Below are 40,968 nucleotides of genomic sequence, written 5' to 3'. Positions count from 1 at the left end.
ACTATGACCTCTGCTGACTTCTGACAGTTCAGCTACTTGTCTCCAAGTAGGTTATGAAGGGTACTTCACGTTTCTGTCAGACCTCCCCGGGTAAGCGTATGCACTTTCACACCATCTATCCTCCTCATTTACTTGATATGACCTTCGACAGAAGGACTTTGTTTTGTAATGCAAACTCATTCAATCATACCTAGCCTTATATGAGATTCGTGTTCCTCGGACCGGTGTTTTGCCTCCAGCTTCCTTCAGATTCCGCGTCGCCACGGACACCCTTGCTCTTAGCTAACCTCTACTTCAGTCTTCGGGGTTCGGGACTTGCACCCTATAGTTCATAAGCATGCCGGGCGCACATTAAAAAGAAGCAGAGATAAAATCTCTACTTCTTTCCTATTAGTCTTTCAATTTTAGCTGAAGATCTTCAATAACATATACTTGTTCAGCTACCCGTTCAATAAATGTACGATCATGGGAAACGAGTATAATCGTCCCTTCATAAGCGTTTATAAAGTTTTCTAATGCTTCAATTGCTTGAATATCTAGAAAGTTGGTCGGTTCGTCTAACAATAAAATATTATACTCTCCTAAAAATAATTGGCATAGTTTCAAACGAATTGCTTCGCCACCACTTAATGACTTAACATTTTTCTGAAGATCTGTGCCGCCAAACTGCATGGAATGTAAAACACTACGCAAAAGTCCTTCATCGTAACCCGAACTGTTTTTTACCATTTCCCAAACGGTTTCATCCATTATAAATTGATAGCTCAATTGATGAAAATATCCAATTCTCGCTTTTGGAGAAATGGTTAATTCAGAAGCCTTGTTTGCAATTTGTGAAAGCAACGTACTTTTCCCACTACCATTACTACCCGTAATCGCGACTGTCTTACCAAGAGGTAGCTGGAAACTGGTTTCATTTAGTAATACTTTATCCTTAACTTGAAGCGTAAAACGATCAGCCATAATTGGAAACTTATTATGCAACTCTATCGCTTTTGACTGCCGAAAAACGATTGGTCTATCTTCTTTAACCGCTTCCACTTCTTGTAGTTTCTCCATTCGTTGTTCGATAGCCTTTGCTGCTCGCTGAATTGATTTTTGACTTGTACCTTTCGATTTGGTCATAAAGGACTTATTTGGCTTAGCTTTTGCTTCTTTTTTCGACAGGCGACCAGCTTGCGCAACCTTTTCTGCTTTTTTCATTTTTTCTTGCGCAGCTTTTTCAAGACGCCCCTTTTCTTTTATAAACTGTTCATGGGCTTGCCTTTGCAGTTGCTGTTCTACCTTTTTTTGTGCCAAGTATTCACTATAATTCCCCGAATATACATGAACTTCCCCTTCTTCAATTTCCCAAATGGTTGTCACTAGTTCATCTAAAACAGCCCGATCATGACTAATTAAAACGAGAGCCCCATAGTAATACTTCAATTCATCAAGTAAAAAGGAAATACCTTCTTGATCTAAGTGGGTTGTTGGTTCATCAATGAGTAACGCTTCATAATAGTGGGTAAACAATTGGGCAAGTTTCAATCGGGTTTGCTCCCCACCACTTAACTGATGGGAATCTTTTGGAACACCTAACTTTCCAAGTAACGCCACGTCCGCTTCAATGGTTGATGGGGCTTCCAGTTGTTCAAAGTATCCACTCTCTATATGACGGTGAATTTTACCTTTTGCTGGTTGGACGATACCTGCTAATAATTTTAGTAAAGTGCTTTTCCCTGCACCATTTTTACCGACAATTCCGATTCGGTCAAATTGATGTATCGCTAATCTTTCTATCTTTAAAATTTCTTTATCTAAAAAAGTTACTTCTACTTGTTGTAATTCAAAACAAATTTGTTCCATCTTTGCTACCTCCGAAAAATAGTTTTTTCGTATCGATAGCTAGAATCGATACGAGCTTCAATGCCAAGCTCGTATCAATAAAATAATAAAAATTGCATTGTCCTTCCTCCAACTCATTTAATATGTTAGTAAACAACAAAAAACACAGGCGGCATGCCTGTGTTTTAGAGTAAAGGGAAACCATCTTCCATTAATGTAGAAATTTCTCGATTATAACTAATGAAAAAAGGTAGAAAAATCTACCTTTCTAATTAATCATATGAACTACTTTTAAAGTAGTTATGAAAATACATCGCTCATTTCCTCACGAGACTAAAATCAACAGTCTTTTATGAGATGAAGATTATTAAAAAAGGACAGACTTATCCCATCTACTCTGTATACACAAAACAGAGCCTTTGAACATATTCAATTATTTGTTCAAAGATAGGTAACGAAGTCTCATTGAATGGGTCATTTTTTAATAATCCTCCTTAACAGCTAAATACAGTGTTAATTATAGAATAGCCTTTTTAATACAGTCAAGATAAAGTGATGTATCCTCTACGATTAACTTACCAATCAAATCAAAAAGCTTCTCCAGATGTAAATGGAGAAGCCTTACAGTAAAAAGTAGTTCATCATTAATTATTATTCCATCCGTTTCATATCTCGAATAGCTTGTATTGATAATCGAACAAGTAAAACAGCACATAGGAACAAACCTAAATATGATGCGGTATTTAAATAAATGGCATATGCTGAATGGATGAATTGGGAAATGGCTAACAACGCAACCGAAATAACACCAAAAGTAATCCCGACTAAAAGTAAGACAAACTTCGAAAACAAATGGGTAATAAATTTGGCATTATTTTTATCTGAGAAGATATCGTGATGCAATATTACCTTTCCATCTTCAACCTTTTTAAACAATTGGTCGACCCGTCGAGGAATCTTCCTTAAATTCGGTATAATTAAAGCTAACTCTTCTTCCAAACGGTCCTTAGTTGCCCTCGGTTCTTTAAACGGTTTTTTCAACGCTAGTTTTAAATAACTACTTGAAAACAATTTCGCTTCTTCAAACATATTGAAATTGCGATCAATAATTCTTAACGTTCCATCTAATGTAACAATCACTCGTAACGCCACACTAACTGATGGGTAAAATTGTAGTCCGAAATCTCGAATCACTGTAAAAATTGAATAAATAATTTCATCTGTTCGAATCCGTTCAACATAAGAGATTTTTAAAATAATTTGACTGATGGCTTGCTCTAACTCAAGTCGGTCTACTTCCCTCGTATTTTTCACTAATAGGGAGATTCCATCATATAAAATCGAAGCATCATTTTGTTGAATCCCAATAAAAAATAGTTTCAACCCTTCTTGTTGAGCAGCTGACAGGCGGCAAACAGCACCGAAGTCTAATAAAGTAATTTCCCCAGTATTTAAATCGTAATGAATATTACCTGGATGGGGATCTGCGTGAAAAATCCCCGAAACTAAAGCTTGTTCTAAATAAGAGAAAAGTAAAGTTTCCGCTATTTCATGACGATTGTCGATATCGTATTGGGCAAGATTTCCTAAGCTAACGCCCGTTGCCAATCCCATTATTAAAATATTTTCATTACTATATTCTTCATATACCTTTGGAATCTTTACTTTTAAATCACTCTTTTTCATTACATTGTGGATTTGGATCATATTACGAGCTTCTATTTTAAAATCGATTTCTTCCCGTAATGAAGAAACAAATCCTTCTGCTAAGTCTCTAAAACCAAGGTTTTCCGCCCATTGGGATTTACTTGTGACCCAATTAGCAAATTCCATTAAAATGCTTAAATCTTCTCGCATAATTTCCTTTACTTCAGGACGTAACAATTTCACGACAACTTCTTCATTTGTTTTCCGTAAAATCGCTCTATGGACTTGCCCTATAGACGCAGCAGCAATCGGCTTCATATTAAAATAGGAAAATACTTCATTTATTTCACCGCGCAAATTTTGCTGCAATGTTTCTTTTACTTGATTTTCAGAAAGCTGTGTTACATTATCTTGTAATTTCTCCAGTTCTTCTATAAAAATCGGGGATAGGAATTCCTTACGTGTCGAAAGCACTTGTCCGAACTTAATAAAAATACCGCCACATTGTTCAAGGGTATCCCTTAAGGCGATAGCTAATTCCCGATCTGAATCTCGATTTCTAGCATATTTCATTGTTCTTGTAATGCCATTTTTTACAGCAATACTTAAAACGGTTCGTAATCTTTTTTGATGACGCCAATAGCCGATAATTCTTTTAATAATAAATTTTTTCCCAACATTTCTACCATTACTATCATTTAATGCAATCGGATCAAATAATTCAAAGAATAAGTAAATAAGCATCGAAATAAGGAGCATACTACCGATCCACAATAAAGTAGAAACATTCATCACACTTTTAATTGTATTTAAAGAATGTTCTGCTCCTCTTAAGTACGTATACCAAAAGATAAAAGTTGTAAAAGAGACACTAATGAAAACAGAAAAGAGTCGCTTAAAAATATTCACATTAGAACCAATTAATCGCCCACTAACAAAAAAGATGAAAATGGATACGAATAATATTTGAACGATTGGTATTATAATGCTCATTCCCCTCACCCGCTTTCTTTAGGATATAAGTTACAAAGACTTTATAGAACAATCCACCTGCACTTCTACATTGCCTCTTAGCGCTCTACTAATCATACAGTTTTCTTCCGCTTTCATAGCCAATCGATTAGCTAAGCGCACATTACTTTCATTGGCCTCATGAAGGAATATTTCAATATGATGAATAATTCTTTTATATGTAAATATATTATTTTCCACTTGTACAACACCATCTGATTGAAGGGATAATCTTGCTTTTATATCCGACCGTTCTAAAATCGCTGCAAGGGAAATCATATAACAACCTGCTGCGGCACTTAATAATAATTCATCGGGATTTGTTCCAATTCCAGGACCATCCATTTCTTTTGGAATTGATATCGTCGTTTTTAAATTTTCACAGGCAATCTCACCTGTATCATTTCTTCCTCCATCCCATCCTGTTTGGAGCTTAAAAACATGTTCAACTGCATTTGACATAAATTTCCCACCTCTCTAGTTTTAACTATACCACCCATTTAACAATGATAAGAAGTAAAAACCCACCAAAATGTAAGAAAGAGGATCCACATAAAGTGAATCCTCCATGTATTAAATTTCAATTGTGGTCGTTGTTAAATCTGAAGTTAACCCAACAGAATGAATCGTTAATTGGGTAGAACCTTTTGTAAAAATAACACCATGGAGCTTTCCTCGTTCATAGATAGCTCCCCCACCATCTATACCAATCTTTTTTTGACAAGATGAAACCCAAACGTTACTTGATTTGTCTTCATTTAATAATACGGTTGGTGTGTGTCCAAATACAACAATTTCCTTTGCTAAATGGGGAACATTGAAAAACTCTTCCCTAATCCAATAAAAGTCATCCTTTTTCGACTCACGAAAATTTTCTACATTAGCCGATATTCCTGCATGAACGAAAAGATAGGGATCCCATAAATAAAATCTTCTTAAATTTTTCATAAACTCGATTATTTCTTTATTTTCTTTTTGAATCTTCGCCGTAATTTCCTTTACTGAAAAATGATCAGAAACGATTGAGAAAGTTGGGGCATCATAAAAACTTTGAACGGTAGCAGCTCCACCAACCTTTGGATTAAAATAAAATTCCGAAAGGTCGTCAGGTTTTTCTAACCAATTTAAAAAGAGCTGTTCGTGATTCCCACTTAAAGCAACCGCATCATAGTCTTCTACTAGCTGCATTACTTTTTTAATCACTTTCACACTATCTGGACCACGATCAATATAATCTCCTAAAAATACTAATTGTTCCTCATTTGGATTCCATTTGTCTAACAATTTTTCCAAAAGATTATAACAACCATGTATATCTCCTATAGCAAAAACTTTCTCCAATGCACACACCCCATTTAAAAAACAAGCTTTTTAATATTGATACGTATGATTTGATTATACTTTTATAACTTTTCAAGTTCTTTATTCTTACTATATCATATTCAATTCGCAAATTTTTTATATCTATAAATATTAGAGCGTTTTCTTTATTTTAAGCCAATTTTTCCTTGTTAACTAAGCCTTTTAAAAGAAATAGTAGATGACTTTTAATCGTTATGAAAAAGAATAAAAATTTTTTTTATTTTAAGTAGACATTTTAAAAATTACCAGGTATAATAAAGAGAATAATTATATTGCTTCATATCTAATGAATTCACATGTTACAAAAAGTAATCGTGAACGTTCGGTACTTTTTGTAATGTGTGAATTTTTTTATAGTATTTTGAAGTAATTGGTTATTGATTAAATTTTTTGGAGGTCTTTTAAAATGACACAAGGTACAGTAAAATGGTTTAACTCAGAAAAAGGTTTTGGATTTATCGAAGTTGAAGGTGGAAACGACGTATTCGTACACTTCTCTGCTATCCAAGGCGACGGCTTCAAAACTTTAGAAGAAGGTCAAAAAGTTGAATTCTCAGTTGAAGAAGGAAACCGTGGACCACAAGCTTCTAACGTAGTAAAACTTTAATTTACTATTTAAAGGGCAATCTCAAATTGAGATTGCCCTTTTTTCATTAGTTAAATATTTGTTTAATGTATCCATAATACTCGGATTGGGTAGAACAACAAAATTCCCGTTGAATACTTTTGCAATTTTCTACGATGGTATCGAAAGTATTTGGTTTGCTTATTAAATACCCTTGAACTGCATCACATTCACTATTTACTAAATAGTTAAATTGCTCCATCGTCTCTACACCTTCAGCAACAACATTCAATTTAAAATGTTTGGCCAGTGAAATGATTAAATCAATTAATGGTTTATGATTTTCTTCATTCATATTTTTAACAAACTCCCGATCAATTTTTAAACAATCGATTGGTAAGTCCTTTAAAAAAGAAAGGGACGAGTAGCCTTTACCGAAATCGTCTAACGCAATGGTTACGCCAATCCCTTTCAATTCATGTAAAATCGGCGTTAAAAATTTCGTATTCATCGTCATACTTTCAGTAATTTCTAGCTGGAGACATTCCGGTGAAAGTTTGGTTTCGTGTAATATCGTTTCAACAACTTGTACAAAATTTTCATGGAAAAGTTGTCGTAAAGATAAATTTACAGCAACTGTTACTGGTTGTTGAATAACTTCCTGCAATTCCTTTGTTTGTCGACAGGCTGTTTCTAATACCCATTTTCCAATAGGAACAATTAAACCCGAATCCTCAGCAATTGGAATGAATTCTGAAGGTGGAATTAACCCCTTTTGTGGATGCTTCCAACGTACTAGGGCCTCCATCGCGATGGAATGCTTTGATTTCAACTTCAGTTGTGGTTGATATTGAAGAAATAATTCATTGTTTTGTAATGCTTTATATAAATCATTTTCTAACATTAATTGCTCTTCACGAACAGTTAACATAGAAGGTTGGAAGAAAGTAAATTGTTCGGGAGATTTACTCGCTTCATATAAGGCAAATTGAGCATATTTAATGATATTTTCTTCTGTTTGTGCATCTTTTGGATAATAGGCAATTCCAATATTCACTGTTATGTTTAATGAAAAATGTTGGATACAAAATGGCTTCTCCATCATTTCAATAATCTGTTTACATAAGTTTTGAATGGCCTCTTCATCATTATTATCCTCGATTAAAATTAAAAATTGATCTTCCCTTAACCTTCCAAATAGATAACTCGGAAAATACGTATGTAATCTATCAGCAATCATTTGAACAATCCGATTTGTATAAAAGGAACCTAACGAAGTTTTAATCGTGGTTAAACGATCAATTTTCATTACTAATACCGCTTTGCTAGAAGTATCATCAGCTAAGTTTTCCTTAATTTTCTCTAGTAAATAACGTTCATTGGGTAATTTCGTAATTTCATCGTAGTAAGCCATGAAATGTTTTTCTTTTTTTGAATCATTCAGCTTTTGTTCAGTATCCTGCAAGCTTTTCACTGCTCCGTCATAAACACTTTTGAACTTAGCAGCTAAATAAAGTTGGGCAATAATAATAAGAGAAAGAATAATACCATAAACACTAGTAACTTCATTTAAAATTATTAAAAAACTAATTAAAATGATAATGATCACATTAGTTATTAAATAGACAGAGTTATTTTTATACAAGAAAAAAAAACTATCATTAACGTTCATCATTATCCCCCCATTTTAAATCAAAATGACTATCCTTAAATAAACATTTATAGGTATTTTGAAATGATGAAATTTCATTTAATTAGTTTTAATTTAATACTATAAATTAGGGGGATAAACTTTTTGTACACTATTTTATACTAATTTGCAGGGTTGTTTGCCTCAACCTTTTTCAACAATTGATTTAATTCATCTTTATATTTCTCATAAATTTTATCATGGCCTAATGCTTGAAAAACTGTGAAGGCACGGTTACATTTTTCTATACCTTCCGTAACAGAGTTCTCTACAACATCCATCATTCCTTCATAAAACAACAATAACGTTTGTTCAAAAAACTCTGTAGTCTCTGTAAAATATTTTTTTGTGGCATCTAGAATTAGTTTTGAATAGTTATATCCATCATACCTAAAACTAAATTCTAATAGATTAAAAAATAGGAAACTTAGTACCTTACTATCCGTATTCAATTCTTTGTACTTTTCCGCTCGATTTAATAAATTTTTTGTCATTAAGAATGCCGTTGACGGCGGAAATAAAAAGATAAAATTATTTAACATTACCAATTCATGGTAACACCATTCATCAACACTTAATAAGTAATCTGCAATTTCATCTAGATATTCTCTATTAATTTTATTTAAATCAAAATCATTTTCTATACAGTGACATTGAATATATAAGTGACGTAAAAACATGTCCCCGCTTTCTTCATATCTTTTCTTAACTTCCAATTTAATTTTAGATATCTCTTCAATTTCATTAGCATAGTACAATTTTAATACTTTATTAAATTCATTCATTTTGGAGGATTTTTTATAATCATTTTTAATATAAAAAAATTCGTTATACGTAACATTACAGTATTCTAAAATTTCAGTAAGTTTATCAGAAGAAATACTGTTTTTACCTGATTCGATTCTCGCAATATATGGACGTGTCATACCAATTGCATCTGCCAAAGCTTGCTGTGTAATATTTTTGTTTTTTCTGATGTATCTGATAACTTGACCGATCTCCATTTTCTCTTTCCTCCTATTCCCCATTTTCCTATGTATAATTTAGTATACACTTTTATAGCATTTTTTCTTTTCTAGTACAATTTAATTATATTAAATAATTAAAGAAAGGGTTGAGTACAATATGAAAAAGAAAAATTATTCTATGTTTAAATTCTTATTTGTTACCGCTACTGCTTTAGTTGTTTCTTCATTACCCGAAATCCAACCATTTATTTGGCTTGCAGGATACTAATTTAGTTTAGTAACCTAAAACGAAAAATCTTTAGTTATTTTAAAAATCTATGGAATCTCTTTAAAATCGTAAATTCTGCCTATTCTATTAATTCAGTTTTGTAATTGTTCTCCTCCTTTTATTAGGAGGATTTTTTTTATGGCGCGATAACATCTACCAATTATTATATCTTTTTTCCATCCTTTATATTAACTAATAAAACCGTTTAAATTATATTTGGATTCGCCAATAGAGAAAGGATACCGTTTAAAAGTCATTTCTTTTAAAAGGTATCCTTCCATTTTTCATTATCCACTTAATAATACAAGGGCGCTTATCGGTTACAAAACGTTCGATTGTAACTTTTCAAAAGTACACCCTTCATAATCATTAGCAGCTACTTGATCACAAATAGCTTTATAGTTATTCAGACCTCCTACATAAATAACAAAGCCCCGCTGTTCGCCATCGATGTTCGCCCCAGTATACCAAGAATTTGTATAAGGATATAATGTTTGATTTGCAAGGTCATCACATTGTTTAGCCCATTCGAGTTCGGACTCTTTTTGGGCTTCAATCGTTTGAATTCCCTTTTCCTCTAAATATTCAATACACTGGTCAATCCAATCGACATGCTGCTCAATAGCTGCTGGCATATTCGTCAAAACGGAAGGACTTTGTGGACCTGTTATCATAAAGAGGTTCGGGAAACTTTCCATCATTAAACCTAAATATGTTTTAACATTTCGTCCATCTTCCCATTTTTCTTGAATCGTTTTGCCATTGCGCCCTTCAATATCGATTTTTAGCAATGAACCTGTCATTGCCTCATAGCCCGTCGCATAAATTATGACATCACATTCCACCGTACCGTTCTTTAACTGAACACCATTTTCCACAATTCGTTCGATTGGATTATCCTTTAACGATACGAGATGGACATGGTCTTCATTAAAGATTTCATAGAAGTTCGTACCAATGATTAAACGCTTTGTCGTTATATAATAATTTGGATGGAGTAATTGGGCTGTATCACGATCCTCTACAATTTCATCAATTTTATCACGTACAAATTGAGAAACGACAAAGTTTGCTTCTTTATTTGCAGATACATCTGTAAAAACTGAGCCAAGGGAAAGACCGCCCGTTTCCCAAATATGTTCTAATTTTTCTTTTTGTTCTTTAGCGGAAAATGCTGTTGCTGATTTCCCGGTTGTATATAAACGTATTCCACCAGGAGTATTGAAGAACGCTTCTCGAATGCCCTTATAATTGTTGATCGCTTGTTCTTGTTCCTCCTTACTTAATGGATGGTTACGAGCTTCTGCAACATAATGGGGAGTTCGCATTAACAAAGTCATTTCTTTTGCTTCCTTCGCCACTTCTTGCATCGTTTGTACACCACTGGATCCATTACCAATCACAACTACACGTTTTCCTGTAAAATCAACCTTATCATGGGGCCATCGACCTGTATGATATTGTTCACCTTTGAAACTTTCAGAACCTTCAAAAGGTGGAATATTTGTTGTAGATAAACAACCGACACCACTAATCAAATATTTCGCTTCAAAGATTTCACCCTGATCCGTTGAAATTTCCCATTGCTTTGCTTCTTCTTGGAATTTTGCCTTCGTTACCCTCGTTTTTAACTGAATATCCGGTCGGAGATTTAGTTCATCTGCAACGAAATTTAAATACTGTAATATTTCTGGTTGAGAAGCATATCGATCTTTCCAACGCCATTTTTTATATAACTCTTCAGAAAATGTAAAACTATAATAAATCGAATCAGAATCACATTTTGCACCAGGATAACGACTCCAATACCAAACTCCGCCTACTCCATCTGCTGCCTCTAGTACTCTTGCTGATAAGCCTCTTTCCCTCAACTTATGCAGCATATATAATCCAGCAAAACCAGCTCCAATAATAATGGCATCATATTGTTTTACATTCATAAAATCCCCCCTATTTATTTGACGTTCGTAGGAATTGTCGTTAAAAATTGTGCAATCGCATCCACTGTTGCTTTTGTTTCTTCCGCAAACACAGCCATGTTGCTGAAAAATCCATGAATACTTCCATCAATTTGAATATATTTTACTTCCACACCAGCTTGTTGCAATTTTTCGCTATATTGTTTCCCTTCATCCAATAACACATCATTTTCCGCAGCAATTATCACCGCTGGCGGTAAAGCGCTTACATCTTCAAGCAATAAAGGAGAAACGTAATGATTTTTATACTCTTCTTCATTATTGACATAATACTCGCCAAACCAAATCATCAAATCTTTATCTAATCCGTAACCATTCGCAAACTTGTCGTAAGAAGAAGTTGTAAAATCTAAGTTTGTAACAGGATATATCAATGCTTGCGCTTCAATAGCTGGACCATTTTTTTCTTCACTTAAAATCGTCATAACTGTTGCTAAATTTCCGCCGGCAGAATCGCCCCCCACAACAATTTGGTCGGCAATACCATTTAACTCAGCTGCATGCTCATGTACCCAACAAAGGGCTGTGTAACTATCTTCTACTGGAACAGGGAATCGATATTCAGGTGCTAATCGATAATCAACCGATACGACAACCCGTTGCGTTTTTTCAGCTAATAAACGGCAACCTGCATCTGATGTGTCTAAATTTCCAATTACCCAGCCACCGCCATGGTAATATACAAAAAGCGGGAATGGTCCTTCTCCTTCAGGTGTGTAAATACGAACGGTAATCTCGCCACCATCAACGGAAATTTGACGATCCTCCACCTTTCCAACCGATGGTACTTCAACCCCTTCAGGCGCAGGTGCTAAACTCATCATTTCACGTACTTGTTCTGCAGATAATGTTTGGAATTTTGGACCGCTATAAAACCCTTCTAAATACAGCTTTGCATTGTTTGTTAATCCCATTTCAACAACATCCCTTTCTTACATAATATTTGCAGACGTATTGTATGCATATTTATCGTAACAAAGGTTCTTTTTTCAGAATATTCCTACTTTTAGTTGTCCCTATTATTCTATTTAGTATAAAATGATGACAACAATAGTACTTTTTAGAGGGATAAAAGCATATAAATTTATGAAGGGGTGATAGAGTTGCAGATAACTTCTTGGTCCATTAAAGAACAATTAAAAAGGGGAAGCCAATTACAAACACAGGAAGAACAAATATGTCATCTACTGTTAACGTTAGAACAATTACTTGACAGTGAAAAACTGTCCTTCTTTCGGTACAGTCCAGTCGGTTATGTTGGCGAAGGAATAGCCGAGCTTGAAAAGGGACAATTCCACTCATTAACACATATTCGAGATGATATTCGTTCGCTACCTATCATTAAAAAAGCTGTCGATAATCATAAACCTGTCTATTATACAGGTCAAGATATCATTACTCTTATCTCTAGTCGCTATCAACGGGCAGTTCCGCTAAAAGGTTTATTAGTCGTTCCTATCGTTGTGAACTTTATGACCATTGCCTACATTTGTTGCGAATATATTGAAAGCGCTTACGAAATAGAAGCGTCCCTTATCGAACAACTGGCACTCTTTGGAAATCTAGCTGGTGAAATGCTTATACAATCTCAAACGATTACCCATCCAAAACTAAGCCCTAGGGAAAATGAAATTTTAAGGGCACTCGCCAATGGATTTTCGACAAAAGAACTAACAAATATCCTTTGTTTAAGTGAATCAACCATTAAGCAATATATTAAATCTGCCCTTATAAAACTCGGTGCGAAAAACCGAGCCCATGCTGTATCGTTATTCCTAGCTCAAAAATTATAAGCCCCAATTCGTTAAATGAATTGAGGCCTTCTTTTTACTTATTTAAATACTAATATCCCTTTTTTGGAAGAAGGTAAATGTAAGTGCCATAAAGATAATATAGTATACTGCTAAAATGAGTAATGACATTGGCAATGTCACATCTTGAAGGATGTTATCCTCCAATGCATAAACCGTTAAATCTAAGTGAGGGAAAATTAATAATTTCGCCCACGCAAACTTTTCTGCGATTAATACAATGATACCGCCAAGTGTAGACGATAGGAACAAAACAAATATACCAATCCCTACTGCCAATGCTTGACTTTTAAAGATTGTCGACAACATGAAAGCAATGGATACAATTATTAATAAGCTTGGTAAGTAATACAACACTTTTAATAAAAACTGATCTCCAACAACAGCTAATTTATAGCCTTCCAATGTTGTCTCAAAGAATTTCGCGTTAAAATCTCCTGCTCCAAATAAAACCAACCCAACGATATAGCCGAAAATAATAAGGGCTACTAGTAATGAAAAGGAATAGATTAGCGTTGCAATATATTTTGAGAGAAGAATTTCCCATCGGCGATGTGGTCGAATTAATAATTGTTTAATTGTTCCATCGGCAAATTCAGAAGACACAACGGCACTTCCTACAATAACGGAGAACAATGTAATCAACATCGTCATTCCAATTACTGTCCCATTCATAAAATGCCAACTACTATAAGCATTAGGGTCAATGTTTTCATCCAGATAGCTTTGATTTTGCTGTATTAAATCCATCGTCCATTCATCATCAGGATTTTCTTTCAATATTTGTTGATATTCAATTATTTCAGCTTGGACATCCTCACGCCAATTAGGATCACTTGGACCTAAATCAAATACTTTTTGTTGAATGACTCCAACTGCAATGACAGCTAAAAATAAAATAATGATATAAATCCAACTAGCCTTCTTTGCGAAAATTTTCGTTAACTCATTTTTAATTAGCGAGATCATTATTTTTTACCTCCCTGTTCACCCTTACTAGTTAATGCTAAGAAACGATCTTCAAGGGTAGTCGTTATTGGATGAATACTATATACTTTAATGCCATTGTTCACTAACAATAGATTGACATCGGCAGTTGTTTCTTTGTCTACTTTTATGGAGAATTGTTGTCCCTCTTCAACTTTCCAATCATTTGTTAGTTGATGCTCTTTTAACAGTTCAAAGGCTTTATTTACATCATCCACTTCAAATTGAACCGTTGGCACGAATTGTTCTTGATTCGCTAATTGATTAATAGAAGAAACATGGATAAGTTTCCCCTTTTCAATAATGGCAAAACGATCACACATTAACTCCATTTCCGATAATAAATGGGAAGAAACAATTACGGAAATTCCTTGTTTCGTAAGTGACCGTAAATAGTCTCTAAATTCTCTTATTCCTTGTGGGTCAAGTCCGTTTGTCGGTTCATCTAGGATAAGTAAGGAAGGATTATGTAATAAGGCTTGTGCCACTCCTAAACGTTGGCGCATACCTAGCGAGTATGTTTTTACTTTTTGATGAACAGCATTCTCTAAACCAACTAATTTAACAACTTCTTTAATACGTTCTTCCGTTACTTCACGCGTTGCCATATTGGCGTAATGCTTTAAGTTTTTATAACCGCTCATATATTTATAAAATTCTGGGTTCTCAACAATGGCCCCCATTTCACTCATCGATTCTTTAAATTGTTCATCGATATTATAACCATTTACAAATACTTCGCCCTTTGTCCGACCGATTAAACTAACAATCATACGGATTATCGTCGTTTTCCCTGCTCCGTTCGGGCCAAGTAAACCGAAAATTTCACCCTTCTCTACTTCAAAACTTACATCATCAACGATGACCTTATTTTTCACTTTTTTTGTTAAAGAACGTACTTCTAACGCCTTTTTCGTCATTACCTCTCCCTCTTTCTTCCATGAAAGTTTGTATAATATCCTTCCACCTTCATTTACGTCATAATTTGGAAAAAGTTTCATTTTATTTATTTAATATATAAAACACGTCGGAAAAAGTTGGTGAGGAATGAATTTAAAAAACAAATTAGATTTAAAAGGAGAGGAAGAGAAAATTAGTTGTATTATCGAAAAGGAGATTTATATTTGGAGTTTTTTTAACATAGTGATTCATAAGTAAATATCGTAAGATTCCATTTAATCTATTTAGAATTCATTAGGGATATTGGTTTAAAGAATAGATCTTCTTCAATATCCCATACCACTTGAATTCTGTTAAATTTTCTATCTTACTGATAATTTTTTTCTTTTCCCATTACCTTATTGTTCTCATCGAGTAATAGTTCAGTCATTTGTACATCTGACGGCAATAAAGGGTGTTGACGTATGACTTTTAACATATTTTCAGTGCTAGAATTCCCTTCTAACCAATCCAATACATTGGCTTCAGGAAATTCAGGCTTACAATAGTTAAATAAATAATTTAAAGTTTGGATTTTTTCTTGTAAGTCCTTTTTTTGATTTTCCTCCAGAACGAGGGACGATAAACTTTTTTGTCTATTTTTTTCTTTAGAGGTTACTATAACGATTTTTCCAATATTATGTTGATATACGGTAAGAATAATACTACGCATACTGTTATCAAAAGGCGAGATCACGGGACTACATTCCAAAACAATATTATTTTCTAAATCTATATATTGGTTTTGTTTTATGAAATCTTCCATGTGAACTTCCGTATCAATGATATAGAGTATTTTTTTCTTTTCGTCCATATTCATGAAACACCCACCCCATTATCCATTTAGATTTTCCTTCAAATCCACTTCAACTGATCCATTATTCGAATTGGCTTTGTAAATCGTCCGAAAGCTTAAAAATCATAATCCGTTCCCCTGTTTGTGTACTTATGTCTGTATGGAAACTTACGACTTCTTGACCTGTTAACGTTAAGATAATTTCTTTTAATTCTTCAACACCGGACTCCACTAAATTATTTCGATTCGTTTTGACAGATAGTAAACCGTCTTTATCTTGACATACAGAGTATTCAGCAGGAGTTAATATTCCCTTTAATACAACGATGACCATATCACGTACAATATCTGATTTAACCGAAACGGATCCTCTGCCAAGATAGCTTTTTTCCCAGTGGGTTAACGCTTTACTAATTTCCGCTTCAACATTACCTTTTGTTTTTTCCATCATAACTCCCCCTCATTTCCACCAAACACAATTACAAATTCAACTATATAAACGTTTCTATTCTTTTTTTGTATAGCCTTTTCAGCTTCAATTGAAGTCTCTATGTCCAACTCTCCCAATATCCTTCTGAATCAATGGATGCTAAGCGAATCCATCCATTTTTCACTTTTTGATGAAAGGCTTGATTTTTATCGAGTATTCGTTGCACATATTCCGTCGGTGCTTCAATTACTACAAGCAATCTTAAAGGCTCATGATAAATCTCTTGATCTGATTGCATCACCGATTGCCATGGAAGTCCACTCAAAAGGTCACTTGCGTTTCCTTGCATGACTCCAATTCCAGCAGTCACTGTTTGAGTCGTTTTATTTCCACTTCCATAATAATGCGGTGCAACGGTGGAAGCATAATATTGCAAATTAATCCATTGGGCTACTGTTACTGGCCCAGCTATTATATTTTCTAGTATTGAACCGTTGTTATCCTTGCGCCAGTCATAATTATGGAGAAAGGCTCTACCATCTAAATGACAATCCTTTGTCAGTTCCCGATTACCGATGATAAACGTTGCATTTCGAGCTAATCCCCATTCTGGTCGAACTTCACTCCAGTCTTCTCCTAACCGTTGAGCATGAGCTTTAGGATTTTTACGATTCCCTTCAATTCCCGGTAATTTTAACAGTCTTTCAGCAACTGCTTGCTCACTTACTTTCGACAATTTATTTTGTATAAAATCAAATGCTTCCTTCGCTTCACTTGAAAGATTAGGTACGTAAATCCACTGTAATTCATCGCTTGTTGTCAGATGCTCAGCAGCTGCAAAAACAGTGTCATGGGGAATAGAAATTCCTTCTTCACCAAGCGCTTTTCTTACTTCTGGCATATTACATAAAGTTGCCAATACCCGGGCATTGAAACCACTAGAGGCTCCTCCACATGCACCACAATCCAATGCCGAAGCATATGGGTTGTTCGTACTATGACTTCCATGTCCACAAATGACGACAAGGGGAGCGAAATGTTCAGTTAACCCCATCATGCGCAAGGCTTGCCGCGCATAAAAAACTCGCTCTTCTTTAGAAAAACCAATAGGCAACTCATCTTTGTTCGTTTGTTCTTGTTGCAGTGTAAGTTCTGTAGATGGTTTACGAAGCCAGTTTTTCCGAAGTTTACGGATTAGCATACCTGTACTTCTTGGGAAAAAGCTACGGGCAATCGTTTGTAAACTATACCAAGGACCTGTAATTTCCGGTAACAACAAGCTGGAAGGTAAGCTTTGTTTCATCGTTTTAAAGGAATAATTTAATAAGTTTACGGATTGTTGGCGTTCTTGATAATTTTTCAACTCCATTGCCGATGCCGTTTCATTCACTTTAAATTGTGGTTTAAACAAAATCGGTAAGGATGGGTGACTATGTTTTTGACCAAGTTCACAAGTTTCTATCGGTAATCCGAAAAAACCTGCCGTTCCAAAAGTTTCAAATGGCCCTGCTTCTTCAAGTTTACGGCGAAAAGGTTCTGAACGCACATCAATACAAAAGGCAAATTGGGCCATTGGTGCCTTGTCTTGTTCTAATGATGCCCGGGAGCCAATCGTTTTCTTTAATTGAACTTCGTAAGTTTGTTCCCATGCTTCTAGCAAAATTCGATTTCGAACGATTTGATCAAATCGATGGGCGAGCGTTAATCTAGCTTCTACTTCTTCAAAAGTTAATGATAACCATGAATTGGTTGGCATGTTCCCCCATTTTGCCCATGCAACAACTAATAAGCGGAAAAGCTCTTCCTCATCTTCTTCTAACTGCGGCAAAGGAAGATAACCTTTAATGAAGGCGTACTCTAAACTTAATCGGACTGCTAAATATTCCGTTACTAAATTTTCTTCCTTGTTGGATTGTTGTGATCGCCAAAGCATCATTCCAGCCCAGCCAGGTAAAGCGAGTAAGTGGGCTTCTAAATACTGTTGAACTTCTAAGTAAGGAATTTGTAAACCTAATAAGGCTGCCATTAATGCTTGGTCTGCTTGCATTGGCAATTCTTTTAGTTCCTTCCGTACAGTACGGTTTATAGCTGGATCGTTAGAAACTAGCTGCCTCCATGCCTCATAAAAACCCTTTTCCCGATTTGGCATAGACCAAGCGGCTTGTGACTCATCCAAATATAATTTACTCCACTTAATCATTTGTCCATTGAGAAGTTGATTCAGTTGCTTTCCATTCATCCTTTCCAAACGCTCACTATACGTTTGTACGTTAGTTTTTTTCGGAAAACTTAACTGATATTGGCTTATCTCCTTTACTACACTCTCCAAATCTGTTGATGATAAAGATTCAAATGAAGTCTCATTTTGTAAAAGAGCTACCTGACAAAATTGAAATGCTACATCACGGGGCAGATTCAGTGACTGTAAATCAAGCCATTGTTGCAGTTTTAATTCTACAAACTCTTGTTTAATATTCCCCTTTTTCCATGCTGACTTTAACACAGCATCACTAGGATAAATGTCTACATTGCTTGTTTCTTTCAGTCGACGTGCGACTTGCTCAAAGGGTTGGTCCTCTAGACTTGCCCAAGGGTTACGTGCCGCAAAATTTGTTATTGGACCGAGGGGCACAATCACTTTACTAGCTGATTCCACTAAATCATGAATATGAAAATCAAGAGTACTTCCATTTCCTTCAATATTGAGTTCTTTGACAACTGTCGTATTCAATGTCACTTCCCTCCTTGAGAAAGTATTTGTTTTAAATAACTTGGATGACTTTCAATCCCCTCTTCATGGGGCTCTCCTAATCGGACAAGCCAAAGATATATCATTGTATATAATTTAGATAAGCGATTTCGTGTAAGCCATAGCCCAATAATACTTACTAACAACAAAATAAAAATGATTAAAATAGCACCAATCGTAGACGTTTGTACTTTTGGCATCGTTTCATATAAAGCATTATGTAAGAGATGGTGGATATAAAAATAAATAATACCTCCTCCTACAAACACAAAAAGACCAAAAATACGCCCTACTTTTCCTAAACCAAAGGCTACAAGTTGTACCCAAGCTAAAAATACACACCACCCTAACATAAAGGCGCTAACTAACTGATAACCTTCTTCTGGAGAAGTGAGCCAATATCCGATTCCTACTAGAAGGGCCAATATGCTTCCTGTAAAAATCCATTTAAAGGGCAACGTTTTTTTCGTATAAACGGTAGACTGGCTATGATCTAATACCGAACCAGCTTGAAGAAACAGGGTAGATTTGAATAAACCATGTAACACCGCATGAATTATGGCAGCGACATAAGCGCCTAACGCACACTGGATAAGCATAAAGCCCATTTGTGCAATAGTAGAACCGACAAGCTGTCGTTTGTAATCTACTTGGACTAACATAATGCCAGTTCCTATTAACACTGAAATGCTAGAAAAAGCAAATAAAAGTATTTGTACGGAACTTCCGGCAAAAAGAGGAGCAAAAAGAGTCAAAATAATTCCACCTGCATTAACAATTCCCGCATGCATTACTGCTGAAATTGGCGTTGGCGCTACGACCGAGTCCAACAACCAACGTTGGAAAGGCCATTGTGCAGCGGGAATAACGACAGCCACGACGAATAGTAAACTAATGCTCGTTTGCTCCCACGAATCAAGCTGGGCCATACTGCTAGCAGTAAGTACATCCGTCAATTGCCAATGATTCGTTACTTCCGTTAACCATACAATGGCTAACGTTAATAAGCCCCAACTAAGGGCAAACAAACAACCACAAATTTTTGCAGCATTTCTTGCCACTTGCCACTCTTTTTTTAATCCAATGAGCAATGTTAATCCGAACAATGTAGCCCCCCAACAAACTAATAACAAACGTAGATCATTACTAAGCCAAGCAACCGAGTCTGCAATCGTAGTCAATGTTAATAGCGTAAAATATTTTCGATAAGCTTTATCGCCATTTAAGTAATGAATACAATACCGTTGTACAATTAAGCTAATCGTCAGCACAAAAAACGCTAACAACCAAGATAAAGAATCAAAATGCAATGGGCCCATGATAATTCCCCCATCATTTGATATAAGGGCCATCAAGGCAATAATAGGCGGTAAAGCAATGAGACCTATATGAATGCGAATAAAAGAAAGGGGCGTATTTGGATTTAAAAAAATGATAGAGCTTAATGCAGCAATGGCAAGCACAATTAAAAATACGATTGGAAACAAACTAGCGTCTAATGAGAAAAACATCTAAACTTCCTCCACTAAACAAAATGGTTTGTAAACAAATAACCTTTCAAAAATGTGTATCCATAGCTTCATAAAAAATCCTTCCCCTCTGCAAATCCTAATTTAAAAAATAAAAAAACCGACAATTTTTAAAGCTAATGGATGGAAAAACCATTAACCTTAGAAAATTGTCGGTTTACTTTTAACTACCTTTTCGGTCTTTAAATAGTCTACCTTATATATACTTTCCTTGTTTTTTATTTTCCTTTTTTAAATAGCCAATCTAATGGATTAACGATTTACTAAAGGTCTAAAAAACAGCTTATAATTATTTATGATTTTAAATTGTATTATTTGGTAAGTGTTCTGTCAAGTTTTCTATATTTATATGCAATTGTTTCTCATAAATATTAGTCAAAATGGCATTGACTTTCACCAGTAGTACAAAGATGCCTCTATACTAATTTACCATCTATATCACTAGTATCTACACCATCGCCAAACCAATTTTTCAGTTTCTCTTTTGCTTGATTTTTTACGTCATCATCAATATACATGGAGACTTGCCATAAAGCTGCAAGAAGCGCCCCTAAATCGTCTGTATATCCTACTCCCGCTGCCAAATCCGGAATTAAATCCAAAGGTAAAATAAAGTACCCTAATGCTCCAATAATGATCGCCTTATTTTTCTTCGGTACCTCTTCCTTTTGTAATACATAATACAGGAGCAATACTACATATACAGCGGTTGAACCAGCTTTTTTCGAATATTTTTTTATTTTGTTCCACAATCCGTCTTCCGAATAATGTTTACTATTGTTTCGAATCGTTTCTTCATCGATTATTTCTGCTTTCCCCTTTAAATCTTCTATTTCTTCCTTACTTAATTCCATTTCGATTACTTCAGGTTGTTCATCTACCCTTTTTTTCTTTTTCAATTTTTCAAACATAAATATCCCCCTAAGCAACGATAATAATTTAATTATATTGTACTTTCCTTCATAACGGAAATGTTGGAAAAGAAAAAGTTAAAAAATGGTCCTAGGTTATCGAAACATTGGAGTTTGTTTATGTACTATTCCGCATTTACTTTATACAGGGTAAGGGGATATGTTTTATAAACTCTTTTAAATCAATTTGATAAAATTGTTCAATGTCTTTTCTTAATCTTCCCTCTAAAGCTATAAATTCTTGGACAGCCTTATCTAAATCAAAAACATTACTAACTTCCCATTGTGCCCAAATAGATTTAATCCGCGCTTTATTAGAAAATGGGATGAGGGAAATAAGGGCACCATCCTCATACTCATCATATTCAATCGTATAGTAATGGAATTCTTTTATATTTTCCTTCGTTAATGTTTCTTTCCATTTAAAAAGTGCTTTATAAAACTCAAGTATAGCTAGCTCTGCTTCGAAATAAATTGCATCGTTTATTTTAATTGTAAACAAGGCTTCTACTGTTAAAATAACAGAAACATCCCTTCGATCCTTATTCGAAATTGCCCCTTTCCCACTAATAAATTCGTAATGAAATGATATTCTATTCGAACTATTTTCCATAACTACCACCTAATGTTTTTTGCTTTACTTATCCACTTTACTACTATTATATAAAAATATAAAAAGTCCTTCTTTGAACAACCTTGATATGCTCAGAAGGACTTTTTTAACTCTATTAATACTAAACTTGTAAACTTCTATTCCACGCAATTGCTTCGTTCGTAATAGCTTCCCAATTTTTTGAAAGAAGCCAGTCTTTTTTTATTAAATCACTTCCTGCACCGACAATTTGAGCTCCTGCTTCAATATAAGATCTAGCTGTTTGAAGATTTATACCACCAGTCGTCATAATCCCAATATGAGGTAATGGACCTCTGACGTTTTTAATAAACTTCTGTCCTAATGTTTCAGCAGGGAATAACTTAATCATCTTTGCACCTGCACTATAAGCAGTCTGCATTTCCGAAGGAGTGAAAACACCTGGAATGACAGGTATGTTTTCACTTATGCACATATTCACCACATCGATGTTCAATGAGGGAGAAACGATAAACTCTGCCCCTGCCTGAATTGCCCTTTCACAATCCTCTACTGTTAAAACAGTACCAGCACCAACGAGTAAATTTCCATCGTTTCGTTCCTTCACTTCCTGTATCATTTCCGTTGCCTTTTCAGAATCTAATGTAATTTCAACAGCTTTAATTCCCCCATCTTTTAACGCTTTCACTAAGTCATGACAAAGAGGGTACGGTATTTTTCGCAAAACAGGTATTAACTGAATCCCTTGTAATTTACTATACATGCCCATCTTCCTAACGTTCTATATTTTCTCGTGTTCCTAAAAACACTTCCACATCTTCTAAATATGGCAATCCTTCATTGTCGCCTTCTACTTGCACGACCATCGCCCCTACAGCATTTGCTAACTGAATAGACTTTTCGACTGACCAATGTTGAATCATGCCATATAAAAAGGCTGCATCAAAGCCGTCGCCAGCTCCTACTGTATCGACTACTTTTTTCACTTTATATCCAGGTACATGAATCAACCGATCATTATCTAGGTAGGCTGCCCCTGCTTCCCCATCTTTTACGACGATATGCTTCATATCATATTGATGTAGGGCCCGAATCATCTCTTCTTCCTTTGTCGTATCGAATAAAATTTCTAATTCCTCTCGACCTGTTAATAAATAGTCAACATATGGCAAGTAAGTTAGCAGCGTTTCCCGTGCTGTTTCCTTCGACCAAAGTTTTAATCGTATATTCGGATCGAAGGATACTTTTACACCATTTTGTTTTGCTATTTTCACGGCTTCCAAAATGACTTGGCGATTTTGTTTTAATATAGCTGGAAAAACTCCCGTTACATGTAAAATTTTCGCCCTTTTAATATAATGAGTTGGTAACTCTTCTACAGTTAATGTTTCCGTTGGTGATTTATGTCGGTAGTAAAATGTTTTACTGTCACCTGACGCATGTACTTCTTTAAAGTTTAATGATGTTGGATAGTTATCGATAAGTTTTACTTCTGAAACATCAATTCCTTCACCACGCACTGTATTGATAATATGTCTTCCAAATTCATCTTTCCCTAAGCGGCTAATCCAACCTGCTTTCAATCCTAAACGGGCACATCCAATGAGGACATTTAATTCCGCTCCGCCGATTTTACGCTTAAATTCATTTACATAGCGTAATGGACCCTTTTCAGATGGATCAAATGTGATCATGCCGTCTCCAATTGTAATAATATCCATATTCATAACCCTCACTAAAACTAGATTTAACGGCCCATCCATCCTCCATCTACAACTAAAACATGACCTGACACGTAATCGGATGCACGGGATGCTAAAAATACTGCTGCTCCCGCCAAATCATCAGCTTGACCCCAACGTCCTGCAGGTATTCGTTCTAAAATCGATTGATTTCGAACTTCATCATTGCGAAGTGCCTCTGTATTGTTTGTTGAAATATACCCCGGTGCAATGGCATTCACTTGTACACCTTGGGATGCCCATTCGTTTGCTAAAGCTTTCGTTAAACCTGCTATCGCATGTTTACTTGCTGTATAACTTGGCACATTAATGCCACCTTGGAACGATAGTAATGAAGCGATATTAATAATTTTTCCTGATTTCTTTTCAATCATTTGATTTCCAATTGTTTGACAGAGAGTAAATACCGAATTAATATTCACATCCATTACACGGTTCCATTCATTTACGTTATGGGCTGCCGCCGGTTCACGATAAATGACCCCTGCATTATTGACTAAAATATCAATCGAATATTTCTCTAAGATTGGTTGAAGATTCGCTTTTAAATTTTCAACATCACTAAGATCAATTAAGAACGTTTCATACGTCCCTTGTAATTCAGCAATTTTATTTTGCGTTTCCTGCATGTTATCTTGGTGTCCAACAAGTATTAAATGGGCACCAGCTGCTGCTAATCCAACGGAAATCGCTTGGCCAATCCCTGTACGTGCTCCTGTCACTAATGCCGTTTTACCTTTTAATGAAAAAAAGTCTAATTGAAAGCTCATCTATCTCTCTCCTTTTCCATCTACTGTTTTAGAGTTAAATTAAAAGAAATGATTACACTATCTACCTAACCAACCGCCATCAATTGCAATCGTAAAACCATGGACATAGTCTGATGCCTGTGAAGCTAAGAAAATGACTGCACCTTGCATATCCTTCCCAGTTCCCCAACGTCCAGCTGGAATACGTTCGAGAATTTGTCTACTTCTTACTTCATCATGGATGAGCGCTTCATTCATTTCTGTCGCCATATAGCCAGGTGCGACACAATTGACATTGACTCCCTTTGATGCCCATTCATTAGCTAACGATTTTGTAAATTGCATAACTGCCCCTTTACTAGCCGCATAGGCCGGTACAGTGAAGCCACCTTGGAAGGAAAGCAGGGAAGCGACATTAATGATTTTCCCATAGCCCCGCTCTAACATTGGTTTGCCAAAGGTTTGACATAAACTAAAGACAGCGTTAGCATTTACGTTCATAACATAATTCCAATCTTCTTGAGGAAATTCCACTGCTGGATGTCTTTTTTGCACACCCGCATTGTTAACTAAAATATCAACTTCCCCTAGCTTTTCTTCTATTAAATGAAGTAATTCTTTATGCATTGGGATGTTCCCAATATCAAAGGCAATAGATACTGCATTTACGCCGAATTGCTCAAGCTCTTTAACTACTTCTGGACTTTCCTTCCTCGAGATAATCGCGACGTTTGCTCCAGCTTCAGCTAAACCTAGGGCAATTTCCTTTCCTAACCCGCGACTACCACCTGTAACAACTGCATTTTTACCAGTTAAATCAAATAATCGATGCATCGGTCTCCTCCTGAAATGCGTATAACACTTTAATCGCATCTGTTGGTGTAGTTAATAATTCAAAGCCTTCCATCGCTTGTTCTGGACTTAAAACATGGGTAATGATCTTTGAAAATTCTTCAAATCTTGATAATAAATCTAAAGCTAATTCCATATCCCGATTTGTATAAACTCGAACGAATTGAATCGATAATTCTTTAAACATACCTTGAATTAAGTTCATTTCCGTTGGCTTTTTATAAGCGGCAACAATGACAATCGTTCCTTGAACTTTCACGATTTCTGTAACTTGAGCTAAAACAGCTGGATGACCTGCACAATCAAATACATAATCGATTCCTTCTTGATTCGTCATATCCGCTAGCTCATTTTCAACATCATCTTTCAACGAATTAAAAGTTTTAAATCCTAATTGTTGGGCTTTTTGTAGACGAAGTTCATTCGCTTCAACGACGATCACTTCTGAAGCACCAAATGCTCGTAATGTTAAAGCAACACATAAACCAATCGTTCCAGCTCCATAGACAACCGCCCGATCTCCAACTAAAAACTTCGCTGTACGAACGGCATGGACAGCTACTGCAATCGGCTCAGTTAGGGCACCAAGTTTTAACGAAACATTTTCCGGTAATGGAATCACTTTATTTGCTTCGACCGCTACATAATCAGCCATTCCCCCATCTACATCAATTCCTACTAATTTCAAATTATTACAAACATGGGATTGCCCGATACGACATGGAATACAAGTACCACAACTAATTAAAGGATTAACCGTCACCTTTGTGCCAATGGGATATTTCGGATGTTCACTTGCAATAGTGGCCGAAAATTCATGGCCTAAAATGAGAGGAGCTTGTGCCCTTGGGTGTGTACCTGCAAATATATTTAAATCAGTACCACAAATACCTGCGTATGCATTTTTTAATAGAACATATCCTGGCGGCACATTCGGCTTATTTACTTCTTTACATTCCACTTTGTTCCCTGCTGTATAAAAAATGGCCTTCACGTTTTTCAACCTTCTTTCTAAAATTTTCCTTACCATATAGGAAAAGCGACCAAAAGTAATTTAACTCATACTTTCGGACGCCCTAATTCATTGCTATTCAATGAGGCCTAGTAACTTCGGTAACCATAATGAAAGATCAGGTATGTAAGTTACTACTAATAATACGACAACCGTGACAGCAAAAAATGGTATTAACGGGCGAATGACTTGTTCGATTTTCAATTTTGCTACACGAGCTCCGACAAATAAAACCGGTCCTACTGGCGGCGTAATCGTACCAATGCTTAAATTGAATACAACCATAATTCCGAAATGTACCGGGTCCATACCAAATTGCAATGCGATTGGTAAGAAAATAGGCGTGAAAATCAAGATAGCCGGTGTCGGGTCCATAAAGGTACCTACAATTAAAAGAACGATATTCATAATGATCAAAATAATGATCATATTATCTGTAAATCCAAGTAACGTATCAGCGATTAGTCTTGGAATTCCTGTAAATGACATCACCCATGACATAATAGTAGAAACACCTATTAAGAAAATAACAATTGCCGTTGTGCGGGTTGATTCTATTAAAATTCTAGGTAAATCTTTTATTTTAATCGTTCGATATATAAACGAAAGCAATAAAGCATATACGACGGCTATAGCCGAACCTTCTGTAGCTGTAAAGGCCCCTAGAATAATTCCTCCAATTACAATGATGATAAGTAACAAACTAGGAATCGCATCAATGAACACTTTTAACGCTACTTTAAAGGGAACTTTTTCATTTGATTTATAGCCTCTTCGTTTTGCAATAATAAAAGCTGCAATCATACAGGCGATACCCCATAAAATTCCTGGAATATAACCCGCCATAAATAATGCTGCAATGGATGTTCCTCCACTTACTAAAGAGAATACGATTAACGTATTACTCGGTGGAATTAACATACCTGTTGGTGCAGAGGCAATATTAACTGCCGCACTAAATGCACGATCGTACCCTTCCTTTTCTTGCATCGGGGCCATCGTTGAACCAACAGCAGCTGCCGCAGCAACCCCAGAGCCTGAAATGGAACCGAACATCATATTTGCTAATACATTTGTTTGTGCTAATGAACCTGGCATACGTCCTGCTAAAACTTTTGCACAATTTACTAAACGCATTGCAATACCGCCATTATTCATAATTACTCCAGCTAAAATAAAGAACGGAATGGCTAGTAGCGTAAAGGAATTCATCCCGGTAAACATACGTTGTGCCGAAGTTTGAAGAGCGTTTTCAGGATCTAATATGGAAAACATTGCAAGCACGGAGGCAATTCCTACACTAATACTAATTGGTGCACCAATGATAAGGAAAAATGCCACTGCTGCAAATAAAATTAAACCTGCTATTCCTGCAGAAACCATCGCTTATACTGCCCCTTCCTTGTTAATCCACTATTTCCAATGGCTTTTTCGTTTTTGAAATAATATAAATGTTATAAACGCAGTAGAAAATAATAAACAATCCGCTTATTGGCATTGCGGCATACAAATAACCGACAGGTATTTGCAATGCTGCAGACATTTGCGTCCATGCTAATTTTGTTATTGTTAAACCACCGGATAATAAAACAAGAGCAGAGAAGACAATAATACTTAGTTCTATAAAAATCTGAGTACCCATTTTCAGTTTTACTGGCAATGCATCCTGAATAAATTCAATACGCATATGGCCATTTTCTCCAAATACAAAAGCAGCACCAAATAGGACTAACCATACAAAACAATATTTTGCTAACTCTTCTGAAATAGCACTTGGATCGTTTAATACTAAACGGGTAAACACTTGCCATGTAACAAGAATAACTAATGCGCCGAACAATACGACGCATATAGTTGATAACACCTTATCAAGCACTTTTTTAATTGCTTCCATATGAAATCACCACCATTTATTTCGCTGCTTCACGAACTTTTTCATATAAATTTTTAGCAGTATCAGATGTTAACTTCTCTTGAACTAATGATTCAGTAGCTTTGCGGAATGGCTCGATATCGACTTCGTTAAATTTCGCTCCTGCTGCTTCTGCATCTTCAATCGCTTTTTTCACATCTTCATCCCACATTTCCACTTCACGATCAATGGCTGCAAGTAGCTCTTCTTTAAAGATTTGTTGATGTTCTTCGCTCATGCCGTCAAATAATTGGGAATTAACAAGTAAGTAGTCTGGGAACATTAAGTGCTTTGTATAAGAATAGTAAGGGGCGATTTCCGCATGTTTAAGGTTAGAATAAATTAATTCATTATTTTCCCCACCGTCAATAACACCTGATTGAATAGCAGTATATACTTCACCTTGACCCATTGGTGTACCAGTACCACCCATTTGTTCCATCATTTTAATGTTCGTATCTGATTCAATAATACGAATTTTTAATCCTTTTAAATCTTCCGGTGTGTTGATTGGTTTTTCACTGTTATATACGTTTCGTACGCCTGAGTGGAATGCACCAGCAACAAATAATCCTTGATCTTTTAGTGAAGAATACAAATCTCCTACAATTTCTTGATCATTTAAAACAGACATTTGATGTTCAGCTGATTCAAAAACGTATGGTAAATTGAATACTGCAAAGTCTTCATTGAAGTTTTCTAGTAAACTACCTGCAACGATAGACATCGCGATTGTACCTGTTTGCACTAATTCAATCGTTTCGCGTTGTGCACCTAATAATTCATTTGGGAAAATTTCAATTTCATATGCGCCGTTCGTACGTTCTTTCAATTTTTCACCGAACTCTTCCATCGCCTTATATTGTGGATGGTTTTCTGGTTGGTTAAATGCCACTTTCAATACTTGAGTTTTACCGTTAGAACTCGTTCCTTCTGCTTCCGTTTCTTTAGCTCCATCGCCGCCACAAGCTGCTAATATGGTTAATACAAGGGCGATAACCCCTAAAAACATAAATTGTTTGAATGATTTTTTCACCTTGGTCCCCTCCAATATGTGTTTTCATTAAATTTGATTAACAGGATAATGAAGCTTTTCGTTCTTCACATACCTTACTGCTTCTTCCGCCACTTTTCTTTTTAACTCTTGAGCTGCTTGCTCTGAATACCACGCCATATGCGGCGTACAAATAAAGTTCTCAAGGGTAAGAAGTGGGGAATCAGTCGTAATCGGTTCTTTTACCGAAACGTCCAAAGCCGCGCCAGCAATGTGATTGGAAGCTAACGCTTCATATAAAGCGTCTTCATCAACAATGCCACCCCGTGACACATTGATTAAATAACTCGTAGGCTTCATTCTTTTTAAAACGCTTTCATTAATGAGATTCATTGCCTGATCCGACGGACAATGAATAGAAATAATATCAGCCTGCGTAACAAGCTGCTCAAACTCAACAAATTCTATAAACGATAAATTAGATTCATATTTTTTATGTTGTGCTGAAACGTCATAAGCAATTACCTTACATCCTAATGCATGCACTTTTTTGGCAAACTCAGAACCGATACGACCGACACCGATTACGCCAACGACTTGCTCACTATGACGAAAAATAGGAATACTTTCTTGATAATCCCAAATACCTTCTTTTACTAAACGATTCATTTTCGTTATTTTCCTTGTAAGCGCTAGCATTAATGCCAATGCATGATCCGCTACTTCATGGGTACCATAGTCAGGAACATTACAAATTTGAACTCCATATTTCGTAGCTGCTGTTAAATCAATATTATTAACCCCTACACCATAACGAACGATTAACTTTAAATTCGGTAATTGAGATAAGACCTTTTCTGTAAATGGCGCATATTGATTAATGATGACAGAGGCATCTTGGCAATGTTGAATTAGATCATCCTCTGTCTCATTTTGTTGCAACTCAAACTCAATATGATGCTTTCTAAAAATCTCTTGTTCTATTTGAATATCCGCATGGTCACAGTCGGAAATAATTACTTTCATTTGTCATCACCCATTTTGCGTTATTTCAAATCTTTCATTGCAACGTGATCCATATCATCAAAGTCTAAATTTTCTCCGCACATTCCCCAGATGAACGTATAATTATTTGTGCCAATGCCGGAGTGAATCGACCAACTAGGTGATAGTACTGCCTGTTCATTCGCTATAACAATGTGACGAGTCTCGTTAGGTTGCCCCATTAAATGGAATACCCTCGTATCTTCTTCCATATCAAAATAAAAATATACTTCCATACGACGTTCGTGGGTATGACAAGGCATTGTATTCCAACCACTGCCCTCTGCTAATTCCGTCATTCCCATACTTAATTGACATGTTTCTAATACATCAGGATGTATGTATTGATTAATAACTCGTTTATTCATGTTACTGTCTGTTCCCATAGGACGCTTGATAGCCTTTTCTTGGTCAATTTTTACCGTCGGATATTTAGCATGGGCTGGACAACAATTGATATAAAATTTTGCTGGATTGCTAGAATCAATCGATTCAAAATATAATTCTTCCGTTCCTCTCCCAATGTATAGTGCTTCTTTATGACCAATTTCAAAAGTTTCATCGTCACAAACAATTCGTCCTGGACCACCGATATTAATGACACCCATTTCACGTCGCTCTAAAAAGTACTTAGCAGCTAGTTCTTTTCCTGCATCTAGTGTAATTTTTTCGTTAATCGGATAAATGCCTCCGTAAATAATTCGATCTACATGGCTATAATGCAATGTCGCAGCATTTTCAACAAAAACTTTTTCCATTAAAAATTCTTCACGTAATTTTTCCGTTGTGTAATGTTTCACATCTTCAGGGTGATGTGCATAAACAATTTTCATAGTTTCTCCCCCTTTTTTATAAAGAAAGCGCTAACAAATAAGTAAGTTGTTCCACATTGTAGAACACCGTTCCGTTTCATAAACATTATATGCACAATAAATAATAATTACAAGAAAAAATTGATTTTTCAGCAAATTATACTAACAACTGTTAATATTTTGCTATATGATTTACAAATCTATTGATTTTCGAATATGATTGTTAAAGGTTACGAAAAATATTGAAAATATTAGAAATGGTGGAGAAATAAAATGGCAACCGTACAATCTATTGAACGCGCTTTCAGCATATTAGAACATTTATCTGAGCATCCAAACGGTATGCAAATTACGAAATTAGCTGCTGAAACTGGATTATCGAAAAGCACGGTCCATCGATTACTCTCAACATTAATCGAGTTGCAATATGTACGAAAAGATATGGAAACAGACCGATATTTCCTTAGCTATCGAGTTTTATATTTAACACGAAATGTTTTAAGTAATACTAGTTTAATTACTGTTGCAAGACCTTACTTAGAAAAGTTAGTGAAAGAAATTAACGAAACAGTACATTTATGTATTGAGGAAAATGAAGAGGTCGTTTATATCGATAAAATCGAGAGTAACCAGACAATACGAATGTATTCTCGCATAGGTAGTCGCGCCCCGATGTATTGTACTGGTGTTGGGAAAATGATGCTTTCAGGTAAAGATGACAACTATTTAAAGGATATCATGACAAGAATTCAATTTAAGAAACGCACTAATAACACCATTTTAACACCTACTGATTTACTTCAAGAAATTCATCATATTCAAAAAACTGGATACGCCCTCGATAACATTGAAAATGAAGAAGGAATTCGATGTATCGCTGCGCCTATATACAATTATTCGGGTAATATTATTGCCTCCTTCAGTATTTCTGGTCCAAGCACCCGAATCACCATGGAGCGTATTGAAGAAGAATTAGCAGAAAAAATATTAAACACGTCTCGAGTAATTTCTTCTCAGCTTGGGTATGTACAGTAAGAAATACGTTTTTAAGTCGTTATGGAATGATTTAAAAATGTTTTCTTGATTAGGACGTTTATAGAAACCGATCTTACAAAAGTTATTTTAGAATATTTTTACACCCCCTCATTCCAAATCTTGATTTGTAAAAGGAATAAAGCCTTGTTACAAGCAGAACCCCGTTCAAACTCGAACGGGGTTTTTAGTCTTCCTACTTTTAATGCTCTGCCCAGATCTAAACGTTTCAATTCTCCATTTTTATCCCGTAACAATAATCTTTGTTCTTTCCCGCTTTAAGTCCTCACCTTCAATGAGAAATCCCATATACCACAACCATTAACAATGGTAATTGACAAAAATTATGAAATCCTTTAAATTTGTGTTAACTTAATTAAAATTTAAGTTAACGTAAAAGGGAGGTTATGATTTATGAGTACAGTTCAAAGGACAATCTTTAAAACCAATGCATTAGATTTAGTGTACTGTGGAATGTTCGCAACGTTAATGATGATTGGAGCAAATATTACATCCTTTGCCCCATTCTTTGTTGTTGGAGGGGTACCCATTACACTACAAACTTTTTTTGCTGTGCTAGCAGGACTTGTGTTAGGAAGTAGAAATGGTGCGATTGCATGTACAGTTTACATGTTGATTGGCTTAGCAGGAGCCCCTGTTTTTGCCAAATTTAGTGGCGGCTTTGACAGTATTTTGTCACCTACATTTGGATTTATTTTAGTTTTTATTCTTTCGGCTTATACGGCAGGAAAACTTGTAGAAACATTCCAAACATTAACGTCCTACATTGTAGCAGCATTAACCTCAATGATCATTATCTATTTAGTAGGAACGAATTGGATGTACATGTCCTATAAAGTTTGGGCAGATGCACCACCTGAACTTTCCTATCAGCTGATTTGGGGCTGGATGCTAATACCACTCCCAAAAGATATTATTCTTGGAATCTTCGCTGCCTTATTAGCATTCCGACTGCAAAAAGTTTTAAAAATACTACCTATTAAACAATCAAGAACATTGGGGGAGAAATAGATGTGGACTCAGCTTGCGAAAGAAGTAATTGATGGGAAACAATTAAGTGAAGATGAAGCGCTAGCGATACTAAATAGCGATGATGATGAATTACTTCCTCTACTTAACGGTGCATTTCAAATCCGTAAATACTATTATGGTAAAAAAGTAAAATTAAATATGATTATGAATGCCAAAAGTGGATATTGTCCTGAAGATTGCGGTTATTGTTCCCAATCATCTAAATCTAAGGCGCCAATTGAAAAATATCCATTTATTACAAAAGAGGAAATATTAGAAGGGGCAAAACGTGCTTTTGAAAATAAAATCGGTACTTATTGTATCGTCGCAAGTGGACGCGGACCGACACGTAAAGATGTGAATGTAGTGAGTGAAGCAGTGAAAGAAATTAAAGAAAAATACGGGCTAAAAGTTTGCGCTTGCCTTGGATTGCTAAAAGACGAACAGGCAGAACAGTTAAAACAAGCTGGTGTTGATCGCTATAATCATAATGTGAATACATCAGAACGTCATCATTCTTATATAACAACAACTCACACTTATGAAGATCGCATCAATACAATTGACATTGTAAAAAAACATGGTCTTTCCCCATGTTCTGGAGCAATCATTGGCATGAAAGAAACGAAAGAAGATGTTATTCAAATTGCACGAGCATTAAGAGAGTTGAATGCTGATTCGATTCCAATTAATTTCCTTAATGCCATTGATGGGACAAAGCTCGAAGGTACGAAAGAATTAAATCCAATCTATTGTTTAAAAGTTCTCGCATTGTTTCGTTATATGAATCCAACAAAAGAAATTCGAGTTGCAGGTGGTCGCGAAGTGAATTTACGTACACTACAACCTCTTGCCCTATACGCTGCCAATAGCATCTTTGTTGGTGATTATTTAACAACAGCTGGTCAAGAAGTAAATGTTGACTATCAAATGCTAGAAGACCTTGGTTTTGAAATTGAGATAAATGAGAAACAGGAAGCATTGAGCAATGCTTAAAAAAACTTTAATAATTAAACAATAAAAGCGCAAAATGATGGTCTCAAAAGGAAGCCACATTGCGCTTTTTTCGTTACCTTATGAAACTATTTTATTAAACTACTATTACTATTTTTATTAATGTCAGCAAATGCTTGAATCATATGTTGGCGAAACTGTGTTGCTACGTAGGAATACTTTCTATCTTTCAACCAAGCGAATCCTACCATTTGGAAGCAGTGGTCATTTTTCAAACGAATAATTTTTGTATTTTTTAAATGATTGCCTAAAAAGGAATACTCGGGATAGAAGGAAATCCCTTGTCCTTCATCGACTAGCTGTAAAACAATCGATAATTCGGTTCCTTCGAAAACGATGTTCGGTTTAAAGCCGGATTGTAAGCAACAGTGCTCAAACATACTAACCGATTCTAATCCTGATTTATAGCCGATAAAGCGCTCATTTTTCGCTTCGATTAAATCAATTTCATCATATTGGGCTAACCAATGATCTTTCGGAACGATTAAATCTAACCGTTCTTTTAAGACAGGAAGCCACTCAATGCCCTGTCCTATAATCGGGGTATTGGAAACACATAGCTCAATTTCCCCACTAATTAACCGCTCTTTAGCAACTACATCAGGTAGGATGGATTGATAGATTCGGACATTCGGTCGTCTTTCATAAAAACTTCTAAAAATAGGAGGGAGAATAGTAGAGCTCATCACACTTACAGAGACTTGATCTTCCTCTATCCCAGCCATTTCTTGAACAGCTTCATGGGCATCTTCTAAAATTCTTAGCGCTCGTTCTACTTCTTTTGCAAAATATTTTCCATAACGATTCAGTCGAATGTTCTTTCCATTTCTATCAAATAAAGGGACTCCTATATCATCTTCTAATTTAGCAATCGTTTTACTTAAAGATGATTGTGAAATATTTAAAGCAGATGCAGCATGAGACATATGCTCGGTCTTTGCAACAGTTAAAAAATAATGTAACTGTAATAACTGCATATTCTCCCCCCTTATGAATCATAATGTATATAGTTATTCACTCTGAACTATTGTACCGATTTTTCCATAGGATTACGATAAATACGTTCGAAATATCCATGAAATAAAATATTATTTTAGGAGTGTTTTCCCATGAAAATTAAAGCTGCTGTTACAAATGGACAAGGGCAAGATTTTGTTCTTGAAGAAGTAGAATTAGCTGCACCAAAAGCAAATGAAGTATTAGTTAAAATTGTTGCAACAGGTGTTTGTCATACAGATGCTGTTGCAAGGGATGCAGCCATCGCTCCCCTTCCTGCCGTACTTGGTCATGAGGGTGCTGGTATTGTTGAAGAAGTTGGGTCAGGTGTTACTCGTTTCGCAAAAGGTGATCATGTTGTATTATCCTTTGCCCATTGTGGTCATTGTGATAACTGTTTAACAGGTCACCCATCCGTTTGTGAAACGTTCAATGACTTAAACTTTGGTGGTATGCATGACGACCATACTCACCGCTTATCAAAAGATGGACAACCCCTTTCTACATTTTTCGGTCAATCCTCTTTCGGTACCTTTGCCATTGCCCATGAGCGCAATGTAGTAAAAGTTGATAAAGATGTCGATTTAGCTTTACTTGGTCCTCTAGGATGCGGAATTCAAACAGGGGCAGGTACTGTATTAAATAAAATGAAACCAGAATTCGGTTCAACAATTGCGATTTATGGTGCTGGAGCAGTTGGTTTAAGTGCGATTATGGCTGCTAAAATCGTAGGCTGTAAAACAATTATTGCAGTTGATGTACACGATTCACGTTTAGAACTAGCAAAAGAACTTGGAGCTACACATACATTTAACGGAACAAAAGTAGATGTCGTAAAAGAAATTAAAGAATTGACAAATGGCGGTACAAAATACGCCGTAGATACAACAGGGGTTCCACCAGTTGTTCGACAATGTTTACAAGCCCTACGTCCCCTTGGTACTGCTGCAATCGTTGGTGTTACACCGGAAATGAATATTGATGTTCATAACGATATAATGGCTGAAGGAAAAACGATGATGGGTGTTATTGAAGGCGACGCTGTACCTAACGTCTTTATTCCACAATTAGTTGAATATTACAAAGCAGGTCAATTCCCATTTGATAAATTAGTAAAATTCTTTGATTTCGACCAAATTAACGAAGCTTTTGAAGCATCAAAATCAGGCGAAGCAATTAAACCGATTTTACGTATTCAATAAAACAGACGAAAACCACTTCATTTCAAACAATGAAGTGGTTTTTTATATCTTTTCATATGGAATTCCCTCTCTCCGATATTACTATCTCTACCAGCCCACTTCCAACGAAAGTTATAACGACTGCTACGATAAACTCACTAACCATACTTACTACCAATCATTTGAACAAACTTTCAGTAGAAATTAACTATTGACCTAGAGTTAACTATAAGGAGTAACATTGAATTGCAAGAGAAATAGTAGGATATCACCTCTATCCTCTTGTAAAAGGAATTGTATTATAGGAGGTATATTATGATAACTGCTAAAGCTAGAGCTGTTGATGGTCCTGACAAACCGTTCCGTCCAGCCGAAATTAAACGACGTGATCTTGATTTACATGATGTGCTAATTGAAATTAAATATGCCGGCATTTGCCATTCTGACATTCATACTGCCCATGGTGAGTGGGGTCCAGTCCATTATCCACTTGTTCCTGGCCATGAAATTGCAGGGGTTGTTACAGCGGTTGGGCCAAATGTGACAAAATACAAAGTAGGCGACCGAGTTGGCGTCGGATGTATGGTTGACTCCTGTGGTGAATGTGAAAACTGCCTTAAAGGGGAAGAACAATATTGCCTTAAAGGAAATATCCAAACGTATGCTGGTGTAGATAAATATGGCGAGCCTACTCAAGGCGGCTATTCTACTCACATTGTTGTATCTGAGGACTTCGTCTTGAGAATCCCTGATAACATCGAATTTGATGTTGCAGCTCCACTTCTTTGTGCCGGGATTACGACTTATTCTCCATTAAAACATTGGGGAGCGGCTCCTGGTAAAAACGTAGCGATTGTCGGTATGGGTGGTCTTGGTCATATGGCTGTCCAAATTGCTCATGCAATGGGTGCCGAAGTAACAGTTCTATCCCAAACATTGAAGAAAAAAGAAGATGGTCTTGAATTAGGGGCAGATCATTACTATGCAACAAGTGATCCAGAAACATTCGAAAAACTTGCCGGAACTTTTGACTTAATCATTAACACAGTTAGTGCAAAGATTAATCTAGATGCATATTTAGGATTACTAGCACTTGATGGCACATTAGTAAATGTTGGTGCCCCTGCAGAACCGTTATCAGTCGGTGTGATGAATTTAATTGGGCATCGTCGTTCCTTTGCCGGTTCAATGATTGGTGGTATCCGTGAAACTCAAGAAATGCTAGACTTCTGTGCAAAACATAACATTGTTCCTAAAATTGAAGTTATTTCAGCTGATCAAATTGATGAAGCTTACGAACGCGTACTAGCTTCAGATGTAAAATATCGCTTCGTTATTGATATTAGTACTATGTAATTTATTTTTAAGGATGTCCAATAAGCTTTGCTTTTGGGCATTCTTTTTATTTCGGAATTAATGTTTAAAGTAAAATAAAATAAATCGAAACAAATTACCAATAAATACTATTCAGAAAGTTATAAGATTCCCCCATTCCCCCCAATATAGAGAATATATCTCCACATCTAAAGGTAAATGACAAGATTCATGCTAGTTATCCTTTTCAATCACACCTATTTTTAGAATATCTAATACTGATAAAGTGTTATAAATGAAACACATATCAATCTATTATATTATAATAAGGTATAAAAAATTATTCATGATATTATCCTACAATGTGTGCAGTATATTTATACGCGTTTATTTTTTTATCTACCAACGGGACTACATAGTTTTAAAAGGATGGTGGTTATGGTTGAATTAAAGCTACAACACATATATAAAACTTACAATAATAATATACAAGCAGTAAAAGACTTCAACCTTGATATAAAAGATAAAGAATTTATTGTTTTAGTTGGACCTTCAGGTTGTGGAAAGTCTACCCTTTTACGACTAGTAGCCGGCTTAGAAGATCTCTCACAAGGTATCATTCTAATGGATGGAAAACCGATGAACGATGTTTCTCCAAAAGATCGTGATGTTGCTTTTGTTTTCCAAAACTACGCCCTTTATCCCCATTTGAACGTCTATCAAAACATGGCATTTGGTTTAAAAAGTCGTAAATTCCCAAAGGATGAAATTGATCGTCGTATAAAAGAGGCTGCCCATATTTTAGATATTGAAAAATATTTAAGCCGCAAACCAAGGGCTCTTTCAGGTGGGCAACGTCAACGGGTAGCATTAGGTCGTGCCATTGTTCGAGATGCCAAAGTATTCTTAATGGATGAGCCGCTTTCAAATTTAGATACAAAGCTCCGTACCCAAATGCGTACTGAAATTATAAAGCTACATCAACGGTTACAAACGACTACCATTTACGTAACCCATGACCAAACAGAAGCAATGACAATGGCAACTCGCCTAGTTGTAATGAACAACGGGGTCATTCAACAAGTTGGTGTTCCTAAAGAAGTGTACGAAAAGCCTAATAATGTTTTTGTTGGAGGCTTTATTGGCTTACCTCCGATGAACTTTTTTTCTGGTACCCTTTTAGATGGCAAAATCCGTATTGGCCATTTGTCAATCCCGATTCCAGAAAGTAAAATGATGGATTTACGTAAACAAGGGTATTTGAACAAAGAAATCATAATGGGTATCCGTCCAGAAGATTTTCACGATTTTCATAAAACATCTACAGTAGATTCTTTTATTGATGCAAAAATAGAAGTTATAGAGTTGTTAGGGGCAGAAAATATTCTCCATTCGCAAATCGCAGGGCAACCATTCACTGCACGAATCGATACACAATCTGTTGTCCAACAAGGACAAATGTTCAAACTAGCATTGGATATGAATAAAGTTCATTTTTTCGATTACGAAACAAAAAATCGCATTACACTAGATGAATAATTGTCAGTTTAAAATGTTTATTTAAAGGAATGGAATAAAAATTGTTATAAATAATTTCCTATAAAGGATGATAGGAGTCTAAACATGCAAAATCGCTTTAAATTCACAACTATTTTCTTATTTTTACTTATCTTTGTCGCAGCATGTTCTAATAACGAACAGGCAGATCAATCTTCAGACAAGCAGGAACAAACCTCTGAAAGTAAGGAGGAGCAATTAACTATTTCAGCAGCAGCTAGTTTAAAAGATGCAATGGATGTTATTCAACATACATACGAAGAAGAACATCCCGAAATTACGTTGCAATTCAACTTTGGGGGTTCTGGTTCTTTGCAGCAACAAATTTCACAAGGAGCGCCGGTGGATTTATTTTTCTCAGCTGCAGAAGATAAGTTTGATTTGCTCGTTGATGAGGGAATGATCGCAAAAGAGGATGGAATAGATCTTCTTGGAAATGAACTTGTACTCGTTGTCCCGAAAGAAAATCAATCCATTAAAGAATTCGAAGACCTTGTAACAGAAACAGATAAAATTTCAATCGGAACTCCTGAAACAGTGCCTGCAGGAAAATACGCCAAAGAATCCCTTGAAAAGATGGATTTATGGAAAGATATTGAATCAAAAGTAGTCTATGCAAAGGATGTTCGGCAAGTATTATCCTATGTTGAAACCGGTAATGTGGAAGCTGGCATTGTGTATAAAACCGATGCATCCGTTTCAAATAAAGTAGAAATTGTTGCTTCTGCCGATCCTGCTACCCATTCTCCTATTATTTACCCTGTTGGCATTATAAAGGATTCCAAACATTACGAAGCAGCAAAGGAATTTTATGAGTACTTACAAAGCGACGAAGCGTTAAAGGTGTTTGAGGAATATGGATTTACTACTAAATAAAGATTTTATGCAAGAATTTTTAAGCCCTATTTGGTTGTCCATCAAAATCGCGACTATATCAGGTATTGTCGTTATTTTGCTTGGAACATTAATTGGCCGAATTTTTGCTAGAAAATCTTTTAAGAGAAAAGCCATTGTAGAAACCCTTCTCATGCTTCCTATGGTTCTCCCGCCTACAGTTGTTGGATTTTTCCTAATCGTCGTTTTTGGAAGGAATAGTATAGCTGGACAAGCTATTGAATGGCTTTTTCATCAACCGATTATTTTCACTTGGTGGGCGGCTGTCATCGCTTCGATTGTAGTAGCCTTTCCCCTCATGTATCAGTCGGCCAAATCAGGCTTTCAAGGAGTCGACCTTAATATCGAAGAGGCAGCTAGAGTAGATGGCGCCAACGAATGGAGAATTTTCTTATTTATTTCCATTCCCCTAGCTTCAAAAAGTCTTATTTCTGGGGCGATATTAAGCTTTGCACGGGCATTAGGTGAATTTGGCGCTACCTTAATGTTCGCTGGTAACATTCCGGGAGAAACACAGACAATTCCTACTGCCATTTATATTGCGATTGACTCTGGTAATATGCAATTGGCGTGGATGTGGGTCATTTCAATCGTCATCCTTTCCTTTTTAATGTTGCTAGTTGTACGGGTAAAACAGAATGATTAAGGTTAAATAAAAGAGGCTGGGACAAAACCCACCTCTGAAATGAAAAGCCGGTGAAATTTTACGATAAGTAAAATTTCACCGGCTTTGATTATTTTAAATAAAAAATAAGGACCACTTCTGATAA

The 40,968-nt window shown here is 35.8% G+C and carries 38 protein-coding genes; 10 read left to right on the top strand and 28 right to left on the bottom strand.

Annotated elements, in window-relative coordinates:
* Window positions 1-390: 390 nt before the first annotated feature.
* The 5 genes from EC501_RS12475 to EC501_RS12455 form a co-directional block, all read right to left on the bottom strand.
* Window positions 391-1,848 (bottom strand): Msr family ABC-F type ribosomal protection protein, encoded by a 1,458-nt coding sequence (locus tag EC501_RS12475; protein ID WP_122972631.1) that lies wholly within the window; start codon window positions 1,846-1,848, stop codon window positions 391-393.
* Between the two features lie 412 nt (window positions 1,849-2,260).
* Window positions 2,261-2,305, bottom strand: a complete 45-nt coding sequence (locus tag EC501_RS18820; RefSeq protein WP_122972634.1) for an erythromycin resistance leader peptide — start codon at window positions 2,303-2,305, stop codon at window positions 2,261-2,263.
* Window positions 2,306-2,478: 173 nt separating this feature from the next.
* Complete coding sequence (locus EC501_RS12465; RefSeq protein ID WP_122972630.1) at window positions 2,479-4,467, bottom strand: ABC1 kinase family protein; 1,989 nt, start codon at window positions 4,465-4,467, stop codon at window positions 2,479-2,481.
* A gap of 30 nt (window positions 4,468-4,497) precedes the next feature.
* Window positions 4,498-4,947, bottom strand: coding sequence for an SACOL1771 family peroxiredoxin (locus tag EC501_RS12460; RefSeq protein WP_122972629.1), 450 nt, complete (start codon window positions 4,945-4,947; stop codon window positions 4,498-4,500).
* A 111-nt stretch (window positions 4,948-5,058) separates the two neighbouring features.
* Window positions 5,059-5,826, bottom strand: coding sequence for a metallophosphoesterase family protein (locus tag EC501_RS12455; protein WP_158599711.1), 768 nt, complete (start codon window positions 5,824-5,826; stop codon window positions 5,059-5,061).
* A gap of 427 nt (window positions 5,827-6,253) precedes the next feature.
* On the opposite strand from EC501_RS12455, the gene EC501_RS12450 reads away from it, so the two are divergent.
* Entirely contained in the window at window positions 6,254-6,454 is a 201-nt protein-coding gene (locus EC501_RS12450) for a cold-shock protein (RefSeq protein ID WP_118876281.1), read from the top strand.
* 46 nt (window positions 6,455-6,500) lie between these two features.
* On the opposite strand, the gene EC501_RS12445 is transcribed toward EC501_RS12450, so the two are convergent.
* The 4 genes from EC501_RS12445 to EC501_RS12430 all read right to left on the bottom strand — a co-directional run bounded on the left by EC501_RS12445 (window position 6,501) and on the right by EC501_RS12430 (window position 12,231).
* Window positions 6,501-8,084: a putative bifunctional diguanylate cyclase/phosphodiesterase gene (locus EC501_RS12445; protein WP_158599710.1), complete on the bottom strand. Its 1,584-nt coding sequence runs from the start codon at window positions 8,082-8,084 to the stop codon at window positions 6,501-6,503.
* 140 nt (window positions 8,085-8,224) lie between these two features.
* The gene (locus EC501_RS12440; RefSeq protein ID WP_158599709.1) at window positions 8,225-9,106 is read right to left on the bottom strand and encodes a helix-turn-helix domain-containing protein; all 882 of its coding nucleotides are present in this window, start codon (window positions 9,104-9,106) and stop codon (window positions 8,225-8,227) included.
* Window positions 9,107-9,658: 552 nt separating this feature from the next.
* Window positions 9,659-11,278: a flavin-containing monooxygenase gene (locus EC501_RS12435; protein ID WP_122972625.1), complete on the bottom strand. Its 1,620-nt coding sequence runs from the start codon at window positions 11,276-11,278 to the stop codon at window positions 9,659-9,661.
* 14 nt (window positions 11,279-11,292) lie between these two features.
* On the bottom strand, window positions 11,293-12,231 hold the full coding sequence (locus EC501_RS12430) for an alpha/beta hydrolase (protein WP_122972624.1): 939 nt from the start codon (window positions 12,229-12,231) through the stop codon (window positions 11,293-11,295).
* 189 nt (window positions 12,232-12,420) lie between these two features.
* On the opposite strand from EC501_RS12430, the gene EC501_RS12425 reads away from it, so the two are divergent.
* Window positions 12,421-13,110, top strand: a complete 690-nt coding sequence (locus EC501_RS12425; RefSeq protein ID WP_122972623.1) for a response regulator transcription factor — start codon at window positions 12,421-12,423, stop codon at window positions 13,108-13,110.
* 42 nt (window positions 13,111-13,152) lie between these two features.
* Here EC501_RS12425 and EC501_RS12420 read toward each other — a convergent pair whose 3' ends face one another.
* The 18 genes from EC501_RS12420 to kduI form a co-directional block, all read right to left on the bottom strand.
* Window positions 13,153-14,097, bottom strand: a complete 945-nt coding sequence (locus EC501_RS12420) for an ABC transporter permease (protein ID WP_122972622.1) — start codon at window positions 14,095-14,097, stop codon at window positions 13,153-13,155.
* The gene (locus tag EC501_RS12415; protein ID WP_122972621.1) at window positions 14,097-15,035 is read right to left on the bottom strand and encodes an ABC transporter ATP-binding protein; all 939 of its coding nucleotides are present in this window, start codon (window positions 15,033-15,035) and stop codon (window positions 14,097-14,099) included. Before EC501_RS12415 ends, EC501_RS12420 begins: the two co-directional genes overlap by 1 nt.
* A 347-nt stretch (window positions 15,036-15,382) precedes the next feature.
* Window positions 15,383-15,874 (bottom strand): hypothetical protein, encoded by a 492-nt coding sequence (locus EC501_RS12410; RefSeq protein ID WP_122972620.1) that lies wholly within the window; start codon window positions 15,872-15,874, stop codon window positions 15,383-15,385.
* A 58-nt stretch (window positions 15,875-15,932) separates the two neighbouring features.
* On the bottom strand, window positions 15,933-16,298 hold the full coding sequence (locus EC501_RS12405) for a Na-translocating system protein MpsC family protein (protein ID WP_122972619.1): 366 nt from the start codon (window positions 16,296-16,298) through the stop codon (window positions 15,933-15,935).
* 100 nt (window positions 16,299-16,398) lie between these two features.
* Window positions 16,399-19,011: a DUF2309 domain-containing protein gene (locus EC501_RS12400; RefSeq protein ID WP_122972618.1), complete on the bottom strand. Its 2,613-nt coding sequence runs from the start codon at window positions 19,009-19,011 to the stop codon at window positions 16,399-16,401.
* A gap of 2 nt (window positions 19,012-19,013) precedes the next feature.
* The gene (locus EC501_RS12395; protein ID WP_122972617.1) at window positions 19,014-20,540 is read right to left on the bottom strand and encodes an NADH dehydrogenase subunit 5; all 1,527 of its coding nucleotides are present in this window, start codon (window positions 20,538-20,540) and stop codon (window positions 19,014-19,016) included.
* A gap of 434 nt (window positions 20,541-20,974) precedes the next feature.
* Window positions 20,975-21,469, bottom strand: coding sequence for a YkvA family protein (locus EC501_RS12390; protein ID WP_122972616.1), 495 nt, complete (start codon window positions 21,467-21,469; stop codon window positions 20,975-20,977).
* Between the two features lie 136 nt (window positions 21,470-21,605).
* Window positions 21,606-22,082, bottom strand: a complete 477-nt coding sequence (locus EC501_RS12385) for a DUF7878 domain-containing protein (RefSeq protein WP_122972615.1) — start codon at window positions 22,080-22,082, stop codon at window positions 21,606-21,608.
* A 121-nt stretch (window positions 22,083-22,203) separates the two neighbouring features.
* Entirely contained in the window at window positions 22,204-22,824 is a 621-nt protein-coding gene (locus tag EC501_RS12380; RefSeq protein WP_158599708.1) for a bifunctional 4-hydroxy-2-oxoglutarate aldolase/2-dehydro-3-deoxy-phosphogluconate aldolase, read from the bottom strand.
* Between the two features lie 10 nt (window positions 22,825-22,834).
* Window positions 22,835-23,782 (bottom strand): sugar kinase, encoded by a 948-nt coding sequence (locus EC501_RS12375; RefSeq protein ID WP_122972633.1) that lies wholly within the window; start codon window positions 23,780-23,782, stop codon window positions 22,835-22,837.
* Window positions 23,783-23,808: 26 nt separating this feature from the next.
* Entirely contained in the window at window positions 23,809-24,573 is a 765-nt protein-coding gene (gene kduD / locus EC501_RS12370) for a 2-dehydro-3-deoxy-D-gluconate 5-dehydrogenase KduD (protein ID WP_122972613.1), read from the bottom strand.
* 57 nt (window positions 24,574-24,630) lie between these two features.
* Window positions 24,631-25,386: an SDR family NAD(P)-dependent oxidoreductase gene (locus tag EC501_RS12365; RefSeq protein WP_122972612.1), complete on the bottom strand. Its 756-nt coding sequence runs from the start codon at window positions 25,384-25,386 to the stop codon at window positions 24,631-24,633.
* Window positions 25,370-26,398, bottom strand: a complete 1,029-nt coding sequence (locus tag EC501_RS12360) for a zinc-dependent alcohol dehydrogenase (RefSeq protein ID WP_241559336.1) — start codon at window positions 26,396-26,398, stop codon at window positions 25,370-25,372. Before EC501_RS12360 ends, EC501_RS12365 begins: the two co-directional genes overlap by 17 nt.
* Window positions 26,399-26,491: 93 nt before the next feature.
* Entirely contained in the window at window positions 26,492-27,799 is a 1,308-nt protein-coding gene (locus EC501_RS12355; protein ID WP_122972610.1) for a TRAP transporter large permease, read from the bottom strand.
* Between the two features lie 22 nt (window positions 27,800-27,821).
* A complete protein-coding gene (locus EC501_RS12350; RefSeq protein WP_122972609.1) occupies window positions 27,822-28,310 on the bottom strand; it encodes a TRAP transporter small permease in 489 nt (162 codons plus the stop codon).
* Window positions 28,311-28,326: 16 nt separating this feature from the next.
* The gene (locus EC501_RS12345; protein ID WP_241559335.1) at window positions 28,327-29,364 is read right to left on the bottom strand and encodes a TRAP transporter substrate-binding protein; all 1,038 of its coding nucleotides are present in this window, start codon (window positions 29,362-29,364) and stop codon (window positions 28,327-28,329) included.
* A gap of 27 nt (window positions 29,365-29,391) precedes the next feature.
* Entirely contained in the window at window positions 29,392-30,348 is a 957-nt protein-coding gene (locus EC501_RS12340) for a C-terminal binding protein (protein WP_122972608.1), read from the bottom strand.
* 20 nt (window positions 30,349-30,368) lie between these two features.
* On the bottom strand, window positions 30,369-31,199 hold the full coding sequence (gene kduI, locus EC501_RS12335; RefSeq protein WP_122972607.1) for a 5-dehydro-4-deoxy-D-glucuronate isomerase: 831 nt from the start codon (window positions 31,197-31,199) through the stop codon (window positions 30,369-30,371).
* A 252-nt stretch (window positions 31,200-31,451) separates the two neighbouring features.
* Between kduI and EC501_RS12330 the strand changes: the two genes are divergently transcribed.
* The 3 genes from EC501_RS12330 (at window position 31,452) to bioB (ending at window position 34,238) form a co-directional block, all read left to right on the top strand.
* The gene (locus tag EC501_RS12330; RefSeq protein WP_122972606.1) at window positions 31,452-32,213 is read left to right on the top strand and encodes an IclR family transcriptional regulator; all 762 of its coding nucleotides are present in this window, start codon (window positions 31,452-31,454) and stop codon (window positions 32,211-32,213) included.
* 411 nt (window positions 32,214-32,624) lie between these two features.
* On the top strand, window positions 32,625-33,242 hold the full coding sequence (locus EC501_RS12325; RefSeq protein WP_122972605.1) for a biotin transporter BioY: 618 nt from the start codon (window positions 32,625-32,627) through the stop codon (window positions 33,240-33,242).
* Entirely contained in the window at window positions 33,243-34,238 is a 996-nt protein-coding gene (gene bioB, locus EC501_RS12320) for a biotin synthase BioB (RefSeq protein ID WP_122972604.1), read from the top strand. It abuts the gene before it with no gap.
* 86 nt (window positions 34,239-34,324) lie between these two features.
* On the opposite strand, the gene EC501_RS12315 is transcribed toward bioB, so the two are convergent.
* Window positions 34,325-35,233, bottom strand: coding sequence for a LysR family transcriptional regulator (locus EC501_RS12315; protein ID WP_122972603.1), 909 nt, complete (start codon window positions 35,231-35,233; stop codon window positions 34,325-34,327).
* 132 nt (window positions 35,234-35,365) lie between these two features.
* Here EC501_RS12315 and EC501_RS12310 point away from each other — a divergent pair, with 132 nt between their 5' ends.
* From EC501_RS12310 to modB, 5 genes are all read left to right on the top strand, one after another.
* Window positions 35,366-36,454 carry an NAD(P)-dependent alcohol dehydrogenase gene (locus EC501_RS12310; protein WP_122972602.1) on the top strand — a complete coding sequence of 363 codons (1,089 nt, stop codon included), beginning with the start codon at window positions 35,366-35,368 and terminating at the stop codon, window positions 36,452-36,454.
* Between the two features lie 294 nt (window positions 36,455-36,748).
* Entirely contained in the window at window positions 36,749-37,789 is a 1,041-nt protein-coding gene (locus EC501_RS12305; RefSeq protein ID WP_122972601.1) for an NAD(P)-dependent alcohol dehydrogenase, read from the top strand.
* Between the two features lie 396 nt (window positions 37,790-38,185).
* Window positions 38,186-39,286, top strand: a complete 1,101-nt coding sequence (locus tag EC501_RS12300; protein WP_122972600.1) for an ABC transporter ATP-binding protein — start codon at window positions 38,186-38,188, stop codon at window positions 39,284-39,286.
* An 84-nt stretch (window positions 39,287-39,370) separates the two neighbouring features.
* On the top strand, window positions 39,371-40,180 hold the full coding sequence (gene modA / locus EC501_RS12295; RefSeq protein WP_122972599.1) for a molybdate ABC transporter substrate-binding protein: 810 nt from the start codon (window positions 39,371-39,373) through the stop codon (window positions 40,178-40,180).
* A complete protein-coding gene (modB, locus tag EC501_RS12290) occupies window positions 40,161-40,844 on the top strand; it encodes a molybdate ABC transporter permease subunit (protein WP_122972598.1) in 684 nt (227 codons plus the stop codon). The genes modA and modB overlap by 20 nt, the downstream gene beginning before the upstream one ends.
* Window positions 40,845-40,968 lie beyond the last annotated feature (124 nt).

It is taken from the genome of Lysinibacillus halotolerans, from assembly GCF_003711845.1.
Classification (GTDB): domain Bacteria; phylum Bacillota; class Bacilli; order Bacillales_A; family Planococcaceae; genus Ureibacillus; species Ureibacillus halotolerans.
Note: the sequence above shows the minus strand (reverse complement) of the source record. Positions and strands in the feature narration are given on the sequence as shown.

What these genes read in the sequence shown, in the direction of transcription:
- EC501_RS12405 (WP_122972619.1), bottom strand. Translation starts at nt 16,298, where the DNA reads ATGGAAAAAACAAAAGGTAATGTTGAAGCGGAAATTAGTAAAGCGTTA.
- EC501_RS12305 (WP_122972601.1), top strand. Translation starts at nt 36,749, where the DNA reads ATGATAACTGCTAAAGCTAGAGCTGTTGATGGTCCTGACAAACCGTTC.
- bioB (WP_122972604.1), top strand. Translation starts at nt 33,243, where the DNA reads ATGTGGACTCAGCTTGCGAAAGAAGTAATTGATGGGAAACAATTAAGT.
- EC501_RS12395 (WP_122972617.1), bottom strand. Translation starts at nt 20,540, where the DNA reads ATGTTTTTCTCATTAGACGCTAGTTTGTTTCCAATCGTATTTTTAATT.
- EC501_RS12300 (WP_122972600.1), top strand. Translation starts at nt 38,186, where the DNA reads ATGGTTGAATTAAAGCTACAACACATATATAAAACTTACAATAATAAT.
- modA (WP_122972599.1), top strand. Translation starts at nt 39,371, where the DNA reads ATGCAAAATCGCTTTAAATTCACAACTATTTTCTTATTTTTACTTATC.
- EC501_RS12315 (WP_122972603.1), bottom strand. Translation starts at nt 35,233, where the DNA reads ATGCAGTTATTACAGTTACATTATTTTTTAACTGTTGCAAAGACCGAG.
- modB (WP_122972598.1), top strand. Translation starts at nt 40,161, where the DNA reads ATGGATTTACTACTAAATAAAGATTTTATGCAAGAATTTTTAAGCCCT.
- EC501_RS12355 (WP_122972610.1), bottom strand. Translation starts at nt 27,799, where the DNA reads ATGGTTTCTGCAGGAATAGCAGGTTTAATTTTATTTGCAGCAGTGGCA.
- EC501_RS12380 (WP_158599708.1), bottom strand. Translation starts at nt 22,824, where the DNA reads ATGTATAGTAAATTACAAGGGATTCAGTTAATACCTGTTTTGCGAAAA.
- EC501_RS12325 (WP_122972605.1), top strand. Translation starts at nt 32,625, where the DNA reads ATGAGTACAGTTCAAAGGACAATCTTTAAAACCAATGCATTAGATTTA.
- kduD (WP_122972613.1), bottom strand. Translation starts at nt 24,573, where the DNA reads ATGAGCTTTCAATTAGACTTTTTTTCATTAAAAGGTAAAACGGCATTA.
- EC501_RS12340 (WP_122972608.1), bottom strand. Translation starts at nt 30,348, where the DNA reads ATGAAAGTAATTATTTCCGACTGTGACCATGCGGATATTCAAATAGAA.
- EC501_RS12330 (WP_122972606.1), top strand. Translation starts at nt 31,452, where the DNA reads ATGGCAACCGTACAATCTATTGAACGCGCTTTCAGCATATTAGAACAT.
- EC501_RS12375 (WP_122972633.1), bottom strand. Translation starts at nt 23,782, where the DNA reads ATGGATATTATTACAATTGGAGACGGCATGATCACATTTGATCCATCT.
- EC501_RS12420 (WP_122972622.1), bottom strand. Translation starts at nt 14,097, where the DNA reads ATGATCTCGCTAATTAAAAATGAGTTAACGAAAATTTTCGCAAAGAAG.
- EC501_RS12385 (WP_122972615.1), bottom strand. Translation starts at nt 22,082, where the DNA reads ATGGAAAATAGTTCGAATAGAATATCATTTCATTACGAATTTATTAGT.
- EC501_RS12310 (WP_122972602.1), top strand. Translation starts at nt 35,366, where the DNA reads ATGAAAATTAAAGCTGCTGTTACAAATGGACAAGGGCAAGATTTTGTT.
- EC501_RS12365 (WP_122972612.1), bottom strand. Translation starts at nt 25,386, where the DNA reads ATGCATCGATTATTTGATTTAACTGGTAAAAATGCAGTTGTTACAGGT.
- EC501_RS12445 (WP_158599710.1), bottom strand. Translation starts at nt 8,084, where the DNA reads ATGAACGTTAATGATAGTTTTTTTTTCTTGTATAAAAATAACTCTGTC.
- kduI (WP_122972607.1), bottom strand. Translation starts at nt 31,199, where the DNA reads ATGAAAATTGTTTATGCACATCACCCTGAAGATGTGAAACATTACACA.
- EC501_RS12410 (WP_122972620.1), bottom strand. Translation starts at nt 15,874, where the DNA reads ATGAATATGGACGAAAAGAAAAAAATACTCTATATCATTGATACGGAA.
- EC501_RS12435 (WP_122972625.1), bottom strand. Translation starts at nt 11,278, where the DNA reads ATGAATGTAAAACAATATGATGCCATTATTATTGGAGCTGGTTTTGCT.
- EC501_RS12415 (WP_122972621.1), bottom strand. Translation starts at nt 15,035, where the DNA reads ATGACGAAAAAGGCGTTAGAAGTACGTTCTTTAACAAAAAAAGTGAAA.
- EC501_RS12450 (WP_118876281.1), top strand. Translation starts at nt 6,254, where the DNA reads ATGACACAAGGTACAGTAAAATGGTTTAACTCAGAAAAAGGTTTTGGA.
- EC501_RS12430 (WP_122972624.1), bottom strand. Translation starts at nt 12,231, where the DNA reads ATGGGATTAACAAACAATGCAAAGCTGTATTTAGAAGGGTTTTATAGC.
- EC501_RS12440 (WP_158599709.1), bottom strand. Translation starts at nt 9,106, where the DNA reads ATGGAGATCGGTCAAGTTATCAGATACATCAGAAAAAACAAAAATATT.
- EC501_RS12460 (WP_122972629.1), bottom strand. Translation starts at nt 4,947, where the DNA reads ATGTCAAATGCAGTTGAACATGTTTTTAAGCTCCAAACAGGATGGGAT.
- EC501_RS12465 (WP_122972630.1), bottom strand. Translation starts at nt 4,467, where the DNA reads ATGAGCATTATAATACCAATCGTTCAAATATTATTCGTATCCATTTTC.
- EC501_RS12475 (WP_122972631.1), bottom strand. Translation starts at nt 1,848, where the DNA reads ATGGAACAAATTTGTTTTGAATTACAACAAGTAGAAGTAACTTTTTTA.
- EC501_RS12390 (WP_122972616.1), bottom strand. Translation starts at nt 21,469, where the DNA reads ATGTTTGAAAAATTGAAAAAGAAAAAAAGGGTAGATGAACAACCTGAA.
- EC501_RS12350 (WP_122972609.1), bottom strand. Translation starts at nt 28,310, where the DNA reads ATGGAAGCAATTAAAAAAGTGCTTGATAAGGTGTTATCAACTATATGC.